This window comes from Flagellimonas sp. B-3 (genome assembly GCF_056857835.1).
Genome location: NZ_JBSXNW010000009.1, coordinates 1 through 57,671, shown reverse-complemented (window position 1 = coordinate 57,671; position 57,671 = coordinate 1). Strand labels below are relative to the sequence as shown.

The following is a 57,671-nucleotide window of genomic DNA, read 5'->3' as shown; positions in this document are numbered from 1 at the left end:
TATAAAACAGCACATTCAGAGGCAAAACTTATGCATGTTTTACAATGCAAATTTACAAAAATAAGATGGTATCATTTGTTCTTAAAAGAAATTAGTACTGAAACAATTCTTTAAACTTGTAAAAAATTCTTTCGGCCACGCTAAGATTCTCAGTGATAATCTCAGCATGCTTCATTTATAATTTGTAAAGATGTTTTCACCTTATTAATTAAAAGTTCAAAATCTAAATTTTCGATAACTTCACCACTTATCAACTTGGAACCCATTCCCACGCAGGCGACCCCTGCTTCGAACCAGCTTCTTAGGTTATCTCTTTCTGTACCTACTCCGCCAGTTGGCATTACGCTCGTCCATGGTTGTGGTCCCTTTATGGCCTTTACAAAGTCAGGACCATAAGTGGACCCTGGAAAAAGTTTAATGATCTCCACCCCAAGTTCCTCTGCGCGATTTATCTCGGTACCCTTCGGACAAAATTGTGCGTTCTTTTTATTCGCCAAAAAATAGAAAACCTGATTGACACCCCTTCAATATATATTGTTTATGCTATAAAGTTGCCATTATTTCTTTTTAAAGTGTTTGAAAACATTACGCACATTGCGGTGTTGTTTTAACAATCGGGAAGCTTCGTTTTCATCTACCTGTAGTTCGTCCATCAACATGCGGATGGCCCTATCCACCAATTTTTTATTGGAAAGTTGCATGTCCACCATTCTATTGCCCTTCACGCGACCCAACTTTATCATGATGGAAGTGGAAATCATATTCAGCACGAGTTTTTGTGCGGTCCCTGCTTTCATACGGGTACTGCCGGTCACAAATTCGGGGCCAACCACCAGTTCAATGGGGTATGATACCTCGGCGGCCATGGGCGAATTTACATTGCATACAATACAACCTGTCACCAGACCTTCTTTCTGGGCGGCTTTTAATCCTCCGATGACATAAGGGGTGGTGCCTGATGCCGCTATTCCCAAAAGCACATCACTGGAATGAATATTGAACCCTGACAAATCCTTCCAAGCTTGGTTTTTATCATCCTCCGCATTTTCCACTGCCTTTCTCAAGGCTAGGTCCCCACCTGCAATCAAACCAATGATCACATCGTCATCCACGCCAAAGGTAGGAGGGCATTCGGAAGCATCCAATACGCCCAAACGACCACTGGTTCCTGCACCAATATAGAACAATCGTCCCCCTCGCTCAATGTTTTCAAAAGCTGCATCCACAAAAGCCTTGATGGCCGGTATTGCTCCTTCCACCACTTGGGGAACGGTTTTGTCCACGCTGTTGATGTTGGTCAAAAGCTCAGTGGTATCCATGTTCTCCAAGTTGTCAAATAAAGAGGATTGCTCGGTAGTAGGATTGAATATTTTCATTGTTTTTTTCGAATTAATAATAAACCGATTATCGTAAGAGTGGCGATAATTGCTATGGTAAAAAAGCCCATGTCAAAGCCATACTTTTCCTTGGCATAGTTCCCAGCAAAATATGTCATCAAAGGCGTTAGTATACAAATTACAGGAACCCATTTGTCCTTTATGTTAACCTTGGTGAACATGCCCAACAAAAACAAACCCAACAAGGGTCCGTAGGTATACCCCGCCATGGTAAAGACCAAGGAAATAACATCACCCCTACTTCCTGAAAACAGCATTACAATCAGGAATAAAATGGCAGAAAACCCTACGAGGGCCTTATTTTTTAGAGACTTTACTTTTCCCTCCTCTTTTTTGTCAATTTCAAGGAAGTCGTAGGTGAACGAAGTGGTCAAGGCGGTGAGGGCGGAATCCACACTGGAAAACGATGCCGCTATGATTCCTAACAAAAAGCTCACCCCAGCCAATGGCCCCAGATAATTTAGGGTCAAATTTGGAAACAGCGTGTCAGTGTCCAACAACGTTCCATCGGCTGCCCTTGGCAATTGTACCCCATTGTTCTCGGCATAGATATAGAGCAATACCCCCAATCCTAAGAACAAAAACTGTGTTATGGCCAAAATAAGACTATAGGTCAAAGAATTCTTTTGGGCATCCCATTGGTTTTTACAAGTGAGGGTCTTTTGCATCATGTTTTGGTCCAGTCCCATCATTCCAATAGTGATCAAAAAGCCTGAAATGAATTGTTTGTAGAAGTTGTTGGCCGATTTTCCCTCCCATTCAAAAACCTTAAAGTATTGATGTTCCGTCACCGCATGAACGGCATCCCCAAAAGTAAAATTGAATGAATCCATGATGGCCCAAACAGTCAATACCGCGCCTAAAATCAAGAATACGGTCTGTACGGTATCCGTCCAGACAATGGTCTTGATCCCTGATTTATTGGTATACAACCAAACCAGTACCAAAATTACGATCACGGTTACCGCAAAGGGAATGCCCAAGGCGTCAAAAAAAGCAAACTGAAGTATTTTGGCTGCCAACAGCAATCGCAAAGCCGCCCCAAAAGACTGGGAGATTAAGAAAATCAATGAGCCCGATTTGTAGGAGACGTTGCCAAACCTATCCCTGAGATACGCATAAATGGAAACCAATCGCAACCTATAATACAAGGGTATCAACACAAAGGTGATAAACAGATAGCCCAAGACATTCCCCAACACGAATTGGAAAAAATACAGGTTGTTGTTGCCCACCATACCGGGCACCGAAACAAAGGTGACCCCGGAAAGTCCGGCCCCAATCATGCCAAAAGCTACCAGAAACCATGGCGACTCTCGGTCCCCCGTAAAAAAGGTTTGGTTACCACTTTTTCTTGATGTGAGGTACGAGATGGCCATCAACAACAAGAAATAGGCTACTATGACCGCAAATACGACTGTTGGTTTCACCGTACGGTTTCTTTTTGTATTTTAATATAGTTGGATACTTTCCAAATTTGATTGGTATTCCGAATAATCTTCCATGGCATCCAATTCTTCCATGGTTCCCTTGGCTTCCACCCATTTTCTAAGTTTATCGGTGCCATTGATGATGTCTATGGGCCAATTTTCATAATCGTACTCGTAGGGAGGGTTCAACCACTCAAAATGGTCTCCCATGTAATGGTGCAGCTCCTGCATCAACCATTGGCCAACCCGCCACGGTTTACAGGTTTTCCGGTCTAGTGTATGCACTTGAAAACCTCCACAGGGTTTATCTGCCTGTTTTTGGAAGGTGGGCAAGAAATTGATAGGTCGTATGGCCACTCCCTGCAATCCACTTTTCGCAAAAGCCTGTGAAAGATAGGTATCCCAATACCCGTAAGGTTCTATTTTGGGATGTCCCATGATCTCCAGTGGTTGGGTGGTTCCCCTACCCTCACTCAAAGTGGTTCCCTCAAACAACACCATCCCGGGAAAGGTAAACGCACTTTCTACTCTGGATAAATTGGGTGAGGGCAGCAACCAAGGTAGCCCGGTGTCTTCATAGTACATTTGTCGGGTCCAGCCTCTCATTTCAATAACCCTGAGTTTTGATTTTGAAGCCGCCCAATACCGCTGATGCATCAAAGCCACTTCGCCAATGGTCATGGCATGGCGCACTGGCATGGGATGGAGCCCGATAAACGACTCAAATTCCATATCCAAAACATTGCCCTCCAAGTCAACCCCATTTAACGGATTGGGTCTGTCCAAAATCACAATTTCAATGTCTTTGGAAACGCACGCATCCAAAATTAGGGTCATGGTGTAGATGTACGTATACATTCGGCACCCTACATCCTGAAGGTCGATGAACAAATGGTCGATATCCTTGAGCATAGCCTCGGTGGGAATCCTTGTTTCAGAATACAACGAGTACACTGGAATGTTGAAATAGGGATGCACGGTATGATCGGTCTCGATCATATTGTCCTGGGCATCGGTGGAAAATCCATGTTGGGGGCCAAAAATTTTGATGAATCGGTCCCTAAAAATCTTTTTGAACCCCAGCGTGGCATGCTGAAGATTTCCATCTACAGAGGCATTATGACACAACAGCGCCACATTGCCCTTAAATTGGGATTGAAGTGCATTGTCCTTCAGCAAAACATCCAAACCTGTCATTATTTTTTTCATGGCCGTTCCTTCATTTTTGTTGAAAAAAAACCAAGCCAAATTCCAGATTTGGCTTGGATACTTAAACTAAAAACTAATCAAAGTTTTTATTAGAGAAACTACTTAATCAAGAAGTTGGGTTTGCAGGCGTACTATCGTTGTTATCACGCTCTGCATTGGGGTACGGATAATAATTTCTATTTCGTTCTGCAGCTGCATCACCGGGACCTGGACGATCAAATCTACGGCTATCCTCCAACCCGAGTCCGGACAGATACAATTCTATTCTGCGGTTCTTATAAATCTCATCCAAAACTGATTGCTGATCTACGGTACCGGCATAGTCTGCCAAGGCAGCACCTACACCAAAGGCATCCTCGCCAGCGGTTTTGTTGCGAACAGCATTCAATTGAATGACCGCATTGTCCAAATCGTTGCTTCTGGCATAGGCCTCGGCCTTTATCAAAAGCATTTCACCTGGGAGGTATACCGGAATCTCATCGGTGTTATTATCAAAGAAGGCGGTTACCTGATAAACGGGAATCGCGGCATCTGGATCTTCGCTGAACACGTAGAAGTCCACACGTTGGTCACCATCCTCCGGAAGTAAATCATCAGGAAGCGCAAATCTGGCATCCTTGGCCTGGGTCACGTTTTGGGAACCGAACCAGAATGCCAACGGATTGGGTATGGCCGCATCATAGGCCCAAGTCGATTGGGCAGATAGGTCCACATCGTCCGCAGCAGCTATAGCAGCGCTATAATTGCCTGCCATCAGATTAAAGCGGGCCAATAGCGCATTGACAGAGTTCTCCAAATCCACAGAACCGATCAATCCTGAAGTAACCTCAGAAGACAATCCAGCATCAATATATCCTTTGGCCTCAGTGAGGTCATCAATGGCATTCTGCAACACCGTTACCCTATCGTTGAAAGGGGCATCTTCGATGATTTCCACAGGAATTTGTTCAAAATACTGAATCAAGGTTCCATGTACCAAAGCTCTGTAAAAAAGTCCATATGCCTTAAGCGTATTACCCACCGAAGTATCATCGGTTGCCGTTTCCGCCGAGGTAATCACCGTAGTGGCCTCTTTGCGGCACAGCATGGCATTGGTCCACATATTGTTCAACAGCTCATTGTCACCCCCAATATCATCTCCCCCCAAAAGCACTTCATTTTCCCCTTGGTTACCGGGGTTGAGCAATTGCAGTTCACTGGTATTCAATCCGGTGATGTTTACAGAAGTATAGATAAGACCGCTACGTTCTGCGCTCCAACGCTGTTGGATACCGTTGATCAAATCCACAAGATTGTCCGTGTTGTTCACAACATCAGGCTCCAAGGTTGAATTGGGATCCAAGTACACCTTGTCACAAGACACTGCCCCAAGAGTCAATGCCGCCAACAGTAAAAATTTATATATTCCTTTCATGTCTTTCATTTTATAGTTTAGTGCTGATTGATAAAGCAAAAGTGCTTGGAATTGGTACGTTACCAAAGTTTACAGCACGCAGTAGATTGGATTGTCCACCAGCGTTGGTCTCAGGGTCAAAACTCCAAAAGTTGTCAAAAGAGATCAGGTTTCTTCCGATCAAGGATACCTCTACATCTTTAAGCGAGTTGTTGAAAAGCGAATCGAAAGTATAGGATAAGGCTATTTCCCTCAATTTTACGAAGGAACCATCCTCTATTCTAAATTGCTCAATGGGATAAATCCCAGCAATATATCCTCTTGGAAGGTCACCGCTAAGCTCTTGGGCAGACAATCGACCCAAACCAACCCCTTGACGGGTACGTTTATCGGCATCAAACACATCAAATCCCTGTACGGATTCCCACAGCATGGAAAAACCAAAGTTCTTGTACTTCAAGTCGGTTCCAATACCCATGATATAATCTGGGTTGGGGTCACCAATAATTTTTCGAAGCGCATCCCCTGTGGGTTGTCCATTTGCATCACGCTGTGCAATACCCGTAGCAGCATCCCCTCTTTCTTGTTGGGGAACGCCCACAGGCGCACCCGTGTCGGATGGTCCGGACAAAATCAACTCCCCATTGTCATCCTTGGCAAAATACGTTCCGTAGAAAACCCCCAAAGGCTCTCCCTCACGTACAATTGGCGTGGCACCTGCAACAGTGGCCACGGTAATATCACCACCAATGGTCTTTAACACCTTGTTTTTATTGGTACTGAAGTTTACATTCACGTCCCAGGTAAAATCAGGAGTCTTTATAGGGGTTATCCTGGCATAAATCTCCAAACCTTTGTTCTCCATGCTACCCACGTTCTCCGTTCTGGACGCACCACCAATGGAAGGCGCCAAAACCCGGGTCACAATCAAATCTTCAATTTTTTGGCTATAATATGAGAACAACAATCCGGCGCGATCGTTCCAAAAACTTAAATCGGCACCTATTTCAAATTCCTTGGTACGCTCTGGCACCAAGTCTTCGTTACCCAGTCTATTGTTTTGCTGTAAACTTCCCGCTCCCGCAAATTCGTTGGGCGTGTAGCTTCCAAATCTTTCATAAGGTGATATCGCGGTAAGGTTACCCGCCTCTCCGTAGGAAGCCCTCAGTCTTGCCGAGTTGAAGAATCCTTCGGTGTTCCAGAAAGGTTCGTTGGAAATAAGATAAGAACCGGACACTTTTGGATAGAAATTACTTCGGTTGTCCACATCAAAGTTCGTGGCTCCATCCACACGACCTGCAACAGTTAAGAACAACTTGTTGTCATAGGAAAGTGTTTCCTGAAGGAAGAATCCGTAAATGTCCAAATTGGAATCCACTGGATTGTATTGCAAGGGAATGGTAGGCACTCCCGACGCATCGAGCCCTCTTCCTTGGGTGGCATCCAACTCCAATTGACTGGCCTGGAAGCTATACCCTCCTGTTGTGGAAGAGTTCAATGTTTCGCTGATATCCCAGTCATAGTTTGCGGTAATGTCATAGTTCCAGTTAAAAATCTTGGCCTCGGCATCCCCCAAATAGCCATCATTAAAATAGGCGGGGTTAACCCCATCATAAGGGTACACTGGAATGGAGATATGTCCTTTTTGCTTGTAGGTATCCACACCGATGATTTGATCTATGGTAAGATTATCAATAGGTGTGATCTTTACATGTGCATTGGGAATGAATCGGTCCACATTTTGGGTAATATCAAAGGTCTCGATAATACTTAATGGGTTTACCCGGGTAGGTTCCACCGCCAAAAGATTCCCATTGGCATCGCGTTGCGAAAGGTCATACACGTTATTGGTAATGTTCATGGCATTAATGGGACTCCAGAATACGTTACCATCCGGTTTCTCATCGGACTTACTGCTTGAAAAATAGAGTCCTATGTCATAGGAAATCCAATCTGCAACATTATGCCCAAACTTTAACCGGGCGGTAAAACGGTTATAAGTGGTATTTTTAACAATCCCTTCATTACTCGTATAGCCCACAGAGGCCAAATAGTTCATTTTGCTATTCCCATCGCGAACCATAAAGTGGTTATCAGTTCCAAAACCGGTTTGGAAAATATCATCCTGATAATCATAGCGGGTGGTATTGAACTTTTCGGAACTTAAGTTTAAGAAAGGTGTTGCGGTATTTGTGTCGGCATCAAAACCAAAAATGGGCCACAATCTTCCAGCCAAACCGCCTACGGGTACCGTTTCAAATTCCTCCCCGGTTAAATTAAGGTCCAATTTTTTACGAATGGTATTGATATTGATTCCTGTTTTAAAGGTCATTTCTGGACCATTCCCAAAGGATCTTCCTTTTTTGGTGGTAATCACCACCACCCCATTGGAAGCCCTTGAACCATAAATGGCGGCGGCGGCGGCCCCGTTGAGAATATTGATGTTTTCAATGTCATTGGGGTTGATGTCCACCATCCTATTCTGTCCTGGACTTGCATCCCCGGCAGGAACGTTAAGGTTGGTCACATTGGTGGTAAGGTTACTGGCGATCACCCCATCCACCACATAAAGCGGTTCAGAGGAACCTTTAATGGTACTGGGTCCTCTCAAGCGAATGGAAAATCCACCGGCGGGATCTCCCGAGTTTTGGGTGATTTGCGCCCCTGGCACCTTACCTTGTAGTGAGGAAGTAACGCTCACCGGTGCGGCTTCCACCAATTTGGCAGATTGAACCGTGGTAATGGCATTACCCAGTTTTTTCCGTTCTTGGGTCACCGAGGATCCCAAAACAATAACCTCATCCAGTTTATTTGAATCTTCGGTCAAGGAAATTGATAAATTCTGTGTGCTTCCAGTAAGTACCTGTTCTTTGGTTACAAAACCAAGATAGCTGATGACCAAGGTCTTTCCCTCGGCATCAGAAACTTCTAATTGAAAGTTTCCATCAAAATCGGTCACCCCACCTATGGAGGTTCCTTTAATGAAAACATTGGCCCCTGGTAAAGGTTGGCCCGCATTGTCACTTACTGTTCCTGAAACCGTCAAGGTTTGGGCGAATACGGAATTCACCCCCAAGAACAGTGTCAAAAACAGTAACATGTAATTGAGTTTTTTCATACGTTGAGTTCTTTTTGAGCATTTGCAACAAACTTAGCGAGCAATTTTCAATGTTGCAATTTTTTTGCAGTTTTTTATTGCAAAAATTAGATTTTATTGCATTATTAAACAACTTTTAATAAAAAATGCTGTTTTTTATTGCATGATTATATTTTATATTTGCGATATGAACAAGACGGAACGACATCAATTCATACTGACCGAAGTTCACCTGCACAATAGGGTAGTTTTGGCCGATCTGGCCAATATGCTCAACGTGTCCATTGATACCGTTCGACGAGATATCAAGGAACTTGATTCCGCCAAAAAGCTGAAAAAGGTACATGGGGGCGCTTTATCGAATGGCTTCAATGCCTATTCTGACCGTTCCACTGATATTTATGAACTGGACAGTAAGGTTTCCATTGCCCAAAAGGCGGTTTCCCTGATCAAGGAAGGGGATGTCGTGTTGATCAGTGGTGGGTCCACCCATTTGGAACTTGTTAAATTGATTCCGAAGAAGTTGTCGCTTACGTTTTTTACGCCCAGTCTTTCCATGGCCATTGAACTATCCCAACGGTTGCCCAAATATCATGAGATTTTTCTAATTGGAGGGAAACTTTCCCGAAGCTCACAATTGACCATTGGAGGTGGATCTATCAATTTACTTTCGGAAATCGAAGCAGATATCTGTTTCTTGGGAACAGGGTACTTGGACGCCAAAAAAGGGATTACGGAAGTGGATTGGGAAATTGCACAAATGAAAAAAGCTATGATCAAGACCTCCAAAAAGGTGGTTTCACTATGTATCTCCCCGAAACTGAACACGTCCAACCGCTACAAAATCTGCGATATTGGTAATCTGGACACCTTGATTACTGAACTGGATCCCAACTCTTCTGTTTTGGACGCCTATCGTATTAGGAGCCTAAAACTATTATAAAACCGTCTTAGGTTTCACAAGGGTACTTGTTCCCTGCTAATTTTTTGAGTTCATAATCCTGCCCATTTCTGATTCCCATTGGTAAAAATCTGTCCTTACAATTCGTCCGATTAAACTTTCTTGGTTGAGTTCTTGCTATTCATTTCTATCATCCTGACCAAGGGACCTGTCCACACAATGCATATTAATCACCCCGGTGCCTTTGTATCAATTGGCAATTTAGCTCCAATCAGACCGCATAAACATGTTTGGTTGATAAGCCATCGGGGTGGCAGGCCCATCCCTATAAACGTAAATAGTTGATTTTCAATTTTTTACACCGTTAACCAAGACCAGTTAACCGAACCCTGAACCGTGTTCAAATGGGCACATCCAGAGGCAAAACTTATGGATGTTTTACACAATAAAATTAAAGATTTTTTTAAAATTAAAATAGTTACAGGTGAACTATTTTAATTTCATCTTTTAAAGATTGAGGTAGATTAAATCGTTCTATTTGATCAAGGTACTTATCCACCATAAAAAAAGTTCTCATATATTTTAACCTATATTGTTCCTTGGTTCCTTTTAATTGTTTCTCAAACCATCTTTTCTTTCTTCTCTTTTCTTGTCTACTGACAAAGACCAAATTTTCACGGACCACAAGATTTTCAAATCTTTCATCTATTTTTTTTGGTGTAGACCATAGGTCTTCATACAATTTCAAAGCATGATAGAACGTCTCTTCAGATTTGATCAGTTGATAACTACTAGGCAGGTCGGGGTTAGATTTAAATAGCATGTTAATAGCCTTATTTACACTAAAACTTTCAAGAAATTCAGTGTAAAATGCACTAAACCTTATAATTATATCTTCTGATGTAATCTTTTGAAATGAACCAATGAAACCATAAAAAGGAACTGGCTTATCTGGTTTGATTTGTGACATTAGGTATGCCCCTTCACAAACTCCCAATGTTAAAAACAAATTATTTTTAATGATGATATTGATTGCTACCAAATAGTTATAAAGCTCTTTCCATGAAAGGATTTCATCTGAAATTAACTGTAAACCGGAGCTGTTTCCATGTATCTCTAAATGGAGAATAGGTATTATAGCTTCCATTTTGCATTCATAACTAAGCTTTTCAAAAAAGGTATTGAAATCACGTTTATTCCCAATTTCAATAAATTCAGTTTGTAATTTTCCTCCATGTCTAAACTTCTGCCAATGGAGGATATCTTGATACAACTCCTTCCCTGTTCGTCTTTCTCCAAATAGAGATTCTAAAACAAAAATCTTATTGAACTCAAAAGTATTCATCATGTATTAGGATTGTTTTTGGCAATCTCCCTTCTTAATAACCAATGAATTTTAACATGGGGAAACATTTGCCTTAGTATGAATTCAACCTCTTTATTAAATTCATTTTCATCATTAACATATGTCGCACTATAGAAAGAATAAATCGTTCTTTGACCTTTTTTTATAGGCTCCTTTGGATCAATTAAATCATCTAGAGATTCTATTGCCTGATGGATATTCCATGGATATGGTCTAATATTCCTATGCATATGATGATTCAACCAATTATTAACCCACTCTATTTCGTTCCAGTCAAACTTTTTAGAATATTCTACAGACTTTAATTTTTTAGATACTTTAATTAATTGAGATAGACCAATACGATTACGGTTATTCTCCGCAAAATCAATTCCAAGAAACCTTCTTACCCTATTTTCCAATGAAAGTCTAATTGCATATAAAGTCAGTAAATCAACAGCATAATTATTCTGGTTCTCATCCTTTAATTGATGATTATAAAATAGACTTTTGGCTGTATTGAAGTGTATGGCTGAAGGAAGTGTATTTGTACTTACCGAAATAAAATCTGTATACTCATTTGCATCTAATTGATTTACAATTCCGGCAATATCCGCAATAATTATTTTAATCTGTTTTGCACTAAACTTTGATTGAATTAGGTATTCAAGATAACTTTGAGCATTTTGAATGTGACATCTCGCTATTAAATCATTCTCTTTATTTAACCAGATGGTTTTAAATGCATTTTGCCTTCTGCATTTAACAGACAAAGCCCTACCGGAAATAGACTTCAAGTAATCAATCAGATTTTGGATATTTTCGACAGATGGCTTGGTATAAGCATCTTTTAAGAATTTTGTTTTATCCATTTGTAGAGATTTCAATCTCGTATAACCTTAGAGACCCCTGTATTTAGGACTATACTGCTATAAAGGCTTGTTTTAATGTCATGCATAATCAATTGACATTAAATTTCTTAGATTTTTAAATACGTTATTTCACAAGACTTACATTTCCGTTTGGTCTGATCAAGATCCGCTACACTGAACTTTTCTTCAATTTTCTCAAATATATCCAGACCTCTTCCCAATGTTATCTTCCAACCATTTTCTGCGGCAATAAATCGGTCGTGATGATTTTCAAAGCGATATGTTAAGTTCACCCCTATACTTTGAACATTTTGAGATAATTCTTCCAAAGAAGCTTTTGACTCTTCCAAATAAGCCTCATTATTCCAAGTCACCAATTCCAAGTTGATTTGGTCCTCAGGTTCTTTTATGTTTGATAACATTATACAAAACTCCAACAGGTTTTTGAACTGATAGTATAGTCTAATATAAGGATCTTGGATTGTAATATTTTCTGCTCCTTTTAGATAATCGGAAAACAGTTTTTTATAAGAAATCCCAGTCTGATTGTCCTTTAAAATAACTTGATGGGGTTGTAATTCCAATTCTGGTTTAGGAATTCTTCTTTCTATATCCTCCACCTTATTTTCTTCTTGTACCACTATGGCAGCCATATAGTTTAGGTTTTCCAATGTTTCAGGATAATTCTCTTTTCCACTTGATTTAATCGTATACTTAAACTCTACTGGTTCACTTCTAAAGGTTTCGTCTATGATATAAAGTTGGTCTTTAACACGTTTTCTACCTTCTACAGCAAAATCCAACAATTCTATTAATTCTTCCTCGTCGATTTTCTTATCAGGATATATTAGTTTCGCCAATCCTGAAAATGACTTTCTAATGGCGGTCTTATCCCGAGTAGTTAGTGAACCATCCAAAATAATTTCTTGGTTCAGCAAACTTGAAAAATCAGCTTTTCTTAATTCTCTGAGCAATTCGGCCAAATAATCCACTATAAAACCATATTCCTTAGAAAAAACTGCACTTTTCAAAATACGTACTTCCCAACCTGGAATATACATATGCATTCTGTCCAGAAACGCTCCTTTTATATATCCCTCTGGAATAGACTCGAATAAATGTGAGTTCTTCAACATATAGGGAACATTGTGTTTGGTGTTACCAACGAAAGCCATGGAAGCCGTTGCTTGATATGTGTCTTTTCCTCGGTTAAAACTTTGATTGGCCATATAGTTCTGCATAATCTTTACCAAATCACTATCGGTTCGCCCCCCCTTTTCTTGTTCAAATTCATCCAAAGCCACTACATCCCAATAGCCAACCAGCCCTATTTTATTACCTGTATTATTGACAAATAAACGTGCCTTACTCACATCACCCCCTGAGACCAAGACACCATGGGGAGACAACTCAGAGAAAATATGTGACTTACCTGTTCCCTTGGGACCCAATTCAATAAAATTATAATTGTTTTCTACATGGGGAATTAAACGGGATAACTGAATAAACTTATCTCTTTTGTTGAAATATTCAGGGTTCAATCCAATACTGTGCATCAATAAATCAAGCCATTCTTCTGTGGTAAACTCTTTACGAAGATTAATGTATTCCTGTAAATCTACATTGGCTACCTGTATAGGCTTTAAATCGACTATGATCCATCGCATACTAGTATCGTCCGCATGGGAGTAACCCATTTGTACAATACACCATACACCTCCGCCACTTAATAACTTTTGATTGTTCATTACCATTTGGTCTGGTATGGGTACTCTTTTCAAACCAAGATTGGCAAATTCTGCTTCATAGATATTGGCTCTGTCGTTCAATGATACATTAATTTTATCTATGATTTTATGGTTACCGGTATCTCTAATTTTTGCCTTAACAATTTCAGCATCTGAACGGTGCACATAATTGTCCTTGATTACTTTCTTAACCTTTTCAATACCATCATTAATAATATCTTCATCGTCTATAGCACAATATTGTCCTAAAAGATATTCCAAGACATAGGCCGGAACAGGATTGTTGCCTTTCACCAATCCAGTCAAATCTTTCCTAACTACCTTACCCTCAAAATGTTGTATTATTTTATCTTTTAACTCCATTAGAAATCCGTTGGTATTATGGTGTTATTTTGTACCCTTTCTTCAATTACGGGGTTTAGGGCGTCTTCTAAATCAAAAGCTTTTAGTTTTAAAACTGTTTCCTTCACAGCCTCACTTGATAACGTCAATTCTATTCTAGACATTCGTTCACTTGGTGATTCTGATGTTGCATTTAACACCAATTCTTCCTCATTACTCACTAATTCGTTTTCTTTATATAAGCCTATTCTTAAAATGCGTTCTTTCTCGAAACGAGACACTTCGTTTTCTTGCAAAACATGCAAACGAAGAATATTGGAAACTACCTTTAAAGTGCCTTTATGAACCAGAATCGGATTCACTTTTTTGGTCACCTTCTCCCGTTTTCTAGAACTTTCAATTAAAGGCACGACCAACTCTTGTAAACTTCCTCCCCCATGCACAAATTGATGTCCAACTCCACTTTTTTTATAGCGATTTGTTGAGGCTGGAATAGTCACAAACAAGTTTTCATCAAAAATAGTAGTGGCGCTCAATGGAATACAATATCCCAAATCTGGTTTCACGCTTTCCTTGGTCAAATAATATCGATTATGGGACTGTACATAATCTAGTTTTGGCAATTGTTCCTTTTCCTTCTCTTTAATTTCTCGATCATTGTAAAGAAAGCCGTGGTCAGCCGTTATAAACACCTTCGCTACATTATAAGAGCTATGCAACTTTTTAATGAATTGCTTCAATTCATTGATGGAATCCCGTGCTACTTCGAAAGTCCTTCGTTCTGAAGGCTTCTTATCTCCTGTGGAATCAATGACATCATGATACACATACACTACATTGTCCTTGAAAATTTCTCTGGCTTCAGTCATCCCCAATCCCTCAATGTCGCTGTATTGTATTGCATTTGATTTTGGATTAACCTCTTTCAATATTTTCGCTCTTCCAGAAACACTGGAATTCAAAATGTCGTTGATTTGTATATCACCCCCATTAAATAAAACACTTTTTCTTGGCAGCAATTGTGCCATCCCAACATTGGTTTTTGATGGAATAGATGCCAACATATATCGAATTTCTGCAGTGTTTTTGGTGTCCGCATGCAATTCAGACAATAGATGCTCTCCAACTTCATATCGTAATGCATCTGAAATGATGACCACGACCTTCTGGTCCTGATTTTCAATCTCTGTTTTATAGAAATCGTATTGCTTGGGAACTTGTATTTTTTTATAATCAAACTTGAACTGGTTCAAACAGGAAAGCCATTCTCGGTTTAAAGATTCGATATGCTTTTCATATGCGGCATTCAATCCTTCGTGGATTGTTTCTAAAGTAACTCGGTTGGGGATCTCCGTAATGTCCAACTCCTTAAATTTACTCAATGCCTGTCTGTAAAGTTTGTCAATACTAAACCATTGTTGGGTATACTGATGCACATAGGCTTCCGGGGTGTTTAAGACATAAGTGTCAATCGCATTAATGTGTTGATGCAACCTACATACATATACCATAAACTTTAAAACGTTTCCTGTATTGGACTCGATTTCTTGTTGCAAACCAATGCGTTCCAATTTGGTAATTACCTCTTGAGGGTTGTTCTGTAGATGTTTTTGCAATTGCACAACAACTTCCCAAATCATGGGAACCGTATATTCTGTAAACTCCGCATCGTTTCCGTAAACTTCAATCAAAGTTTCTCCTCTTATAAAAGAAGTCATTTGCTTAAGCAACCTTTTAAAGTCTCCCGCAACATTTGGGTGCCGCTCCACTTCAAAAAGTAACTGATTAAGCTGTGTTATTTGGGCTGAATCCTCAATTTTTAGCTGTCCATAAGGGTCCTTTTCCAGCTTGGACATTCCTTGGGTGATGTTGTTGTACAAGACACTTTGCGCCGCCAATTGCAATTCCCTTTGATTGAGGTTTTGCATATTGAAACCCACATATTCTTTCACTTTTTTTATCACCTCGTCAACAAAATCCAGACCTTCAACCTTTTTCAATACACGATTGAGTTCCGAGGTATCTTCATTGCCGGACAAAATCACGAGTTTGGCCATTAAAATTGGCCAACTTTCTATTTTTTTGAATTTTAGAAATGATGATAGCAAGCTCCTCTTTAATGCAGTTTCACTTATTTTGGATGGGGACAATATGGGTTCGCATACCTTTTGAACCCCAGAATATTTCAACTCTGAGATGTACTTTGACACTAAGTTCTTATGGTGGCGTTGTAAAGCAAATCGTTCCATAAATTCCCCAACATTGTCCAACTGTAATTCTTTATTGGCTAATAACAAAGCCATTAGCGGAAATTGATGGTAGGCTTCCTGATTATTGGGCGAGGCCATTGGTAAATATAGAAATACCTTCTCTGCCTTTAATTCATTAACCAATTTATACTTTGTAGCAAAAGGAGTGTTGCAATATTTTTTAATATGAATTTCCGACAAATCCAACTGGTTTACTTCTTCTAAGTATTCTTCTTCCGGGTCAAAAAAGAAAAGGACCCGTAACAACGGATGGTTATCGAAATAATCTTGAATTCTTTCTTTTAGCATTACTTAATCTTAGCCACTACGTCTGTAAACAATTTATAATTCTCGGTTACACCATCATCCAAATCAAAGGTGATCTGTTGGTCTGCAACATTTTTTAAGTGCATGTCATACTCTTCACATTCCACTAAATCTTTGCGCATTTGATCTAATTTACGGGCTTGTTGGGCACTTAAATTAGCCTCATTACTTGCCAGCGCATCTATTTCTGCATTGAGGTATTTAAGATGCTCCAATAAATAATTGGCCCGTATTTTTTCTACGGTAAAGGCATTCATACGGTGCATATACACCAGTACCTGAAAGGCTCTTTTTTTAGAACTGAACAACCAATAGACAGGCTTCTTCTTGTACGTTTTACAATGGTCGTTCCAGAAGTCTTTCACCAAGTATTTATCCAGATCTCTATTGAGGCCATCCTGTAAAAAGTTAATGTTCTCTGTTCTGGTATCATGGCTCCAAATGGTATCAAGCAATTCTTGTATTTGGTATAAGGCATCATCTTTAAAATTGGCAGCTGTACCCATAAGTGGTACAATAGCATCTTCATCTATGGTAACGTGCCCATTATTATAGTCATAAGAAGCCAATTCTTCTGTGCTTGGATTGGGATGCGCGATGTTTAAACCCATTTTATCTAAACGGTAACGTCCCATAAACAACCCAATAGCGTAGCTGATAAACTGCTGCATTACAACTGATTTGTCAATAGGCAAGTTAATGGCAGCCGCCCCTTCTTCCCTAAACTTTGGTTCCAAAACCTCTAAATCCTTACCATTGAGTTCTTCTTGTAAAATAGTAATGTCTTTTAAGGCCACTTCTGGGGTAAGCTCATCCTGTAGCCCATAGATTTTTATAAATATGCGATTAAGTTCCTCTTCATTGCTGTGCAATTGAAAAAAATCTTGTGTAACCGCTGACTCCCAAGTTTGGTATGCTTGTGCTAAAGAATTGCTTTCACATAACAATGGACTTTGCTCAAAATTCCAAGAGGTTTCTCTAGAGTCCCAGTCATTTTTTGAAATTATTAAAGAATTTGAAACCAACGAATTAATAATTTGAGAATTGTCATTCTTAAATGGAATTAATCCAACAACTCCACAACTATAATTAATTGTTGGATTTATGATGTCAAGAAAATGGGAGGCAATCTTGGAATTTAAAACTCCTAAAATAACTTTATCAAGAGAATCATCACTAAAATATATACAGTTGGAGGCTGTGTCAATGATATGTCCATTTGGAAAATATCTACTTGAAAAACTACCAGCGGTAACAAGTGTCCAAGAGTTATGTGGTTGTAAAAAGTATTGTGGACTACGAACTGCCGATTTAGGATGATTTCTTATTTCCAAACCATCGTTACTCCAATTTACCACTTGTTCTTGATTTCCATACCATTTTCTAAAGGCACCTCCTTTATCTAGAGGTGCCCAAATATTATCATTAGTAAATTCCGAAAGAGTATCCCCATCAAACAAGATTTTTTTTTGAGATACCTCTGACCAATAGCGTATAAATTTCTTTCCATCACCAACGGACATTCCAAATTTAGGAATAGCAACTTTATCTAAATTATCTTCATTTTCAAATAACGAGATGGTATTATTTGTAACCCAATACCCAATTGAGAAACCTGGTATTTTTAAAAAATCACTTTGGTTTTTACTGAAAGAATTAAACTCTTTATCTAAAAATTTTCTCTTTTTAGTTTCTACGGATTCTACTTTAACAAAGTCTGTATATAATTTTCTAAAAAGACCATTACGATTATGATTTTTCTGCTTTACACTACTAAATGTAACAGAACCAAAATCAGAACCAAAAACCCCCCTCCCTAAATGAATAAGACTTTCTATATATTTTGTTGTCAAATAATACTGTCTTAAGTTTTTAAAAGAGGACAAAAACATCCAAGAAGGCAAGTTAATCAAGGCAAAACGACCATTGCTCATAGTTAGATTTGGTATCACTTCCATGAAAATGGTCATCAAATCAGACTTGGACATGGGATAATTGGCATTCACATAATTTTTTAAAGCCGCATTCATGCTTTTTTGTCCCATGTACGGCGGGTTAGCCACTACGGCGGTATATTTTTTGGTCAACGTCAATAGTACGGGTATAAAGCCATGCGCTTTTTGTTGTATAGCTTGTAGGTTTAAGTCTAAAACCTGTTTTTGCTTTAAATCTATGTAGCGTTGTTGTATATATTCAACAGCATCTTCGCTTAAATTTAGTTGCATTACAGAGCCCAGATTTTTGGCTTGTTGCATTAGCTGTAACGCTTTTTCTAGTGCTTCAATATGGTCTTTACCTTCCTCTCCTAAAAAGTCTACAACCTCTAGCTGACTAAAACTATTGCCTTCTGGCATTGCGTAAATGTTGAGTTGCCAGTCTTTGTCCCATACATCGGGATACTTTTTAGCCGCTTTGAGCAATAAAGCAAAGGTGGCGAGTTGTACAGCACGATCGTCTATATCTAGTCCGTATAAATTCTTTTCAAAGATGGTTTGCACCGCTTCTTCTGGTGTGTAATATTCCTCCAAGTACATTTGGTAGAGCAACTCAAAACCTTCTACTAAAATGTGTCCCGAGCCACAGGCTGGGTCTATGAGGGTGAGTTGCTCTACATCTGTAATAAGTGGGTTTTTAGTTCGCGCTTCGACAGGCTCAGCGGAACTATTGTCTCCATCATTTGTCACCAGATAATTCATTTGGTCTTTGAGTGGGCTATTGGGTTTGTGGTCTAGCCAGAGTTTACCTGCGGTATTTTCTACCATATATTTTACAATCCAATTGGGTGTGAAAATTTGGGTAGCGGCAGGTATGTCTTTAGCCTCGGCCTTTTTCTTCTTTTTAAATGAGGCAAAGACTTCATCTTTACGTTCCGAGATATAAAACTGGTACAACCAACCAATAAGTTCTACTTCCTTATACTCAGCATCACTAATCGCCTCGGTAGTGTTGAGTAAATGTAAAAAACCTCGGTCTTGCAGCATATTGTCTGGCAAGAGCAGCTCAGTATAATCGTCCAACTTGCCAAATACTTTGTTGAGCGTGTTGTGGGAATGGCAGTAGCCTACTAATAAAAGCGCAAAAGCTTCGGTTTCTTTGTTATAATCACCAATTATTTTTTGCAAGCGTGTTTTTTCGGTGTCATTTAAAAAGCCATACTGGCCTTGTCTGGCTTTCTGTAAGATGATAGGTGTATTGTTTAAGCCCTCGGTATAATCAAGCTGGGGTAGGTCGTAGCCGTTTTTTGCCAAAACACGAATCGCCATCATACGGTTAAACCAAGTATAAGCCGCTTCTTCCACCACTACTTCAATGCCTTTTTTGGCGATGGCATTTTTTAAGGAACGCCATAGATTGGGTACGTTGGCATCATCAAACGCATCACCTCTAAAGGTATAGCCACCGGAAACCGCAAGGGGTTCTTCTATGACTTCACCCTTGGTATTGAATCCCCAATAAATGAGCTTTTTGGCAACGCCCTCCATTAATAAAGTACGTGCCTGTTGTGCAAAAGTTTTGGTATTCATACTATTGGAGGATGATAGTTTTCTTCTCAATCAATAATTGGGTCATTTCTTTTCTTAACTTTTCAAGATAAGTCTCCAATTCCTCAACCGAGGAAATTGTAGTTGCACCCCTTGACACGTAATAAGTTTGTGGTTCACTGACTTCTCCAGAAGCCTTAATAGATGACGCTACGATTTTCTTTAATTCTTCGCTTTTAAAGTTGTCTATATTCAATTTCTTGTTTTGCAAAGCACTTAAAGAATTGATACGTTCTATACTACCTAAGGTGTGTTCTTTGTTGGCATATTTGTCAACAGATACATTTTGTTTAGCTGCTTCTTTCTCCAATTCAACAAAGGCTTCCTCATAGAGAGTCATAACCTCGTTTTTGAGCTCCGTCAACTTTTCCTTTAAGGCCTGTTTAACCTCGTCATAAGCTTTTTTTATATGGCGAAATTCTTTTCTAGGATCTTCAAGCGTAAGAAATTTATTTATCTTTTTTACCTTCTCCCTATCCTCTTGACCGAGCATCTTCACATTTTCATTTTCCTCACGTACAAAAGCAGAAACACCTCTGTACTCCTCCAAAGCCCTTCGTATAAAATCATCCATTGCCTTTGTTTGGTCGAACAATTCTTTTGCTTGTTCTTGATTTTCAATTAGGGCAGTAAAGAGCTTTTTAATGTCACGTGTTTGAATCCACGTAGACAATTGTTGTGTCCCCTGTTGGAAGCAATTGCCAAAAGGGTATTTCCCATAATAAGTCTTTTCCAAATCTTGATGCCATTGTAGTTTTTTGCCTAAGTTATTTAGGAGGTTTTCATACAAAGTGTTTTTATCAGTGGCCGTTGGTAAGGTCTCATTAAAGATTTCTTTAAAAGCCACAACGACATCATCCAGCACCGATTGATCAATTTCCTCTCCTGTAACCACTTCGCAAGACATACGTTCTGTTGTGGACACAGCTTTATTAATGAAGTCAACAATGGGATAACGGGGTTGTCCTTTATAGACAAACTCACGCTTTTTCTTTTTTGCTAGTTGTACCAACACATCCAAAACAGCTTCAAAACGCCAACCAAATGGTTCTTGGGCAAACTTGTTGATCAAGTCCTGTACTGTAATTTGGTTGTTATTGGCCGAAATAAAATCATTGACCAATTGTTCAGCAGGGGTCAAGACCGATGCAGGAATTTGAGGATCCGCCGCGGATTTTTTTAACTCTGCTTGGTTACGGGCATATTCTTGGCTTAAATTGTGGTTTTTGTAGATGCCTTCAAGATGCTTCTCAATCATATTGCCAATTCGTTCAGAAGGTGAAGAACCATTAATTTGATCGGGCTCTATAACTTGGTTTAGTGAAATGTATCTCACCCCGACAATCTTTTGTTTAAGAGTATTTTCAAGCTTATTCCTTAATTGATTGTTTCGTATTCTGAAATTCTCATTGGTTTTGGAACGTTCCCCTGTTGAAGACCCAGAATTTGTGATAAAATATTTGTTGGTTTTACAATACCAATCAAATTCATTTCTGAACGATTTGTCTTCATTGTACCATTCATTCAAGCAAATGACCAATTCTTTTTTATTGATATCCAAGGCCTTTTGTTGAATGGAAGTCATGTCTGTCAACAAGACTGTTACGTCAAAATCCCCATTGCGTAAAATTTCCTTTCCCTCAATGGAATAACCGAGTTTAAAGTCATTTTGACCGAAAGGCACTTTTTGATTAATTCGTACGATGGGTCGGAATAATTCGTCAAATGCTGTTAAACGATCATCTATTCCAACGGTTTGTCCTTTGATAATGTTTTGAACATCCATTTCGTCTTCATTGAAGAAAAAATAACTGCCGTTTTCTTCACGAATAACACTTTCTTGAATCAACTTTTCCAATACTTCTTGAATGCTTTTTTGCAATTGCATTTTGTTGGCATCCATGGTGTTCATCAACAACACTCCTAAATTTTCAACATTTGAAGGGAAGGTCTGCCGCTGGTTTTCCAATAAATTTGAAATCATGAACAGGACCTTGACTACTCGTTGGGCAAATTCATTGTTTTTCACATAACTGAGTTCCAAAGCATTTTCAATGGCTTTGGCTCCACGATTTGTCAAGTTGGTGCGGAATTGCTTATTGAAAAATGCATCGAAAGGCATAAAACCTCCAGCCTCATCATCAGCATGCTCTTTTGCTGTAAAATGGGTAATCCCTAAAACCGAGCGCTCATTGTCCTTAACCTCCTTGATCACAAACTTCAATTGCTGAAAGGCTTCAAATACATGAGCAATCAATTTAAATTGATAAGGAATAAAGGGATAACCAATGATAAATTCTTCTTCATTGCGATAACCCTTAAACAAATCATGATTGATTTTAAACTGGTTTTCTATGTAATCTTTATTGTCGTGGTATAGTTTGGTCAGGTATTCGATACCACGGCTGTTTTTATCCAAAACCCTACGTTGGGTAATATACGAGGCATCATTGCTCTGCAAAGAAATCCGCGTATCGAAACGCCCCAAGATTTTACCAAATTCATCTTGTAAATCAGCAACACCATCAATACCAGAACCCACTTCATCCAAGGTCTGTTGGGCCGTACAAGCAATCCAAACTTGATTATTGAGCTCATCACTCACCCGTTCAATTATATTTTGGAAGTTGAGCAGTATTGCTTTGTTGGTCCCAATGTATTGAGATACTTCATCGACCAAGAACAATAAACGGTAGTTTCTATCCTTGTCCTTCAAAAAGCTTTTTAATTCTGGAATGAGGGTCCCGTTAATACTTATTTTATAGCTTTCAGGATTTGAAAGCTTTGAATGCAGTGCAACAGTATCGAAAGAAGGATAAAGTTTTTTTGCAATGTCCAACACATCTTGCAATTGAAAAGCAGCTGCATCTGCTGCATCAACATTCCAGTCAAAACCCAATCTTAAAGCTATCTCATTTTTGAATTCTTCCAATTTGTCCTGTTGTTGTAGCGGTTTTTCCAACAATAAAGCCAAGGGTATATCATCTGCATTATAACCTCGGAACTTATTGAACATATTCATGAAAATTCTGGTCAATCGCTCTTGATCACCATCATCTGTTTCATCTTCCACATTAAAAAGAATGTTGTCGCAAAATGAACCGTCCACCCTTTTTTTGAGCAATCGAATATTATTTTGGGTAATGTGATCATTGCTTCCAGCTTTGGTGGTGTCATAGTTTTTGATAGCATTTTCCAAATATTCGAATGCCATGTCAGAAGTTTGAGGATTTAGTAAGTAATGAACATATTTGATAAAATGCGACTTACCTGACCCATAATATCCATTAATCCAAATCCCTGATTTTCCAACTTTTTTATTAAGTACTGTATCGAGTATTTCAAAAAGTTTTTCAATCAACTCATCCGTAAAAACATATTCCTTTATTTCAGCTTCAATGGTTTTTTCCTTTTTATCACTGACAGTGACGGCTGGGTTGATAGCTCTAAATATGTCTCTTGCGTATAATTCCTTTAAAACCATTAGTTATTGATTAGTTTAATTGCACGATATAAATTTTCATCTTTTAAAAGGCCAAAAAGACTGTAATATTCCTTGGCTGTACCTGGGTAGAACATAATAAGTTTGTATCCCTTGATATACTTTTCGAAATTGCTCATAAAACGGCTTGCCCTGATATAAGGAAAAGCATTTCCAAAGCCTTTCAGTAAAATATAGGAAACCTCGTAGGGTTTCACAGATTCTAAATGTTCCTGGATTTTATTATCCAAATACTGTAGAAAACGATTGTCATAAGCATCTTTTTCTAGCGCTTTCTTAACAGCTTCCGGTTTATCGCTTTCATGTTGCAGGTAAAATTCGAATTTGGTCAATTTACCAAATTTGGTTGTTTTGGTATAATTGATGAACTCCTCAAAAATATCCATAACCATCACCTCCAAATAATTGTTCGGCCTGTGTAATCGATTTTTAATGTCCAGTATCTCGTTTTCAATTTCATATTCTTTACTGGCATCGTACATGTACATATAAGCTGGAAAGAATAGATTTCCAGTATCGTGGTCTTGAAAATCCTTATTACTCAATTTTGCATATAATTCAGGTATTGTCATGTATCTATATATTTACAAAAGCAGCTTTTAAAAACCATGGCTCGCCAATGTTGTGGAAATACTCCCAAAAACGGGGTCGAATCTCCCGTGGTATATTCAATTTTTCCCCATCATATAATCCAGCATCCTTTAATGCTTTCCTAATCTGTACGTTCAACTTATACAATGTGATTTCAGCCCATTGGGCAAAGTCTTCATCCATAGAAGCCAGTTCATCAAACCGCATCTGTATATCATAATCATCTAAATTAACGCCAAGCTTGTATTTCTTTAAAACAACTTCAAAATGAATGTCAAAAACCAAAGGATAAGTTTTCAAACATAAATAATATAAAGCCAGTTTTTGCTCGTTTGCATTCCATTCCTTAAAATGAGACCAAAAATAATTTGGTGCGTTCTTGTGTCTTCTTATGATTTCGATTATTATCCTTTTTCTTGAAGATTCTATTGCAATACCAATAAAGGCATTGTTTTCAGTCTCGGAACTAATCAAGTCGTTGAAATTTTTGTTATCAGCAATACCCAAGACACCTAAAAATTCTTGGTGTAGAATTCCGCCTGCCGTGAAATTAGCATCAAGTTTTTTTTCTTTCTTCACCTTTTTCAATTTTCAATGACTTTTTGGGCATCCATTTCCAGTGCTTTTATTTCTTGAATGGCACTACCTGCTATCCCTTTAATCGATCCATACATCTCTGTGGCTCCATCAATGACCAAATCCAATTGTTTTTCCCTTTCTTTCCATTGGCGTTTCATTGATCGCTTTTCAGAATCTATTTGATTACGCATACTTACATAGCCGTTTACAATGGCCTCCATTTGTTGTTTAAACTCGTTACTTATTAAAAAATCATATAGAACCTGCATTTTTTCTCCTTTCCCTACATTGGAAATTTTTATTTCATAAACCCTCAACAAGGTATGTCTCAATACATGGGAAAGAGCCTCAACCTCATCAAACTTGCAAATCCAAATACCATTACGTTTTCCAAAAGTGGGCATTTCCTTTGGCATGACCTCAGTTACAATCACCCCCTCATCAGCCTTGTGCAATCGCATATCTCCTTTTAACTTTTCTATCCATTGCTCATTAAAGGATTTTGTTCTTTTAGACTCAAAGGCAATTACGCCTGCATCTTTACCAGATAATGTTTTAATAATGTGAAGGCAATCTGCTCCATTAATTCCTTTTTTTATTTCTAAAATATTATCTAATGGAAAATTTCTAACCAACAATCGTTCTACTTCCAACTCTAATATTTCTCCTTGAGTTTGCATTGAACCTTGTTCTGCCCGTTGTTTAAGATCATTGATTTGAGCCTTCAGGTTTTCAACCAGTTCATCCCGCTCCTTTAGTTTTAGGTCTTGGGCGGCCACAGCCTCTTTTTTGGCTTCAATCCTAGCTTTTGCAATACCTTCAGAGAGTTTAGCCTCATTTTCTGCGTCTAATTGATCTTTTAATTCAGACATTTCTCGTTCAGATTTTGCTAAGTTGGCCTTCAACTTATAAAAATCCTTAACCAGATCCGATTTTTTCTTCAATTCTTCTAGAAGCAGTTTGGTCTCTTCTTGCAATTCCTCCCTAACAGATTTTTCAAGACTTTCCTTGGCTTGAACAAATGCTTCCTTACGTGCCCTTTCAATCTCTAGCTTTGACAATTCATTCACTTTTTTGAGTGAATTCATTTCATTCAACAAATCATCAAGTTGATTTTGATGCTTTAGTTTTAGTTCGTCTTTTAGTTTTTTCTCGAGACTTTTTGCCAAAACATGATTTACATCAATTGCAGACCCACATTCTGGACAATTGATTTTGGTTTGATTTTCCATAACAACTTTTTTAAGATTAGGAAACAAACTTAAATCAGATTTGTGCATTCTTTCTGCACTAATCATAATGCGCTCTGTTTTTCTCAATTCTTAATTTGATTTTCTCACGGAAATGTTGGGGGGAGATAACTTCCATTTCCTCTCCAAAAGATAAAATAAGTTTTTCAAGTTCAAAATTTGGAATCACGTCCAAAGTAAAGACAACCTCATTCTCACCGAATGCCTTTTTCTTTTGTGAACCATGCAGCGGTTTTGTCTCAATATAATTCCACAGTTTTTTGACTACTTTAAATTCAATGATTTCGGGCTTGGATTCATTTAAAGTGACCCCTATTATATCTTCAAAATAATTCTCAAAATCAATATCTGTATCGCAATAAGGAAAATCTGATTCCTTCACCCCGACAATCCTATCTAATGCATAGTTGGTCAAGGATTCATAATTCGGAGTTCTCCCAAACAAAAACCATCTAGAATTGAATTGCTTTAAATGATAAGGGAAGAAAATTGAGCTAAAGGATTCCTTCTCATAGGGTTGATAAGTAATGGTCAAAGTCCTTCGATTTAAAATTGCATTGAATATAGGGTCTAAAAATTCCAGCCCTCTCAAATAAGGGTTATTTTCAAACGACATGATTTCCTGAGAAGCCTCTTTTAACAAAAAGGTTTGGTCCAGCTTTGGCAAAAGTTCATTGACCCATTGAAACTGGGGCATTCCTTTAAATCTAGTAAGTACTTGCATGGCAGATTTAAGTTGTTCCGCCTCAAGTTCATTAATAGGAATATTGTTAATGGAGAAACTGGTATCATTGTAGCGATAATACACTTTTTGACCATCCCTAACCTTATCCAGCATAATTGAATAGCCCTGCCTGGATTCCATAAACCTAATGTCTTCATATAATTGCCTTTTTTTAATTCCATCAGTTTTTGGATTGTATTCAAAAAGAGCATCATTCACTGAATTCAACAAGGCCTGTATATCATAATTACGACCAGGATTCGAAAAACATCGATCTAACGCTTGATAGCGAATAAGTGCATTCTTATTTGTAGGCATTTCATAAAAATACACAACCTGTGCAGAATTACTGCATAATTTAAGTATGTTTTTCTAAAAAAGACTCGGCACTAATAAATAAGAGAGCCCACGCATTGTATATGCTGTTCACATTTAGTGAGTGCCCTTGACCTCACCTTACGGGTGTACAAGCACCCTCGACCATTCTATTCAATCAATAATTAATTCAAGTCCAGCTTTCTTTGCCTTGTAATCTATTTTGGTAATCAAATCACAATAGCTCCAATTTCTCAATACAAATCCCTCTTCTTTAGCAATCTCAGTTTTTTCCTCCTGATTCAAAAGTATGAGGGTTCCTGCCCTATGTTTAACACAAAAATCAATCAACCTCCGGCTATAGACATGCAAACGGTTATTGACATATTGACGTTCAATTTGACCCAGTCTGTCAACTGCCTTTAGTTTTCTTTTGATCCCCTTACCCGATTTGGAATAGGTTGCTCCAATCTTTGCCCGTCTGTGTGCCGATTGTATCGCCAGTCTTCGGTATAAAAATTCTTCTTTTGTACCAATGGTAAGCCTTGCCTTGCCAACCTTTACAACAATGGGATATTCAAGGGACAAAGAGGCTTCTGCAATAATCTCAGGTCTTAGGTCATGGCTTTCTTTTTCAATTTCGAATACCGCCAATAAGAAAATCTTGCCATCTTTTAGCTTTATGTGTGATGTGCACAGCTTAGTCTTGCCCTCCACCACCCTCTCCATCAATGTCCGTTTATCCGTAAAATCCTTTCCCAAGTAGGTTTTAAACGGAATTTGAAATAATCGGAAGCAGAAAGCTTTTTTCTCTTCGTTGTAGTGTAATCCACTCATACCCTCCAAGTCAAAAGGGAAGGCCATATCCCTTCTGAAATTTTTCAAAGAGCGTTCACCATTCCAGTATTCTGGTCTGTTCTTCTTGAATGATGAAATTAAAGCCTGGTTCAAATTGGACAATATGTTTGTGGGGATTTCTCCCTTAAAACGATCTGATACCACTCGATAGGTGGTGTTTGTCCTAGAACGATTAAGGATCCCTTGTCCATCCTTCTTTTCATCTGCCAATTTATATTTTACCCCCTCTGATAGATAAAAAAATTCCTTTATCATTTCCTGTACATAAAGATGGGTCACTATTAGGTTGGCCGCCCTAAAGCATCTGTTCTGCCATTGGTATAGTTTATCCAAGGCCTCTTTTTTCTCCTCTTTGGTAGGAAGGTCGATGAGTAATTGGATCTTTCGAGTCAGTTTTAGCGTTGATTTTTCCATACTAGGCTGATTGCAATTGATGTTTTGCTTCCATTAGCCTATACGCTATCATAAATTCCTGATGCACCTCCTTTTGGGAAAGGTTAAGCTCATTGGCGATTTCGGAAAAGGAATATCTTAGTTCACAACGCATTTTAAGCACCTTTGTCTGCTCTTCGGTCATCTCACCTGTGAACTTTATCTCATCTGTCTTGTTGTTATTGGAATCGAGCTTATTTCCTTGATGAAGGATGGTTTTAATATCCTCAATGGCTTCCTTGATCTCTCTGCAAGTTTCATTTATGCCTTTTCCCATTGCTTTGGAAATGACTTTATACTGAAAGCCGTATTTCAAACATAGATTGATTACATGTCTTTTACCGTCATCCAATAAGGGAAGGACGCGTTTGATACTTTCGAACTTCTCTTGTTCCCCTTCCTGAAGTTTAAAATTGTTATTGTCTTCAGCGGGGTCATACCCAACCATATAGTCTTGGTAATTCTCAAAACTCTCCAACGAGTGGACTTTCCTGAAAAACTTGTTCCTTGGCCGTGTATAGTATGTAATGCACTCCCTTTTCATCACAAACCGCAGGAAAAAATAAATGTGCTTGGGTGATTCCAAACTGTTCCTATTCACCCACAACCTTAAGAATACATCTTGTACCAATGTTTCCACAACAAAACCATCATCAAGAAAGCTCTTGCCCAGCCAGTAAATCTGTCTATTGTATTTGGTATAGATTTGCGCAAAAGTCGAAGGGCAACCTTTCTTCAATAATTCAAGATGCTTGTTGTCGATATTTGAAATCATGAGGAATAAATTATAATAAATACTTACCAAATGTAATCATTTATTTATTAATCGTAATTATTAATTTATTATAAGTATATTTTACAGTACTATAAATGAATTACTTGTCATTTTAGGGTTAACAAATACACCCATGACAAAAAAAGATGATCATAAAGACCCTGCACTGGTTTCCATAGGTTCAATGTTCGAGACGGGAAAAATTCGAAAGATGTATACTCTTGCAGAATTATATCCGACCAGAATTGCGAAATCACTTGGTATAAATTATGGCAGGTATATGGTCAAGCTGAACCATCCCGACAAGTTTACTATGGGAGAAATAGTAAGACTTGCAGACTTATTAGATATAGAGCCTGACATGATAACCAAAGTCATATATACAGAATTGAAGTAAAATTGAAACCAGCTCTGGAGTACCATTTTTTTCCTGACTATTTCTTTAGAGGTTATTTTCTAAAAGTTCAAATAAACGATTCTGATCAAATCAATGAAAAGCTTAGTTGAGAAAACACTTTTGAAAGAATCCTTTGAATTTAAGGGTTCGTTGTCTGAATTTAAAGAGCATATTCGATTTAATAGAGAAAGAAAATTTAGGCTTGATTGGGTTTCTGATACTGAATTTAAATTTCTTGCCAAAGTTTCCGTAGGTACTATGATGCTTTATTATAACCCCAAATCTATTGATGGAATAAAGGGTTATGCAAAACTAACTGAATTGGAAAACGGAAAAACAAAAATTGAAATGAGAACCAAATTAAGGGTTGAGATGTACATTATCGGGTTTCTATTTTTACTCTTCCTTTCTATTTTTTATTTCAGTAACAAAAATTTACCATTTTGGATTATGTTTCTCTTTCCTGTAATTGCCTTTTGGCTTTGGTTTGTATACAGATTCCAAGAAAAAAGACTCTTTGAGAAAGTAAAGCAATATTTAATAAAGAATGATGTATAAAGTTTAATTAAAAACGACTGAATTGTATTGTATGCTACTCATAAAACCGAACTGTTTAAATGTAGAACAATAATAACCCCAAATCCTTACCCCAACTTTTGCGCATGGATCCTATCGGGTTTTTGTAGTGTTCCGATAGATAAGCGTAAAGCAAAAACCTGATAGGGCGCAACCTACTTTTTGGATTTCAGTAGCCCATGTCCTCACCAGCTCCCCTTGCCTTATCGATGCCCTTTCCAAGTGCTTTGATAATTTTGGCCGCCATTTGCACTTTATTGGTCGGAATACTGGGAGCCTTGACACCCATAGTTTTAAGCAGTTTAAAGGCCATGTCCTTTTCCTTGGTGGGCAGTCCCATCACTTTGGCAAAGAACTTCCCCGGTTCTTTGGCATGGGTCTTTCTGCCAACATAGGATTCCACATAGTTCCTTTTAAAACCAGTTGTCCTGTCAAAGGTCTTTTCGGCCGCTTGGTAAAATTTGTCCCGATCAAATCCTCTCTTGACCGTCTTTCCGTTCAGTTCCACTTCCGAGGCCTTGTGCTTCGCCATTGGGGAGAGCGTATAGGTGTTCGTTACGTCCCTTCTACTGACTATGATATGGATATGGGTCTGTGGCCCCTCTTTTTGCATCCCTGCGGCCACCAACTGTCCGTTCTGTTGGTGTGGGGCCATTCTTGTTTGCTCTGCAATACTCTTTTCAAGTTCCTTGACATTCCCAATGGTTTCGCCTCTTTCCACTTTCCGTATCTCGTTCCTGAGCCTTGCTATTTCACCACGGTATGGAGCATTTTCCTGAACCTGTTTGTCAAAGCCCCGATAGGTGCGTTCATGTTCGATCTTGGCATAATATTTAAGGTTTTCGGCCTTGACCTCTTGGTTGCGATGGAAACTCTTGGCATAGTCCTCCATGAGCTTCCTTGTGTATTCCCTTAGGATGTTCGGATCATTTCCAATTGCCTGTAATTCTCTTTTATTGGGGCTGACCACTATGGAATAGAATTTCGGGTCTTTCTGTCTCAGTTTGGCCGTATTGGCATCTATTTCATCGATGACCGTTTGAGGGCTTACGCTGTCATTTTCTTGGTCAAAGAATTCCTCCCTTTGTTCTGGCGACCTGTCCTCGTTTTCCTTTTCCAGATAGTCCACATAGTTCCCTACACTGGAGTTGTAGGTACTGCCCATTTTCTGTGCTGAGATGGTAAGGTACATGGCTGTTATCTTAAATGATACTTTAATTTTTCAAACTCCCCGATGTCCATATTGATTTTCAGATAGGGCTTTCCCATCATGGGTTCCACCTTCTCCACATTATCTAGGATTTCATTGCAACGCTTTTTATAGCTTTCAAATTCACGGAGTATTCTCTCGTGATCCACTTTTGGAACGGTGTTTCTTGGCTCCAAAAAATCCATTCGCTCTTCCTGTATCTGGACAGGTTTCCGCCTCGGCCTCTTCCCGTCCTTCACATAAGCCTCGTAAAGTATCAATACCATTTCATAGGTGGGTCGGATACTGGTCTTTTCCATGTTCTTGATTATGGCGATGAGCCTATCGAATTTTTTCATCATCTGACGCTCCAATTTTTTGATGCTGTCAAGGATGATCTTGGTTCCCTCTCCAAAAGGGTCAAGATGGTTCTCCTTGAAGTATTGTATCATTCCATCCAATACCTCACTATGCGATTTGTTGAACCTTTTGGAATAAGTGCGGAAGCGTGTGGCCGTATCTTTCTTTACCGTGATATTGGAATAACCGCCGGTTCCTTTCTTTGTTCTGCCGTTTGTTTTTTGCTTTTCCATAGGTGCGATTTTGTTTTTTCGTCAAATTGCGTCAATTTTTGCGTCAAAAATTTCCAGTGTTTACTGGGCTTCCCAAAGGTTTTACTGTAGATTTCGGAAAAGTCTACTGTAGCCCCGATTTTTCCACAGTATTCCAAAATCCATTCAATTAACTGGTTTTCAACTTGTTGAAAGCCCGAAAACAACCGTGATGGCGCAATTTGCGCATCACCCTCTTGCTATTCCGAACAACTCCCATTCAGTCGTAGTTCTGAATACCCTTTTCAATCCCCGATTGCCTTTTTATGTTCCTTTTGGTTCATATGGTCAATCAAGTTCTGCATGTCCTTACCTATCTTATGCTCCAGTACCCTTGCATAGATCTGGGTAGTGGACAGTTTGGTATGGCCGAGCATTTTTGAAACGGTTTCAATTGGTACACCATTGGAAAGGGTTACCGTTGTTGCAAAAGTGTGCCTGGCTGAATGAAAGGATATGGTTTTGTAAATACCACAGGCCTTTGCAATTTCCTTTAGATATTTGTTTGTCTTCTGGTTGGAAAGCACAGGTAGTATTTTTGTATCGGTCTCTGGACTGTCCCAATACTTTTCAATGATTTTTTTTGCTTTGGGCAATAAGGGCAGTTTTACACTTTCCGAAGTTTTTTCCCTTTTGGTATAGATCCATTGGTTTCCATCAATACCAAGTACCAGTTGATTCTTTTCAAGTTCCCGGACATCGATATAGGATAGCCCGGTATAACAGGAAAAAAGAAAGGTGTCCTTGACCTTTTCATAGCCTGCTCCAGTGAAGTCCGTTTCTTCAATGAGCCTAAGTTCCCTTTCCGTTAGATAACTACGTTCAGTTTTATGAAACCGGAGCTTATAGTTAATGAAAGGGTCTTTGTCCAACCATTCCAACTTGACGCCCAGCTTGACCATTTTCATTAAACGCTCCAAGTGTTTCATCGCCCCATTATTGGTACACTTCTTTCCCTTTTGCAATTCAGGGCCGTTCAGTAGATAATGTTCAAAATCGGTAATGAACTTATAGTTCAATTGTTTCAAACGGATGTCGGGGAGTTTGTAATTGGATTCCAAAAAACGAAGGAGATACTTTTTGGTCCCATAATAGTTCTTCATCGTTCCAGGGCGGAGTACACTCTTTTGTGTTTTGTTATGATACTCGATAAGTTCAAGCAGGGTATTATGTTGCTCGTCCTGTCCTAGATAACGGGCCTTAATGGCCTGTGCTGTGATTACTTTTTCCTCCCGCAACAATACCTTGTGGGTGTCCATGATTGCAGCATACACCTCATCAAGATAGCTGTTCAATAAACGGGCCTTGTGGGTCAGACCATGGAGCCTTCCCTTATTTTCATCCCATTCATTCACCGAAACATATCGTTTAAGACTTATCTCGGCCCTCTTCCCATTGACGGTGATACGGGCATAAATGGTCAGCTTTTGGGGATTATTTGAAATGTCCCGCGTGAAAAGAAGTACTTTTAAAGTGTTGGAATTGCGCATAATACATAACTTTTGGGTTTGACAAAACAGGTTTGCAAAACACCCATGAACAGCGTCAAGCTGTAGCTAAATTATGCACAAGGAACGTACCGAACCATTCACCGAACTCTACACCTTTTATATGTATTTAAATGATATCAAATGAATGCATAAAAAACAAAAAGCACTGTCAATCAGTCAGTTGACAGTGCTTTGATACCACTTGATTAGTGGTTCGTCGGGATGACTGAACCATCCATATGATTGTATGTTATTGTAAATCAATAACTAGCACTGATACTTAATATCCTGCACACCTTATTGCACATTTCTGTATGGATTGAGAACAAGTACAAATCCTCTAAAAATAAATATAGTCAAAACAATTCAAAAAGTACTAAATATTTTAAATAACGTACTCACGTTATTTAAAATCTGGATAATCTTTCCAAATAAGCTACTGACTCACCTCATGTTTGTTGAAAATACCTGACACTGTATAAAAGCACTACTCGAGGGAATTATCCTCCTCGTAAATAGGATAAAAACTTTAATTTCAAAATACATAGCCCATTATCCGAAGGTTCTCAATTTCTGTTTTTTTAGTATTCTCAACAATCGGTCTCATGCATTTATTACTGAATGCTCTAAGAAACCTTGTGTGAAAGAGGTACAAAACTATTTTCTTCAAAACAGCGCGAAAACCCACTTGAACTTAAACTAGTGCTTCTCCTAATGTGCCTGCATTGACGTTTAGACTGCAACAATGAATTAACACCCAAAAAACAACTATTTGATTATCCAGTTTTTATTTGTTTACTGCGTTTTTTGATTCTTATCATTTTTTAGCTGTTCGATTTCCTTTTTCAATTCGATAATGTGTAGCGTTAACTCCTCAATTTTCACCAAAAGTAAATTGCTCATCTCACCCAGTTGGACTCCGTCTTTCTTCACTTCGGTCGCAGATGGTATATTGGGTAAACCAAGTGCATATTTTGTCCAAACAAAGCAGAGCGAAAACAAAATCGGTTTCGATGATTTGAAGACGGACCAGATTTTTATGGTATCGACAACACCTCCTGCCCCTCAGCTGAAAGCTGTAAATTCTTCACTTGACCAAATCCTTCAAAAGAGATTCGGACTCCTGCAAGTTTACCAAAGTCGTCTGATAGGGTCGTTTCATAAACTTGCTTATTCGATATATATACTGAAAGTTGATTTGAAGTATTTACCACCTTTACCTTGGACCATACCCCACTCTGCGTGGAAATTGCCGATAAATCATTTTCCATACCGCTTACCACCAAACTTCCTAACTTCAAGTTATTCTTCGATACACAACCTGGCACACTAATCGGTATCCTTATAAACATTTTGGTTCCAAAGAGTATAAGCTTCCTAAACTCACAGGGGGTTTTACCGGATGAACCATCAAATTTCATATCAGCTTCAAAAACAAAGTCACGAAAGCTATGTTTTGGGTCGGGTAAGGCATTGTAATAATCCAATACGGTCCCGTCCTCTGTAGCTATAAACTCCTCCTTGAGAGTATCTGCTATCCTAAGTATTGTATCGGCTTGAAATTCATGCCGATGGAGATATCGTGGTGAGCTGCTACGCTTATCAGAAATTACCGCCATCCAACCATCCGTAGGTATAAAAAGATCACGCTCCTTTACCACCTTACCATTGACGCGTAATTTGGCTTTATAGTACCCCGGATACTCATAATAATGCGTAAACACGTTTTTTTTGGGATTTACTTTATGTCGTTTGGAAGGGTCCCAATCTTGTTGTATTTCCACCATTTCGGCGTTTATACCGGAAACATCATACTGAAAGACCACGGTGTTGGGCAGACCTACGTCCACCCTTCGGATTGAAAAGGCGACTTGTGAAGAATCTATTTCCGATTCTGGAAGTCCAATGAACGCCAGCACGCTAAGAATCCCAACCAAAACTAAAATTGAAAATACAAAAACAAGAAATCTTTTATTAATAAACCTCTGCTTGCTTTTTTTCCGTATTTCAGTATTTTTTTGGCAGAAGTCAGCAAAATTCTGATAGCCTAGGTACAATGCAATGGCATCCAAGGTAGCTGCCGAAGGGGTATTTTGGTAGGCCACCTTTCCAAGAAACCGCTTCAGGGTGGATATGCTCAACTGTATCGAAGTACGTTCAAAGATCAAATCGCTCAATTCCCTAAAATTTCGTGTACTCCATTGATCGACCTCTCCCCAACTCAAAAAATTAAGCAAATGGGCTTTCAAGCGGTCTATAGAGGTTTCATAATTTCCTTCCTTTTTCATTTGAGCAAAATTTTACGGCATAATTACCGTCACCAGAACTTATGCTAGTATTCTACTTGCCAGTCGCTAAAGGTAGCCATTCTATAAAAATTGATTTTTAAGATATTCCCAAATTATCTATCATCATTGAATTAAGCCAAATATTGTGTTCGATTAAAGGGTCCTCGATGGAAAAAATTTTAAAATAGTATTCTAAAAGTCAAAAAAAAAACAAAAACACCTGACCATAAGAGGCCTGGGCTTTTGTTTTAAAGGTGGTTTCCTTATTGTTGAAATACTATATGTCACTTATAGTTTGGGAAAGAATCAACTTGAACATAAAATGAACAATAATGAACAAATGTCTCATTCGGTAAAGATGGAAATTCGTAGAAAATATAAAATCATGAAACAATATTGCTTTACACTATTATTCCTTCTGGCCCTTGTAATGAATGCACAAGTTAGCGTACCCTTTGACTCCGAAAACTGGTCATTTTCCGAAAGGGAGCCCAAACGTTTCGAAAACATCAATGGAAAAGAGGCGCTCTATCTCAACGGTCACGCGATGTTGGAAAATGTTGTTTTTCAGGATGGAATTATCGAAATCGATTTTATGGCACAGAAGAAGCGAGCTTTTGCTGGTCTGCAATTTCGTGCACAAGGCGAGGGAGACAATGAAACCTTTTATGTCCGATTGCATAAATCAGGGTTCCCTGATGCCGTCCAATACAATCCCGAATACAACGGTGAACCCAATTGGCAACTTTATAGAGAGCATCAAGCGGTCGTAAACTTTGACCCAAGTACTTGGAATCATCTTAAAATCGTATTTCGGGGTTCCGTTCTCAAAGCGTATCTCAATGATAGTCCTGAACCCATATTGTCTGTAAGCCAGTTGAAGAGAAACGATAAGCAAGGTTATATCGGATTCTACAGTTTTCTAGGTGCTTATTTTGCCAATTTTACATATACCGCTTTTAGTGACACCACACCACTTGCGGATGTCAAAGATTATGCACCCGATGTGATTCAAGGTTGGGAATTAAGTGATAGCTACGATATTGCCCATATGGAGACAAACCGTTATCCGGATATATCGAAAATGGATTGGGAGTATTTTATGGCAGAGCCTTCCGGGCTGTTGCCCATAAATAAATATCGTTCCAAAACCAGTTCGGGTAATTTTGAACAAAATCCGGTCAATATCATTTGGGCGAGACATACCTTTACCTCCACTGATGATAGTTACAGAAAATTCTCATTTGATTTCAGTGATGATGTGGTTCTATACTTCAATGGAGTTAAACTTTTTGAGGGCATCAATGGCTTTAGGGCAAAAGGTCCCACGTTTCGGGGCGATATGCTGATTGATGGAAACGTATTGTACTTAAAGGCCAAAAAAGGCAAGAATGAAATTCTGGCGGCAGTTTCAGATAAAGCCAATGGTTGGGCCATAATGGGGAAAATGGAATAGTTAATTGGTCAATTACCCAATTGAATTCTTAAGTTCTTAAAGGACAATTGGGTAATTGAGCTCTTTTAAAAACCAAACCTTAACAAAGCAATGCCATAACATATAATTTATTTGGTTTGTACTCCTTCTTTAGGTTTAATTTGATTTGACCTGGAAAACGAATTACCATGTATAACAATTATATCCTTTAGAAACTTATATTGAATATCAACTCTCCAGCAGTACGTTTGAGCATCCAAGCCCTGTCAACTATCTTTAGTTAGATAAATGCATAAGGTTTAGTCACCAATATTTCTATCCTTTTTGAGACTTTACATTAGTCCTTTTAAAATCTCTTCTTTCCTTACAGAGTACAATTGAATAAGTTTTCCCTTTTTGTAAATGCCAAACTTATACGGTAACGACCCCAATTTTAATCGACGTTCTAGATCGCCAGCATAAACGAACCTAAAATCACAACTATTTTTGGCAATGAACTACTGAATATAACTGGGTTTATCCACCCAATCTGGAGAGGCTGCAAAATTCTCTAAGATTAAATTCTTCAAATGAATTTCAATTCTTGAAAAATAATGGCACCTATTTGTTATAATAGATTGATAAAGTACATCCCGCAAAAAATTGTGTTTTTTTATGGAATAGCATAATAAAATCAGTTTCTTAATAAAAAGATATGGCCCACATAGATTTGAAGAGCTTACCATCGAACAAAAAAACTGAGTCTTATAATGAAGGGATTTTAATTACATTGCCCCTTCCTACCGATTAACATCCAGCTTCACTGAAATATTCTCGTCTGCTAACAGCCATACTTATTAAGGTTTCCTATACTATATATCACATTCCACCATAAATATGTTGGGTTTTAATCCATCTTGTTGCAGTCAAAAATTTTTAAAAATGCTTTAATTACCCGGTTTTATCCGTTGACTTTATATGACATTACTTTTTGTAATGTTTCTGCTGCCAAATATGGAAATTCCAATAAAAACAATAATGCTGTATACACTGTAATTTGTGAACCAACTTATTAAGGATGGATTCTTTAAATCTAAATTAACGAAATTTGAAATGTTATAGGCATAGGGCATAAAAGGCGCGAATCTGGGACTTCTGAACAATATTAACCCAAGAATTATCATCACAATTCCAATCCCTATAGGAACGATAAAATTTTTGGTTTTATAACTTATAAAATACTGAATCGCAAGTATGCCCAAAGTCGTCAAGTAAGAACTGAAGAGCACCTTTACCATAAAAATCAAATTTGGCCTGTAGGATAAGAACCCATATTCAGGAAATACCAATGAGATGGCATAACCGGACAAGAGGACAAACACCAAAAAGAATAGATACGTTATAAATATCACAAGAGCGGCGATGAATAGCTTCCCATTATAAACCATAGATTTTGGGATTGGCAGGCTAAACAATTGCTTAAATCCCTCCGACCGATGCTCTATCTGAACGGTAAAGGTTGCAATCAATACAACAAAAAAAGTAATCAATGTTGGGGTCATGGTTAGTTGTCCAAAAAAAAACTTGTCCCAATGATTTCCAGTTATGTCCGGCAATAAACGTTTATGATCGACAATATAATGCACAAAATAAATGGCAGGGATAAATACAGAGCTTAAAACCATGATGGTCAGTAAGTATGAGTTTTTTAACTTGATCAGTTCATTGATGATGCTTTGGTAATATAATTGGAGCATTTTCATTTTTTTTCTGTTAATTTAAGGAACAAAGATTCCATGGAATTTTGGTTTACAAGTTGGTAAATCGGAATGTTGTTTTTACGGAGACAGTCAATGATTTCTGAAATATCACTTTTACTTTTTACCATAACCGAAACGGTGTCAGCATTTTTAACTTTTGTGGCATACTGTATGCCCTCCAACAACCCAATCGTCTTCAGATTTTGACCGGTTTCGATATCGATTTGGTATTGCTCATCAAGCTTCTTTCTTAAACTATCCAAAGGGCCTTGAAATAGCATTTTTCCATTCTTCGCTATGATTCCTACATGAGTACAGGTTTTTTCAATTTCAGTCAACAAATGGCTGGAAATAAAAATGGTAACCCCCTTATTTTTATTCAAATCAATGATTAGTTTACGGATATCAACAATCCCCTTGGGATCGAGGCCATTGGTTGGCTCGTCCAATATCAGTAATTTCGGTTCGTCCAATAATGCAATTGCTATTCCTAACCGTTGTTTCATCCCCAAAGAATACGTTTTTACTTTATTGAAGGTTGCCTCTTCCAACCCGACCATTCGTAAAATCTCAACAATTCGATCCTTTTCCGTTGACTTACCTCTGTACCTTAAAATAATTTGCAGATTATCATAAGCGCTGAGATGAGTGTACAACGAGGGATTCTCAATAAGGGCACCAATCCGTCGCAATGAAGAAATTCTGTTTTTCTTAAAAGCGTTATTAAAAAAGGAAATAGTGCCTGATTTAGAGCGTATCAGACCTAAAATAAGCCTGATGGTCGTGGTTTTACCCGAACCATTTGGTCCAAGAAACCCATAAATTGAACCTTTAGGTACAGCTATATTTAGGTCACTGATACCATTTGAGCTTCCTTTATAGGTGAAGCTCACGTTTTTGGTCTCCAATACGTTGGTTTTCATCTAGTTTTATTTTTATCACGGATGAGTTGAATTCAGACCATGGCTTCGATTTTTTATTCCAAGAATCAATGCCAATAAAAAAGAGAGTATACTTCCTCCAAGAGCAACATATACAGCGAATCCGGGCAATTTTAATCCCCTTAGCATGGAAAAAAGAATGAGCCCGCACACTAAACCAACAACATAAATCGCTCTTTCGAACATACTCTTTATGACCGGTTTATTTAAAACGATTGGTTTTGAAGCTACATCGTAAAGAAACAAATAACGTAGCCTATCCCAATGCCAAAAGACCAACCATAGACTGGCCAAGGTAATACCACTCGCTATCACAACGGTCAATCCAAAATCATATGAAATGGTAATCAAAAGAATATTTGAAGCGATGGCCAAAAATAAAATTGCACCCAGTGCTGAAGTTCGATAGAATAGGATAAGTAGCCCGGAAAGAAGCTGTACAAAACCAATGAATTGCCAGTAAATCCCTGATTGATAAAGTGATTCGAAAAGAATAAGAGGCGAACCTTCTTCTGGAATACCCGTTGTGAACCTTCTTCCCATCAATTTAACTGCTCCTGTAGGAATGAAAGCAATCGCCAATAATATTCTTACGCCCAATGTAAAACGTATGAGCAGGCCTTTTTTCCGCGCCCAGAATAACGTCCTTACTAAAAAAGTGTCCATGATTGAATTATTTAGGTTAAAAAGTTTTAATTAGCTGCTCTTATTTGTTTAACAAATCGCAATTCTGGTCAAACTATCGAGAGGATAATCTGCATTATTAGTTGGTTTACTGTTGGTTTCAGTCAATTGAAAATAAGAGAACAGAATACTATTGTTTTACTGAGTCTAGTATGAACAGTTAAAAAATGGAGCCGTTTTATACGTTTTTGTTGTTCCATAAATTAGTTGGTTATTACTGCAGATCCGATGCCCTAAGCGAAAGCTCAATCCTATACTTGTTGCTATCCGGATTAGGCAGTATGTTTATAGGTGGACGAATAGTCGATGAATTTGTTACAGGTGAAGTGGACCTGAAAGGTGGTACTAAAGACTTCATGAATGGTTTAGGAAATCAGGTTAGGCATAGATAAACCGTAAGGAAATAAAAGTTGACCGAAGGGATCCCTCATCTGTAATTGATTGACAAAATAAAATATGCTCAATTACTTGTTAAAAAGAAGTGAATTTTTGAAACCTTGACATTCTAATATTTAAATTCCACCTGTTTTTCAGAAATGTTTAAGAAAATGAAAGCCAAATGCCTAATTATTTCAATCCTTGCTATTTGTATTGACAATTATACGATTTCGGCCCAACAATGGAATTTGGAACCAGGCATAGGTCTGGGTGTTAAAATTCCCTCCGACTGGGATGACAGAAGAGGTGGTTTTGGGATTCGCCTGGGTCTATCATACGACTTTGCGAACAACTGGTCTGTCGGAGCAGGATATGAAACATATGGAACCGGAAATTTTTGGTCTGAGGAATTACCTACCGAAAGTGAAGGCAATATGGATATTTTTGAATTTAATCAAACCAACTCCAATCTATGGATGGTGCACACCAGATACTTTTTAGACACCAAAAATTCCGACACTGCCTTCTTGTTTGGTATTGCAATGGGTATACAAAACTTCAAACGGGAAATAAATGTGAATGACACCGAAAGACTTTCCCTATCCAAATTTACGGTTGCTCCAGAGCTAGGATTTGGTTTGAATGATTTCATCATTGCTTTTAGATGGTATCCCAAGCAAAAAATATCCGGTTTAGAAATAGTTGACCTAAATGATGGTAGAAGAAAAGTATTCGAACCCGTAAGCTTCTCTCTTATCACATTGCAAATCACCTATAGTCTTCAACTTTCAAAAAATACTAAAAATCCAAACCAATTGAACTCTCGTTAATGGAATTGAGCTTGATTGAAAACCGAATGCCATGATAACTAATCACAAAATCATTCATGACCCATCCAAAGTGTCATACTTGTTTGAAATATTCTTTGAATATGTACGTCAATTGGTAGCGATCCCTGAAAGAGACCAGGAGACTTGTCGCAGGCTATTTACACCAGTTTTTGTAGAAAAAGGCACTATCCTAGAAAAAGAAGGAACCTTACACAAACATCACAACTTTATTGTTTCTGGACACATGCGGATGTTTCATCACAACGAAGAGGGGAAACAAATAACAACTGACATAAACAATGGTCCACGTTTTTTTACATCGTACTATCATTTTATAAACCAGACCATATCCAACGAAAACTTACATTGCATTACTGATTGCGAGCTATTGCGGGTCAGTAGAGATGGTGTAGATATGGCATCCAATATAGGTATCACTTCACAAGAATATACTGAGAAGGTACTTCGATATCATTTGCAAGCAATCAAACAAAGAACAATTGACCTGACCACACTAACTGGAAAAGAGCGTTACCTGAAACTCATGCGTACACATCCCTCGATTGTTCAAAATGTACCATTAAACTACATCGCTTCCTATTTAGGGCTTAATGCGGGCAGTTTAAGCCGTATTCGACAAGAATTATAAAACCTATTTTTTTCACAAATGTGAACTCGAATAATCCAATAAATCGCGACTTTCATCAAATAAATAGACAAACAAAAAAGGTGTGTTGTTCCTATTAGTAAATGAGTACAATTCGCCTCTGAACAATAATTTGATCCAAATTATCAGTGCAATACCTGTATGTTAAACTTAATTTCAAGTATATGCCACCTCAGCCTCTTGACTTCATTAAGATTATTGAAGACAATCATGATTTACTAACTATTTTGCCATGAAAAATTTTATCACATTATTGGTCCTACTTATGCTAATTATTTCCTGTAATGACGACAATGAATCGGTCATATCTGCAACCAACCTCAATGTCAGTTCCAATGCTTTCGAATCCATACGTGGGAAATGGGAATTGGTAAGCCTTGATTCCCAAAAAATGGATGCGACGATAGTACCCCCGACAACCGTTACATTGGAATTTGAATCGGACCTCAATGAAGAATTAAAGTTCTTTCTAGGTGGAAATGCCAGTTGCAACCAATATGGTGGCGAACTTTTAAAGTTGGACAATAATACCATTGATTTTGTTCAATTATATGCAACCGAAGCGTTATGTCCAGAACCGAGTTGGAACGAATTTGAAGCTGTCTATTTTAGCATGCTTTTCAATAGTACGGAATATTCCCTATCCAGTGAAAGCCTCACATTAGCCAACGATAGGGAAACTCTTTTGTTCACCAAAGCCAAAGAGTGAAGACTCTTGTACCCGACCATATCCCATGTGGTCATTTCGTTGACAGGGGTTTCTCTTTCAGAAACCCCTGTTTTATTAAACAGCATTTTCTTATAAAGTTTTTAACTTTATGTTGGAGTATCTATATGGTCACTGTGCAGTTTGTTCGGCCTTTTAATGTAGTAAATTGATTTACAAAGTTTAAAGCCTATCCAACTTGGTTCGAATTCGATTGAATTAGTGATTGAAATCCTCCATACACCATCATTTTTGCATCAAAAACCAATCTTTTAGGCTCGACTAGGGAAATGACCAATTCCGCCATTCTCGAATCAATGGGAACTTTTTTGTTTGCTTCATCATGAACAGTTCTGGATGGAAAAACTACCCTCAAAATACGATACCCTCGTCATCTGCCAAAATCCATAAATTCAATAAAGACCGTGTTCCTTCCAGTTCAAAAAAGATAATATAACTAAGTCATTTTCATTTGGGTTTAATGAATTAACCGGAATCTAAGATGTTTCACGAAAGGGAAATTAAGGCACCTTCTCAACATAGAATTCAAATACTGTAAAACTTCTTTAATAGGTATTCATTTTTTGAATCACCTACTGAATTTGACTTTTCCAAAGCAACACATGTCAATGCGGAAAACACCTCTTATAATACTTATTTCCATTTAAGATAATATCAGGCTTATGGTTTAAATCAGTTATAAATTCCAAGGCAGTCAAATCGGTTATCAGTTCAAAAACCATTAACCACACCAAAAGACATTACTTAACAAATGTGAAGTCTTAGGTTTCTATAAACTTCGATATTGCATGAATCACAAAGGTATGATGTGAAAGACTTTAAGTAATAAACAAAGCTAGTCTCGTATTCCTTCAGGATAAAAACAGAAAAGACTCAAAGATTAGATTATGAATATTGTTTTAAAATTAAGAACTAAACTGATTTTGACAGCTGCTGCCACTTTGTTAATGTCAATAATGCTCTTGTTGGAATACTTGCGGGGTGGTATTAATTCGTACCATCCTTTGGGCAACAAAGACCTACCTATGATATCAAATTGGTTGGGGCTGTTAACTATTCCACTATTTAGCTGGCTCTCACTTTCCAATTTACAAATGCGTAACAAAGGTGAAAACAATAAACAAAAACCAATCTCAAAATCGCAATTCTATGGCTTTATTGGCGGAGTTTTATTTGGTATCATTACGACCATCTTCTTTTATGCCAAGCTTGGTTTAAATAGTCACCTTCTCATAGCTAGCTTTGTCTTAGCACTGTTTTTACCTATTTATAGAGCCGAATACTATTTTGGTTATGTCATAGGTATGATTTATGGTTTTGGAGGTGTACTTCCAATCCTATTCGGGGGAGTTTCCATCCTTATCTACTTTGTTGAATACAAACTCATTCGTAGGGGTGTTCTGTTTATTCTTAAAAAAATCAAATCGTAAAAAGTACGGTTGCCATAACGCAAAGCATGCACTCATTTTACTCATCTTCTGCAACGTAACCCGATGCCCAATTCAATTAAAAATCAAAAAAACGACACCATGTTAAATATATTTGTAAGTATTCATATTATCGCAGGAACCATTGCTCTGCTCTCCGGAACTATCGCAATGATATTCAAAAAAGGAGGCCGCTACCATCGGAAATCCGGTAATGCTTTTTTTGTTTCCATGCTGATTATGGGAGCAACTGCAGCGGGACTAGCTATTTATGTATCTAAACCGCTATCAGTGGTCGGTGGAGTTTTGGCATGTTATCTTGTCGCAACATCTTGGATAACAGCCATTCAGAAAGAGGGAGAAGCTGGAGTATTTGAAAAGATTGCGATGTTTGTAGCGCTAATGACAACAGTATTTGCCTATTATATCGGAGTAAAAGTGCTTAAAAGTGAAACACCTATTTACGAAGGATCAAGTGCCTCCCCTGGCCCCTATTTTTTCTTCGGCTCAATTGCCCTACTAGCTGCCATATTTGATATGAAGGTAATAAGGTCAGGCGGTGCTTTTGGTAAACATCGCATTTTGCGTCACCTCTGGCGAATGTGTTTTGCGTTTTTCATTGCGGCGGCATCGTTGTTTCTTGGACAACCACAAGTATTTCCGAAAGCTATACGAGGTACATTAATCCTTTTTTTACCGGTACTTCTTGTCCTAGTATCCCTGATTTACTGGCTGATTCGCGTTCAATTTAGAAAGCGGCCTAAAACGATATGATAGGAACACCATTAACAACTATCTTTCTTAGACGAGCGATTAGAATAGTAAACTGTTAAATCCAACTATGGGTCGCTTTAGACATTAATTTAATCAAGTAATAAATAAAGCATGAATATAATCCTAAATGCTAAAACAAAACTTTTCATTATTTCAGCAATCATTCTTTTTATTTTAGCGATTCTTTTACTGGAGCATTCTCGTGGCGGTGTGGTTTCCCATCACCTATTGGCCAATGAAAATCTTCCAAAAATATCCAATTGGTGGGGGTTGCTAACAATTCCAATAATTAGCTGGTTTATATTGTTAATTATACAAAGAGGTGGTACTAATAATCAACAAAAACGGGTATCAAAAACACAAGTTTATGGCTTTATCTCGTCATTTTTGTTCGGTATTGTTTTGACTATTCTGTTTTATAGCAGGTTGGGTTTTCATAACTATATTTTGCTGCTTTCATTTGCCTTAGCACTATTTATACCAATCTATAAGGCAGAATATTATTTAGGCTTTATCTTGAGCATGGCTTGCGGCTTTGGGGGCATACTACCTGTTGTGTTTGGACTTGTTCTGATAGCTATTTATGCACTAGAGTACAAATTGATTCGCAACGGTTTTCTGTTTCTCAAAAATGTTATTTCAAAACGAATATTAATTATACTCTCCTTAGTATTCATTACAATTTCTTGTGACAATCGTAAAAAACAATCTATCAGTCCTGTAAAAATCGGAGATAAAATAAATATTTCTGATTATGATTTAGTAAATGTTAAAAACGGTAAAATAGAAAAGAACAAATTGTTGCTATTAGATTTTTGGGCGACTTGGTGTGGTCCCTGCATTGCGTCGTTTCCTCATTTAGAGAAATTACAAGAAAAATATAAAAATGATTTACAAATAATTGCAATCAGTGATGAAAACGTAGATGTTGTAAATGATTTTTTAGCTAAAAAGACCTACGAACTTAAATTTTTGAATGATGTTGACAAACAATTATTTAAAAAATTTGCTGTAACCAATAGACCTACAAGGTGTCTTATCTCAAAAGATGGAGAATTTATTTGGGTAGGAAACTCTAAAGATTTTGAAAAGGTATTAATAGAGTATTTAGATTTTGGCCAAATCTCAGAGCCGAATATTACAGAGTTTAACAAAGCCTATTATAACCTGGATTCTATCACTGAAAAAAAAATAGAATTTGATAATTATCAACTATCCGAAGGCAAAAACCCCAAATTATATTTCGCAAAAAATCAGAAGAATGAAGACGATTTAATTGATATTACATATGTATCTGTGCCTGTTACCGACGTTATTATGGATTTTTTAGAAATAAAAGATTTAAGTTTAATTAATAATAAACCTGAACTTGATACCATTCTTCTGAACATTAAAGCAAAAAGTGGATTCTTGACGTATGGACAAGGAAAAACTAAAATTTTAAATGATATTCAAAATGTATACAACTTCAATATTAAAACCAAAAGTAAAAACACCGATGTATACATCCTCAAGATTATAAACCCTAATCTATTAGAAAAACATTTTGAAAATATTGAAGGTGGTGGTATGGTAGAAAGAAAATCTGGACAACATATAGTCACACGCCTAAGCTTGAAACAACTAGCATCATACCTTCAAAATAGATTAAAAATCCATATTCAATTTGAAGGCGAAAATGATTCTAAATATAATTTCGTTTTTGATGATTTTGAAAATTTAGAATCCTTGAAACCTCAATTTGACAAAATTGGAATTGGTCTCTCCAAGCTCTCTCGAGATGTGAAATATTTCGAAATTAATTAAGAAAATATGAACCTAGTCTTATAATGCAGCGAAATGATTAAAATTATAAGCCAACTAAATAACATATCGGAAAATATAAATCAAACGTAAAAGTAAGTTTCTTTAAGACTGCAATTGTTCAGTTTATACCAATGGCTATCCTCCTACAAACACAAACAAAGGGGAAAGACAACATTATTTTAAGGAAACCTACACCATGAAGATGTTAGGCATTTTTAGAATCAATTTTGTGGATGATTAAGTAACCAAACTGATCTAAAACAGAAAAAAATATATTTGAACACATCATATGCTTGAGGTATTTCAAAGCTTATAAGAATTCTGATTGCCCTCAAGAATTAGAAAGTAAAATGAAAAAACCATTTCTTACACTCATAATCCTTTTCACATTAACCATCCAAAGTTATAGTCAGCACAACTTAAATCTAAGAAAAAAAATAGATAGCATCATACAAAATAAAAAAGCAGTAGTAGGTGTGGCAATTAATGGGCTGAACATTCAAGACTCGATAAGTATCAATGGGGACAAACACTTCCCAATGCAAAGCGTTTTTAAGTTTCCCATTGCATTAACCATATTATCTGAAATTGATAAAGGTAATCTTTCGCTTGACCAAGAAATAGAAATCACTAAAAATGACCTGCTACCCGGATTATGGAGTCCCATTCAAGAAAAACATCCAAAAGGAACCGTTCTTACATTAGCTGAAATCATACATTACACGGTAGCACTAAGCGATAATGTGGGCTGTGATGTTTTGCTAAAACTTCTCGAAGGTCCACAGACTGTTGAGCAATATTTTTCGAGTCTTGGTTTTAAAGATTTTGCAGTCAAAATTAATGAAGAGACGATGCAAAACAATTGGGAATTACAATTTTTAAATTGGACAACACCAAAAGAGGCCAATAAAATACTGATATCATACTATGAAAACAAAAATGAACTACTGTCCAAAGAAAGCTACAATTTTATATGGAATGTAATGAAAAGCACCAAAACAGGGAAAAATAGATTAAAAGGGCAATTACCTAAAGAAATAACCGCTGCACACAAAACGGGCTGGTCCGGGAAACATAAAGAAACAGGAGTAACAGCTGCAGTTAACGACATTGGAATAGTATTTCTTCCAAATGGGGACTATTACACCATAAGCGTGTTTATCACTTCATCTTCGGAAAGCCTTGAAACCAATGAAAAAATTATAGCTGATATCTCAAGAGCATCTTGGGATTATTTTATGAACAAGTAGTCTTTGGTATTGTTTGCTAATTGAAAGCCAACAAGTAAACCAAAACTTTACATAATTAATAACAAGTCAAAGGCAAGCTATGTCTTGGAGACCAAGAACTTTTTTTTGGGATTGTGAATTTCGGCTTAGAAAATGATAAAAAATTAGGTTTTGGAATGGAAAAGACTAAATAAGCTTCGCTTTTTATCCAACAAAATGTAATATCTACCGTAGAATCTTTTCTTGAAATAATTCTTTCCTAACTAATTCCAATAGTTGTCAGAGCCGATAAATCCTCTTTTTATAATTCAATGCCATGATAAATTTCGATTTTCATTCCATAAAACTGAAAGTAAACCAAATACCACAAACCATGAAATCGTAAACATCCCAATTATCAGAAGTAGGTAAGGCTACAACCAAAGTGATATAAAAGTTCTTCTTTGATCTCTGCTTTGTAAAATCCAATAGCAAAGAATCTAAACACAGATGGAAATGATTCTTTTACATTGGGAATCCAATCAATCGTTTTTTGGTTCAATATAATCCAGATTGAGTATAAGGGTTTCTCCGTTTGAAAATATGTGAGTCGTGAGCATATAAATTTCTTGTGGTAGTTGTAGTAACGATTCAACACCTTAAATCATGGTTCTAAAATATCTTAAACAAAAAGATAGCTATACACTACTGAGTATGTTTGTTTCGTGCTACTTCCATGGATTATGAACTTCTCCAGTTTCGTTATTGATATTACTTGCTAAGCCCGCCGTCCCTCCTTTTTTGGTAGGCAAAACAACAACATCCCTTCCTGTAGCCGGCATAAAGCCAGACCCCTCCCCTCGGAGGGGTTTCTTTTTTATACGGCTCCCACAGCAAGGGATGCTGTACCCCATTTAGCATCAAAAAAAGGTGACAGCGATGGCGCTACTGGAAGTAAATCAAATACCACAAAACATGAAATCGTACACATCCTATTTATCGGAAGCAGCACAAAACCATCAAAAAAAGGAAGACGCTCCAGATACCATAAGTAAATCAACTGCCTGCGGCTTTTTGTCAATGGGTCCTTGGAATGGGGTTCGATTTTTCAAAGATGAGTTCAATTATTTTCTAACCGCCCGTTTTGGGCATAAATCCTTTCAATCATGAGCAATTTCAGAAATCATGTACAGTTAATCGGAAATGTGGGGGAAGACCCCAAGATCACCCTCCTCGACGGAGGACGTAAAGTGGCACGTTTTCCCATGGCCACCAATGAGTACTACACCAACAACCAAGGGGAAAAAATCCAGAACACCGACTGGCACCAGGTCGTGGCCTGGGGCAAGACCGCCGATATCCTCGAGAAGTACACCGCCAAGGGCAGCGAGATCGGCGTGCAAGGGAAGATCAAGACCCGTTCCTATACCACAGAGGACGGGAACCAGCGCTATGTGACCGAAATCGTGGCCGATGAAGTGCTGCTATTGGGCTCCAAAGCTGCCCAAGAGGACAGTGAACCAAAGACCCCTCGGTCCAAGACCTCTAAGACATCCGCCAAAAAGGATGCCTAGCACCCAAGGGGTGCCCCTAGGGCATCCCTACTTTTCTTTTTTGTTCAATTCAAATTCAATTCCCATGGAAACAAACATCCAACACCTCAAAAAACAGCTAAACCAGTTTTGCGGCTCGCAACAGATTTTTACCCTTCCCCTCTGCCGGACACGGTACACCGAGGGCATCCAATTCCTTGCCCAGTCCGCCAATGCCTTTTGGCTGCTGACAGACGCCTCCGTGATGGGCAAGAGCCTCAGGGACAAAAGCCGATTTATTACCATCGACTTTAAACGCTATTCCCCATCCGAAGTGGAAACCCATGGCTATGATGCCGCAATCACCTATACCGATGGCAATGGTACCGTACTAGCCTTACAGCAGTACCATTTCACGGATTTTCCCTTGGAACAGATCCGACTCTTTTTTGTGGATAATACCCTGCTATTGCCCTCCGAATACTAAAATGGTCGAGGGGATGCCCAAACAACCCTTTGGAACATCCCCTCTATCATTTTCCCTTACTCATTAATCCAATTTTCAGAAAAATGACAGCTAAAGTTAACGAAATAAAAATCAGTTACCGGGAGAAAACCAAAATGGCCGATGCGCCCCAATTGACCTCTTCCCGGGATGTGGCCGCACTATTGCACGCCAATTGGGATGCCGATACACTGGCCCTCAAAGAATCCTTTAAGATCCTTTTGCTCAACAACTCCAATCGGGTCAAGGGCATCTATCAGGTGTCCGATGGGGGCATCACGGGTACCGTGGTGGACCTGCGTATCCTCTTCGCCGTGGTCCTCAAGACTACTTCTACTGGAATTTGTCTTGCCCATAACCACCCCTCGGGGAACCTCAAGCCCAGTCAGCCCGATAAACAGCTGACCCAAAAGATCAAACGGGCTGCTGCACTCTTCGATATCAAAGTGCTCGATCACGTCATTATCGTACCCAATGGCGACTACTTCAGTTTCGCAGATAATGGCATGCTGTGAGTTATCCAATCAAGACAGCCATTTTATAAGCTAAAACTTGATAGCCATCCCATTGGGGTGGCTTTTTTGGTCCTATGAATTACCGTTTCCGCATTAAAATACAACTCGTTTTTTATCATCTTTTCCGTCTGTTTTTCCAATGGTGTTGATAATACGGTGAGACAATACACCTACCTAAATCATCTCTTCCTATTTAAAAGAAATCCACCCTTTTTTAATATTTGCTGCAAACTCCATAATTCCACCTGCTGCACCTTCTTAAAATTTTATCCCTTTTTCGTTCAACAGCCCGTGCGCAATACCTTTAACTAGGCGATGATTTTTGTGCTGCGCACAGAAAAGAATAGCAAGAGGACAACACGGCCAGCCGGTGTTGCATACATTGATTTTAAAATAACACACTGTTTTACAGTGGTTTATTATCGAAAAGATTTTTAAACATGGGCCTTGGGAGGCCCCGATTTGCGGCAAATGCCCGCGAACCCCTTATAAACAGGCACGGATTTGCGGCAAATCCAAATCAAAAACTACCATGGGGACTGAAAGTTTTAGTAACATACGCTTCAAAAAGGACACCGCCAAACGGTTCCAGTCCTTCTCGCGCATGTACTACAAGACCCATTCACTGGCCCTATCTGGGATGCTCGATTTTTTCAAGTACAATGAAATCTCCCCCCATGAAAACCTGGGCAAGCGCATTGGGTTGATAATGGACTTCCTCCAAAAGTTCCGCGACTTTACCGCCAAACGCAACAATGCCACCATCGCTATCATCAAGGACCTTGAAAAGCATGGTATCATGCCCACCAAGGCGATGATGGAACTGCTCTTTGAAGGGGGACCTACCTCCTCAACTCAAAAGTCTGGCGATATCCCCGAGGGCGAATTGGTCATCCCTGAAATCCAAGTCATGGACCTTGATACCGAGTTTGCTCTGCTCGAAGAACGCAAACAACGCCAACTGCTGGAACAGGAACTGGCTCAGCTTAAAACTCTAATCAACGAGCAGCTCCTTAATCGAGTCAAGATCATCCGACCTCCTCTCGGGGCTCCCCGTCTTCAATTGGAGATGACCCTCTCCGAATGGAAAACATTTCAAGAACATTTTAAAACACCATAGCTATGTACATCACCATCACACGACAACATCTCGGGGAAACCTTTTCCCAAAGCGCAGCAGACTTTGTGGACTATCTCGAAAAGGAAAACAAGGAACTCGCTCCCGAACAACAGGAACCTTTTTTTAATCAAACCCAGGACCATATCGACCCTAAAACAGTGGTCCAAGAAATCGATGCCAATACGGACCGCCTCAAACAAAACGAGCCCAAATTCTACTCCCTGACCATCAATCCCAGCCAGCGGGAACTGGCCGCCATCCAAAATGACCCCGAAAAGCTAAAAGCCTATGTTCGGGAGGTGATGAAGGATTATGCAGCTTCTTTCTATCGTAAAGAACAAGTCCAAGTGGAGCAGTTAAAATATTTTGCGAAGATCGAAAAGGAACGAACCTATTCAGGAAGGGACAGAGAGATTCGGGAAAACCGCCCGTATCGCGCACAGATTGCCAAACTCCAGAACGACCTGGCCAAGGTCAACCGTGGGGCGCTTCAAGGGAATCCAAAACACATCCAACGGGACATTGACCGGCTTTACAAACAGATGCCCCATAAATTGGATGGTAAACCCATCGAAGAGGGAATCCAAAAACCGGGTTCCCAAACCCATGTGCATATCGTGATGAGCCGGAAGGATGTCACCAATACCTACAGTCTGTCCCCAGGGAGCAGTTATCGGGAATCCGAGGCTAAGCTCCATGGGCAGACCGTGAAACGAGGATTTCGTAGGGATGAATTTTTTGAAAAGGCCGAAAAGACCTTTGACCGGATGTTCAAATACAACCGCAACTATGTGGAATCCTATAATGCCCGAAAGACACTCGACAAGGACCCAAAGGCCTATTTCTCCAAAATCATGGGACTGCCCGCCTCCAAAAGGGCCATGGCCCTCAAATTGCTGTCCAAGACAGGGACCAAAGTACCCCTGCCCAAGATTCCGACCAGCAAGGTAGCCATCGCCCGGAAGACCATCGCCCGATTGCAAAAGGCCGCAGCCCTCGCTAGAAAGGCCAGTTCTATTGAAATCTAATGGTTACACCTATGGGATACTTAGATTCCGTTGATGCCTTTTTCACTTACCATTGGTGGCTACTGTACCTACCTTTGGGATTGGGCATGCTGCTGTTCCAGTATGTCCAACGATGGGGTGTTCTGATAGTACTGGGGTTGTTTCTATTGGAAGGTGCCTTAGTTGTTTATTTCTTGGGATGGGGAATTATAGTACCCTTACTATTGTATGCCTTGCTCCCTTCGCTGTTCCTAAATATGCTTATCGGATTGATGTTTTATATACGTGAGGACGAAGCCACCATACCCCCGAAATACAAGGCTCGACTACCCCTCCGCAGTGGTGCCTTGACCCTTAAAAACATTCGGCGGGGGATTTCCATAATAGGTTCAGCGGGAAGTGGGAAAACAGAATCCGTGGTCTATGGCCTATTGCAGCATTTTCAGAAGCATGGGTTCTGTGGGGTCATCCACGATTACAAACATTTTGAGATTACCGAATTGGCCTATCCCCTCTTCCATGACCAAGGCATTCCTTTTCATATCGTGTCCTTTGATACCATCCATAAACGGGTGAATCCCATAGCGCCCAGATACCTGCCCGATGAGGAAAGCGTGAACGAGGTCTCCCGGGTCCTACTGGAAAACCTGCTTGAACAACGGGAGTCGGTGGCCCAGGGTTCCTCCAAGTTCTTTAACGATGCTGTCGAGGGACTGCTGGGAGGGTTGATCTGGATGCTTCGCACCCATCACCCCAAACACTGTACCCTCCCCCACCTTATCGCAGTATATCAACTCTTGGAACCAGAGCATCTCATCCAATGGCTGAGCCAAGATCTCGTGGCCAAGGCGATGGCCGACGCCTTTATTGCAGGCAGGGCCTCCCAACGGCAGACCGCCGGGGTACTTTCCACGCTGGCCAACGCTCTAAAGAAAATATCGACCCAACGGATATTCATGGCCCTCTCCGCTGATGAAGTGGACTTGGATATCAATAACCCGGAGCATCCTGCCATCTTATCCATTGTCAATCATCCCAAATTTGAAACGGCCTACTCCCCCATCATTGCCACCATTCTCCATACCGTTATCAAACAGATGAGCCTTCGGGGGCAACATTCGTCCTTCGTATTGATGGAAGAGGCCCCGACCATTCGCCTGCTCAACATGCACCGGATCCCGGCCACCCTTCGTAGCTACGATATCACCACAGTCTACGTGATGCAGGACAAGGCCCAGAACGATATGATGTACGGCGATAAGGCCAGTAGGGCCATTCTCTCCAACCTGTCCTATCAGTTTTTTGGTAAGGCGAATGACCCGGATACCGCCTACTATTATGAACGTTTTTTTGAACTGGTCAAAAAGCCCATACGAAGCGTGAGCAAGAAAGCGGATTTTATGGCGTCAGACACCCGGATCACCAACATTGAACGGGAAGTAGGCAAGGTGCGGTCCGAGGAGTTCTTTCGATTGCGACAAGGGGAATTCATCGCCTTTTCGGATGGGAAGGACAGAAAGATACGGTTTCCGGTGCCCAAGGTCGAGCGGAATTTGCCAAAGTCCACATATCCTTCAAACAGCCCTGAAATTGCCGCCAATTTTCAACGCATACATTTGGAGGTAAAGGGTTTGTTTCAATAGCAATAAACCCCAATAAGCTTTACTTCTTGTAAAAGTAAGCTTACGATAATCTTGAAACTATCTATGTTTTCTTAAGCCACCGTTTTATTAAACTTTCATTGTAAAACGAGTCCATTGATTCTAACGAGTTTACTTTTTCCGTACACTTAATTGGTTTCCCATTTATACCCTTTATTACCCCTATGTTGAATTTCGATTTTTATGGATAGGTTGACTGTTTTTCCCTCCCTACACCTTTAAATCAATTTTTTATAAAAGGAAAATTCCTACATTTATAAATATCCTTATGAAAATTGGACTGAATAGGATGCCAAATACTAGTACAAATAAGTTGTTTCTAATTTCCAAAATGAAATATACAATCATTATTCTCATAATGATAATTGTTGCATGTGAGGACAAAAAAGCAACTCCTCAAAATGAAAAAATAGGTGGTTTTATATTCGATGGCCCTTCAAAACCTCCTATCAAGGTGGATATGGTTAGTAAAATGAAAGATTTTAATGCTAATTGGATGGCAATAACACCAGAAGCTTTCACATACCATCAAGATTTATCAGTTCAAACATTTCATGATTCTGGTAATTGGTATAGCGAAACTTATGAAGGGTCTATTGTAACATCAAACTTAGCCAAAGAAATGGGTTTAAAAGTTATGCTTAAACCTCATTTGACATTTTTGGATGATCTTTCAGAATTTAAGGAACCAAAAGTTGATTTCAGTAATCAAACGGAATTCAATAGATATGTAGAAAAACGGAAAGAGTATATTAATAGTCTTCAAAGAAAAACCAAAGGAACATGGCGAGGAGATTTTGATGTAATAAATGAATCGGAATGGCCAATATGGGAAAATCAACATTCCAAATTTATTCTAGATTGCGCAAAAATTGCAGATTCACTTGAATTGGACATGCTATGCATTGGAACAGAGCTTAGTATATCTGCCATCAAAAGGGAGAACTATTGGCGAAATCTTATAAAGCAGGTACGAGAAATCTATCCTGGACCTCTTACTTTTTCTGCAAACTGGAACAATTATTCCAATATTAAATTTTGGGATGATTTAGATTATATCGGGATAAGTGCTTATTTCCCATTAAGTGAGGTTCAAGACGCTTCGAATTCGCAAATCAAACAGAATTGGCAATCTTACTTTGAGAAAATTAAGAGTCTGTCATCGAAATTCAACAAACCGATTCTTTTTACAGAGTATGGGTATCCTTCTGGCCCAACAGCTGCTCAAAAACCATGGAGAGATTCGAAAAACTTTCCAGAATTTCATGAATTGCAATATAATCTTTACAAGGTATTGTATAATCAATTCTGGAATGAAAGTTGGTTTGCAGGTGGCTTTATTTGGAAATGGAAATATACCAATACAGGTGAATCAACTGCCTATTCCCCGCAAGGAAAGAGAGCCGAAGAAATAATAAAACAATGGTACAAACAGAAAAAATAACATAAAATGCAACATTTCTATTTCATACCAATATTGAGTTTGTCAATCTTTAGCTGTTTTAAAGGAAAGTTCAAATAAACGATGAGGCAAGAGATACGGCAATTGAGTAATGAAATTATTGATGAGTTTTTCAATAATGTGAGGTTGCCACATGAAATTGAGTCATTAGGTGTATATGATGCCAAGGAAATTATTCAAGAGTTTTTAGAAAATAATGAATTTGGACTAGCCATTGATCATCTTGAATATTTTATTAAAGAATGTAATTTGAAATTAAATCCTTCTCAATTATCAAGGATGGATCTAATATCGGAAAAGTTCAAATAAACGATAAACCTTGAATAAAATCAATTGAAAACAGAAAAGGAAAAATTTGAATTTGTTTATGTCGAGAATGACGGAACAGTACGTGAATTGGATGAAGAAGAAATCGATTATCTGGAAACTGAATTTGAACCCACAGATGGTGCTAGACCTTATGTTAAAAGTAGTTATGACCAATTAACACCTGACAATAAAATATTGGGATTTCTGCATAGAAGCAAAGTCCCAAAGGATATTGAAATAATTAATACTGATTTAAGGTATTTAGAAACGAGATTTCCTATTAGCATTTATGCTTCTGGTAAAGCAATTGAATTACCAGTTGGAGTTTATAGTATAAAAGTTCTTGGTGGTTGGGATGTCTCTGTTGGCGACTTTTCTATTGAATTAAAAAACAAAGAAAATGGAAAGGTAATCAGTCCAAAAGTAACAAAGTTGCGAATTCAATCGTATGAATTTGGCCAAAGGGCCAAAAAAATAATGACTCTGGATATTGTTGAGAGAGGTGTTTTTTTTATTGAATTCAAAAACCAAAAAGATTTGAAAGTAAGACCTTCAAATTTATTTATAACGAGGCTATTCGAAAAGGAAATCCCTAATGAACGATTGAACATTTGGATCGGCTAAAAACAAAAAACAATATACAAATGGCTCCCGTGAATAGTATAGAATAACAAAGTTCAAATAAACGATGAGAATCATAGATAAAGTAAAGGAAGTTGTTAAAGAGTTCAGTGAACATTTTGATAAAATCGAAGCTGAGTTTAACAGACAAAATGACTTTTTTAAATCGTTAATGAATAAGGACCATGATATTATCGGGCAGGTCTTAAAGTATCATCTTATAGTGGAACATTATTTGAACAACTACCTTGCATTTAAAATTCCTGAGATCGATATATCGGAAGCAAGATTGACCTTTGCGCAAAAAGCTAAATTGCTATCACAAAAAGATGTAAGGGCAGCATTTGTAAAACCTGGAATAATCGAATTAAATACAATAAGGAACAAGTTCAGCCATAATTTGGATGCTGAGCTTTCAAAAAAGGAACTAAAGCAAATGGTACAAGTTCTTAGCATTTCTAGACAAGGTGTGGAATATGACGACCCTATAAAGGTTATTAATGATTTTTCAACGGTCGCTTGTACCTTCCTAATTGTGCATCCAGAAGAAATTGATTTGTTATGGGAAGAAATTTTCAAAGCCATGCAGAATCATGAAGGTTAATATGATATGGAAAAAAGTTCAAATAAACGATGTGGATTATTTAAAATTGAAAATGAGCAAATCTGAGAACATCAATATTCCTTTGATAATAGGAGCAGTATTGATAATTACCGCATTTGTACCAGTGCCTCAAATAATTATGCTCTATGGTGGATAGGGCGGTCAATGTATACCACCTGCGGCGGATGAAAGTGAGCAGTGCAAATCAAGTGCACGAGATCGACTCATTTTGGTGCTGAAGTTAACGTTTATTTTTAATTTTTTTTCTCATTGATTCCCCTTTTATGTCC

The 57,671-nt window shown here is 38.5% G+C and carries 46 protein-coding genes and 1 pseudogene; 22 read left to right on the top strand and 25 right to left on the bottom strand.

Features of this window, described 5'->3' with window-relative positions:
- Positions 1-161 precede the first annotated feature (161 nt).
- The 6 genes and pseudogenes from AC13CS_RS00725 to AC13CS_RS00700 form a co-directional block, all read right to left on the bottom strand.
- A pseudogene (locus tag AC13CS_RS00725) lies at positions 162-470 on the bottom strand (beta/alpha barrel domain-containing protein); the annotation flags it as partial.
- 87 nt (positions 471-557) lie between these two features.
- Positions 558-1,376, bottom strand: coding sequence for an N-acetylmuramic acid 6-phosphate etherase (gene murQ, locus AC13CS_RS00720; protein ID WP_225604896.1), 819 nt, complete (start codon positions 1,374-1,376; stop codon positions 558-560).
- On the bottom strand, positions 1,373-2,827 hold the full coding sequence (locus tag AC13CS_RS00715; protein WP_225604897.1) for a sodium:solute symporter: 1,455 nt from the start codon (positions 2,825-2,827) through the stop codon (positions 1,373-1,375). Before AC13CS_RS00715 ends, murQ begins: the two co-directional genes overlap by 4 nt.
- A gap of 21 nt (positions 2,828-2,848) precedes the next feature.
- Positions 2,849-4,036, bottom strand: coding sequence for an exo-beta-N-acetylmuramidase NamZ family protein (locus AC13CS_RS00710; protein WP_225604898.1), 1,188 nt, complete (start codon positions 4,034-4,036; stop codon positions 2,849-2,851).
- A 106-nt stretch (positions 4,037-4,142) separates the two neighbouring features.
- Positions 4,143-5,450, bottom strand: a complete 1,308-nt coding sequence (locus tag AC13CS_RS00705; protein WP_225604899.1) for a RagB/SusD family nutrient uptake outer membrane protein — start codon at positions 5,448-5,450, stop codon at positions 4,143-4,145.
- Between the two features lie 10 nt (positions 5,451-5,460).
- The gene (locus AC13CS_RS00700) at positions 5,461-8,547 is read right to left on the bottom strand and encodes a SusC/RagA family TonB-linked outer membrane protein (RefSeq protein ID WP_225604900.1); all 3,087 of its coding nucleotides are present in this window, start codon (positions 8,545-8,547) and stop codon (positions 5,461-5,463) included.
- A 166-nt stretch (positions 8,548-8,713) separates the two neighbouring features.
- Between AC13CS_RS00700 and AC13CS_RS00695 the strand changes: the two genes are divergently transcribed.
- A complete protein-coding gene (locus tag AC13CS_RS00695) occupies positions 8,714-9,469 on the top strand; it encodes a DeoR/GlpR family DNA-binding transcription regulator (RefSeq protein ID WP_225604901.1) in 756 nt (251 codons plus the stop codon).
- Between the two features lie 436 nt (positions 9,470-9,905).
- On the opposite strand, the gene AC13CS_RS00690 is transcribed toward AC13CS_RS00695, so the two are convergent.
- From AC13CS_RS00690 to AC13CS_RS00635, 12 genes are all read right to left on the bottom strand, one after another.
- Positions 9,906-10,775 (bottom strand): hypothetical protein, encoded by an 870-nt coding sequence (locus AC13CS_RS00690; protein WP_482888288.1) that lies wholly within the window; start codon positions 10,773-10,775, stop codon positions 9,906-9,908.
- Positions 10,772-11,644, bottom strand: a complete 873-nt coding sequence (locus AC13CS_RS00685; protein ID WP_482888287.1) for a hypothetical protein — start codon at positions 11,642-11,644, stop codon at positions 10,772-10,774. Before AC13CS_RS00685 ends, AC13CS_RS00690 begins: the two co-directional genes overlap by 4 nt.
- A gap of 107 nt (positions 11,645-11,751) precedes the next feature.
- Entirely contained in the window at positions 11,752-13,755 is a 2,004-nt protein-coding gene (gene brxL / locus AC13CS_RS00680) for a BREX system Lon protease-like protein BrxL (protein ID WP_482888286.1), read from the bottom strand.
- On the bottom strand, positions 13,755-16,292 hold the full coding sequence (pglZ, locus tag AC13CS_RS00675; protein WP_482888285.1) for a BREX-1 system phosphatase PglZ type A: 2,538 nt from the start codon (positions 16,290-16,292) through the stop codon (positions 13,755-13,757). Before pglZ ends, brxL begins: the two co-directional genes overlap by 1 nt.
- The gene (gene pglX, locus AC13CS_RS00670) at positions 16,292-19,834 is read right to left on the bottom strand and encodes a BREX-1 system adenine-specific DNA-methyltransferase PglX (RefSeq protein WP_482888284.1); all 3,543 of its coding nucleotides are present in this window, start codon (positions 19,832-19,834) and stop codon (positions 16,292-16,294) included. Before pglX ends, pglZ begins: the two co-directional genes overlap by 1 nt.
- 1 nt (position 19,835) lies before the next feature.
- Positions 19,836-23,336, bottom strand: coding sequence for a BREX system P-loop protein BrxC (brxC, locus tag AC13CS_RS00665; RefSeq protein WP_482888283.1), 3,501 nt, complete (start codon positions 23,334-23,336; stop codon positions 19,836-19,838).
- Entirely contained in the window at positions 23,336-23,926 is a 591-nt protein-coding gene (locus AC13CS_RS00660; protein WP_482888282.1) for a BREX protein BrxB domain-containing protein, read from the bottom strand. The genes brxC and AC13CS_RS00660 overlap by 1 nt, the downstream gene beginning before the upstream one ends.
- A 4-nt stretch (positions 23,927-23,930) precedes the next feature.
- Positions 23,931-24,524 (bottom strand): BrxA family protein, encoded by a 594-nt coding sequence (locus tag AC13CS_RS00655; RefSeq protein WP_482888281.1) that lies wholly within the window; start codon positions 24,522-24,524, stop codon positions 23,931-23,933.
- Positions 24,525-24,529: 5 nt separating this feature from the next.
- Entirely contained in the window at positions 24,530-25,822 is a 1,293-nt protein-coding gene (locus tag AC13CS_RS00650) for a DUF2130 domain-containing protein (protein ID WP_482888280.1), read from the bottom strand.
- A complete protein-coding gene (locus tag AC13CS_RS00645; protein WP_482888279.1) occupies positions 25,815-26,816 on the bottom strand; it encodes a helix-turn-helix transcriptional regulator in 1,002 nt (333 codons plus the stop codon). Before AC13CS_RS00645 ends, AC13CS_RS00650 begins: the two co-directional genes overlap by 8 nt.
- 171 nt (positions 26,817-26,987) lie before the next feature.
- On the bottom strand, positions 26,988-28,085 hold the full coding sequence (locus AC13CS_RS00640) for a nuclease/transposase family protein (protein WP_482888278.1): 1,098 nt from the start codon (positions 28,083-28,085) through the stop codon (positions 26,988-26,990).
- A 1-nt stretch (position 28,086) separates the two neighbouring features.
- Complete coding sequence (locus tag AC13CS_RS00635) at positions 28,087-28,878, bottom strand: RNA polymerase sigma factor (protein WP_482888277.1); 792 nt, start codon at positions 28,876-28,878, stop codon at positions 28,087-28,089.
- A gap of 133 nt (positions 28,879-29,011) precedes the next feature.
- Here AC13CS_RS00635 and AC13CS_RS00630 point away from each other — a divergent pair, with 133 nt between their 5' ends.
- Positions 29,012-29,275 (top strand): hypothetical protein, encoded by a 264-nt coding sequence (locus AC13CS_RS00630; protein ID WP_421801368.1) that lies wholly within the window; start codon positions 29,012-29,014, stop codon positions 29,273-29,275.
- A gap of 93 nt (positions 29,276-29,368) precedes the next feature.
- Positions 29,369-29,833, top strand: coding sequence for a hypothetical protein (locus AC13CS_RS00625; protein ID WP_482888276.1), 465 nt, complete (start codon positions 29,369-29,371; stop codon positions 29,831-29,833).
- A 187-nt stretch (positions 29,834-30,020) separates the two neighbouring features.
- Here AC13CS_RS00625 and mobB (AC13CS_RS00620) read toward each other — a convergent pair whose 3' ends face one another.
- From mobB (AC13CS_RS00620) to AC13CS_RS00605, 4 genes are all read right to left on the bottom strand, one after another.
- Positions 30,021-31,043, bottom strand: coding sequence for a MobB family relaxase (gene mobB, locus AC13CS_RS00620; RefSeq protein ID WP_482888275.1), 1,023 nt, complete (start codon positions 31,041-31,043; stop codon positions 30,021-30,023).
- Between the two features lie 5 nt (positions 31,044-31,048).
- Positions 31,049-31,633 (bottom strand): BfmA/BtgA family mobilization protein, encoded by a 585-nt coding sequence (locus AC13CS_RS00615; RefSeq protein ID WP_482888274.1) that lies wholly within the window; start codon positions 31,631-31,633, stop codon positions 31,049-31,051.
- Positions 31,634-31,896: 263 nt separating this feature from the next.
- Entirely contained in the window at positions 31,897-33,141 is a 1,245-nt protein-coding gene (locus AC13CS_RS00610) for a site-specific integrase (protein ID WP_292966730.1), read from the bottom strand.
- Between the two features lie 1,037 nt (positions 33,142-34,178).
- Positions 34,179-35,429 carry a hypothetical protein gene (locus AC13CS_RS00605; protein WP_421812359.1) on the bottom strand — a complete coding sequence of 417 codons (1,251 nt, stop codon included), beginning with the start codon at positions 35,427-35,429 and terminating at the stop codon, positions 34,179-34,181.
- Positions 35,430-35,814: 385 nt separating this feature from the next.
- Between AC13CS_RS00605 and AC13CS_RS00600 the strand changes: the two genes are divergently transcribed.
- On the top strand, positions 35,815-36,885 hold the full coding sequence (locus AC13CS_RS00600) for a 3-keto-alpha-glucoside-1,2-lyase-like domain-containing protein (protein WP_421812360.1): 1,071 nt from the start codon (positions 35,815-35,817) through the stop codon (positions 36,883-36,885).
- A gap of 932 nt (positions 36,886-37,817) precedes the next feature.
- On the opposite strand, the gene AC13CS_RS00595 is transcribed toward AC13CS_RS00600, so the two are convergent.
- Genes AC13CS_RS00595 through AC13CS_RS00585 form a run of 3 tightly spaced genes read right to left on the bottom strand, consistent with a single transcriptional unit; the run spans position 37,818 to position 40,210 of the window.
- Positions 37,818-38,600, bottom strand: a complete 783-nt coding sequence (locus AC13CS_RS00595; protein WP_482888273.1) for an ABC transporter permease — start codon at positions 38,598-38,600, stop codon at positions 37,818-37,820.
- Positions 38,601-38,602: 2 nt separating this feature from the next.
- Entirely contained in the window at positions 38,603-39,526 is a 924-nt protein-coding gene (locus AC13CS_RS00590) for an ABC transporter ATP-binding protein (protein WP_421812362.1), read from the bottom strand.
- A gap of 15 nt (positions 39,527-39,541) precedes the next feature.
- A complete protein-coding gene (locus AC13CS_RS00585) occupies positions 39,542-40,210 on the bottom strand; it encodes a hypothetical protein (RefSeq protein ID WP_421812363.1) in 669 nt (222 codons plus the stop codon).
- Positions 40,211-40,776: 566 nt separating this feature from the next.
- On the opposite strand from AC13CS_RS00585, the gene AC13CS_RS00580 reads away from it, so the two are divergent.
- From AC13CS_RS00580 to AC13CS_RS00495, 18 genes are all read left to right on the top strand, one after another.
- Complete coding sequence (locus AC13CS_RS00580; RefSeq protein WP_293294671.1) at positions 40,777-41,436, top strand: outer membrane protein; 660 nt, start codon at positions 40,777-40,779, stop codon at positions 41,434-41,436.
- A 31-nt stretch (positions 41,437-41,467) separates the two neighbouring features.
- The gene (locus AC13CS_RS00575; RefSeq protein WP_421812364.1) at positions 41,468-42,085 is read left to right on the top strand and encodes a Crp/Fnr family transcriptional regulator; all 618 of its coding nucleotides are present in this window, start codon (positions 41,468-41,470) and stop codon (positions 42,083-42,085) included.
- A gap of 250 nt (positions 42,086-42,335) precedes the next feature.
- On the top strand, positions 42,336-42,812 hold the full coding sequence (locus tag AC13CS_RS00570; RefSeq protein ID WP_293294667.1) for an META domain-containing protein: 477 nt from the start codon (positions 42,336-42,338) through the stop codon (positions 42,810-42,812).
- A 905-nt stretch (positions 42,813-43,717) separates the two neighbouring features.
- Entirely contained in the window at positions 43,718-44,260 is a 543-nt protein-coding gene (locus tag AC13CS_RS00565; RefSeq protein ID WP_293294665.1) for a site-specific integrase, read from the top strand.
- Positions 44,261-44,359: 99 nt separating this feature from the next.
- Entirely contained in the window at positions 44,360-45,031 is a 672-nt protein-coding gene (locus tag AC13CS_RS00560; protein WP_482888272.1) for a hypothetical protein, read from the top strand.
- A 111-nt stretch (positions 45,032-45,142) separates the two neighbouring features.
- Entirely contained in the window at positions 45,143-46,837 is a 1,695-nt protein-coding gene (locus AC13CS_RS00555; protein ID WP_482888271.1) for a TlpA family protein disulfide reductase, read from the top strand.
- Between the two features lie 350 nt (positions 46,838-47,187).
- Positions 47,188-48,087, top strand: a complete 900-nt coding sequence (gene bla / locus AC13CS_RS00550) for a class A beta-lactamase, subclass A2 (protein WP_421813749.1) — start codon at positions 47,188-47,190, stop codon at positions 48,085-48,087.
- Between the two features lie 897 nt (positions 48,088-48,984).
- Positions 48,985-49,215 (top strand): hypothetical protein, encoded by a 231-nt coding sequence (locus tag AC13CS_RS00545; RefSeq protein WP_293294657.1) that lies wholly within the window; start codon positions 48,985-48,987, stop codon positions 49,213-49,215.
- Entirely contained in the window at positions 49,212-49,619 is a 408-nt protein-coding gene (locus tag AC13CS_RS00540) for a single-stranded DNA-binding protein (protein WP_293294655.1), read from the top strand. The genes AC13CS_RS00545 and AC13CS_RS00540 overlap by 4 nt, the downstream gene beginning before the upstream one ends.
- A 64-nt stretch (positions 49,620-49,683) precedes the next feature.
- On the top strand, positions 49,684-50,064 hold the full coding sequence (locus tag AC13CS_RS00535; protein WP_293294653.1) for a DUF6876 family protein: 381 nt from the start codon (positions 49,684-49,686) through the stop codon (positions 50,062-50,064).
- Positions 50,065-50,147: 83 nt separating this feature from the next.
- Positions 50,148-50,597: a JAB domain-containing protein gene (locus AC13CS_RS00530; RefSeq protein ID WP_293294651.1), complete on the top strand. Its 450-nt coding sequence runs from the start codon at positions 50,148-50,150 to the stop codon at positions 50,595-50,597.
- 532 nt (positions 50,598-51,129) lie between these two features.
- Complete coding sequence (locus AC13CS_RS00525; protein ID WP_482888270.1) at positions 51,130-51,717, top strand: BfmA/BtgA family mobilization protein; 588 nt, start codon at positions 51,130-51,132, stop codon at positions 51,715-51,717.
- Between the two features lie 2 nt (positions 51,718-51,719).
- The gene (gene mobB / locus AC13CS_RS00520; protein ID WP_482888269.1) at positions 51,720-52,745 is read left to right on the top strand and encodes a MobB family relaxase; all 1,026 of its coding nucleotides are present in this window, start codon (positions 51,720-51,722) and stop codon (positions 52,743-52,745) included.
- A gap of 11 nt (positions 52,746-52,756) precedes the next feature.
- Complete coding sequence (locus tag AC13CS_RS00515; protein ID WP_482888268.1) at positions 52,757-54,367, top strand: type IV secretory system conjugative DNA transfer family protein; 1,611 nt, start codon at positions 52,757-52,759, stop codon at positions 54,365-54,367.
- A 349-nt stretch (positions 54,368-54,716) separates the two neighbouring features.
- Entirely contained in the window at positions 54,717-55,829 is a 1,113-nt protein-coding gene (locus AC13CS_RS00510; protein ID WP_482888267.1) for a glycoside hydrolase family 113, read from the top strand.
- 81 nt (positions 55,830-55,910) lie between these two features.
- Positions 55,911-56,156, top strand: a complete 246-nt coding sequence (locus AC13CS_RS00505) for a hypothetical protein (RefSeq protein WP_421808763.1) — start codon at positions 55,911-55,913, stop codon at positions 56,154-56,156.
- A 24-nt stretch (positions 56,157-56,180) separates the two neighbouring features.
- Entirely contained in the window at positions 56,181-56,780 is a 600-nt protein-coding gene (locus tag AC13CS_RS00500; RefSeq protein ID WP_482888266.1) for a hypothetical protein, read from the top strand.
- Positions 56,781-56,844: 64 nt separating this feature from the next.
- On the top strand, positions 56,845-57,381 hold the full coding sequence (locus AC13CS_RS00495; RefSeq protein ID WP_482888265.1) for a hypothetical protein: 537 nt from the start codon (positions 56,845-56,847) through the stop codon (positions 57,379-57,381).
- The last annotated feature ends 290 nt before the right edge of the window (positions 57,382-57,671 follow it).

Bases quoted from the DNA above. Each gene is read 5' to 3' on its own strand.
- murQ (WP_225604896.1), bottom strand. From the start codon at position 1,376: ATGAAAATATTCAATCCTACTACCGAGCAATCCTCTTTATTTGACAAC.
- AC13CS_RS00710 (WP_225604898.1), bottom strand. From the start codon at position 4,036: ATGAAAAAAATAATGACAGGTTTGGATGTTTTGCTGAAGGACAATGCA.
- AC13CS_RS00705 (WP_225604899.1), bottom strand. From the start codon at position 5,450: ATGAAAGGAATATATAAATTTTTACTGTTGGCGGCATTGACTCTTGGG.
- AC13CS_RS00700 (WP_225604900.1), bottom strand. From the start codon at position 8,547: ATGAAAAAACTCAATTACATGTTACTGTTTTTGACACTGTTCTTGGGG.
- AC13CS_RS00695 (WP_225604901.1), top strand. From the start codon at position 8,714: ATGAACAAGACGGAACGACATCAATTCATACTGACCGAAGTTCACCTG.
- AC13CS_RS00690 (WP_482888288.1), bottom strand. From the start codon at position 10,775: ATGATGAATACTTTTGAGTTCAATAAGATTTTTGTTTTAGAATCTCTA.
- AC13CS_RS00685 (WP_482888287.1), bottom strand. From the start codon at position 11,644: ATGGATAAAACAAAATTCTTAAAAGATGCTTATACCAAGCCATCTGTC.
- brxL (WP_482888286.1), bottom strand. From the start codon at position 13,755: ATGGAGTTAAAAGATAAAATAATACAACATTTTGAGGGTAAGGTAGTT.
- pglZ (WP_482888285.1), bottom strand. From the start codon at position 16,292: ATGCTAAAAGAAAGAATTCAAGATTATTTCGATAACCATCCGTTGTTA.
- pglX (WP_482888284.1), bottom strand. From the start codon at position 19,834: ATGAATACCAAAACTTTTGCACAACAGGCACGTACTTTATTAATGGAG.
- brxC (WP_482888283.1), bottom strand. From the start codon at position 23,336: ATGGTTTTAAAGGAATTATACGCAAGAGACATATTTAGAGCTATCAAC.
- AC13CS_RS00660 (WP_482888282.1), bottom strand. From the start codon at position 23,926: ATGACAATACCTGAATTATATGCAAAATTGAGTAATAAGGATTTTCAA.
- AC13CS_RS00650 (WP_482888280.1), bottom strand. From the start codon at position 25,822: ATGATTAGTGCAGAAAGAATGCACAAATCTGATTTAAGTTTGTTTCCT.
- AC13CS_RS00645 (WP_482888279.1), bottom strand. From the start codon at position 26,816: ATGCCTACAAATAAGAATGCACTTATTCGCTATCAAGCGTTAGATCGA.
- AC13CS_RS00640 (WP_482888278.1), bottom strand. From the start codon at position 28,085: ATGGAAAAATCAACGCTAAAACTGACTCGAAAGATCCAATTACTCATC.
- AC13CS_RS00635 (WP_482888277.1), bottom strand. From the start codon at position 28,878: ATGATTTCAAATATCGACAACAAGCATCTTGAATTATTGAAGAAAGGT.
- AC13CS_RS00630 (WP_421801368.1), top strand. From the start codon at position 29,012: ATGACAAAAAAAGATGATCATAAAGACCCTGCACTGGTTTCCATAGGT.
- AC13CS_RS00625 (WP_482888276.1), top strand. From the start codon at position 29,369: ATGAAAAGCTTAGTTGAGAAAACACTTTTGAAAGAATCCTTTGAATTT.
- mobB (WP_482888275.1), bottom strand. From the start codon at position 31,043: ATGTACCTTACCATCTCAGCACAGAAAATGGGCAGTACCTACAACTCC.
- AC13CS_RS00615 (WP_482888274.1), bottom strand. From the start codon at position 31,633: ATGGAAAAGCAAAAAACAAACGGCAGAACAAAGAAAGGAACCGGCGGT.
- AC13CS_RS00610 (WP_292966730.1), bottom strand. From the start codon at position 33,141: ATGCGCAATTCCAACACTTTAAAAGTACTTCTTTTCACGCGGGACATT.
- AC13CS_RS00605 (WP_421812359.1), bottom strand. From the start codon at position 35,429: ATGAAAAAGGAAGGAAATTATGAAACCTCTATAGACCGCTTGAAAGCC.
- AC13CS_RS00600 (WP_421812360.1), top strand. From the start codon at position 35,815: ATGAAACAATATTGCTTTACACTATTATTCCTTCTGGCCCTTGTAATG.
- AC13CS_RS00595 (WP_482888273.1), bottom strand. From the start codon at position 38,600: ATGCTCCAATTATATTACCAAAGCATCATCAATGAACTGATCAAGTTA.
- AC13CS_RS00590 (WP_421812362.1), bottom strand. From the start codon at position 39,526: ATGAAAACCAACGTATTGGAGACCAAAAACGTGAGCTTCACCTATAAA.
- AC13CS_RS00585 (WP_421812363.1), bottom strand. From the start codon at position 40,210: ATGGACACTTTTTTAGTAAGGACGTTATTCTGGGCGCGGAAAAAAGGC.
- AC13CS_RS00580 (WP_293294671.1), top strand. From the start codon at position 40,777: ATGAAAGCCAAATGCCTAATTATTTCAATCCTTGCTATTTGTATTGAC.
- AC13CS_RS00575 (WP_421812364.1), top strand. From the start codon at position 41,468: ATGATAACTAATCACAAAATCATTCATGACCCATCCAAAGTGTCATAC.
- AC13CS_RS00570 (WP_293294667.1), top strand. From the start codon at position 42,336: ATGAAAAATTTTATCACATTATTGGTCCTACTTATGCTAATTATTTCC.
- AC13CS_RS00565 (WP_293294665.1), top strand. From the start codon at position 43,718: ATGAATATTGTTTTAAAATTAAGAACTAAACTGATTTTGACAGCTGCT.
- AC13CS_RS00560 (WP_482888272.1), top strand. From the start codon at position 44,360: ATGTTAAATATATTTGTAAGTATTCATATTATCGCAGGAACCATTGCT.
- AC13CS_RS00555 (WP_482888271.1), top strand. From the start codon at position 45,143: ATGAATATAATCCTAAATGCTAAAACAAAACTTTTCATTATTTCAGCA.
- bla (WP_421813749.1), top strand. From the start codon at position 47,188: ATGAAAAAACCATTTCTTACACTCATAATCCTTTTCACATTAACCATC.
- AC13CS_RS00545 (WP_293294657.1), top strand. From the start codon at position 48,985: ATGGCGCTACTGGAAGTAAATCAAATACCACAAAACATGAAATCGTAC.
- AC13CS_RS00540 (WP_293294655.1), top strand. From the start codon at position 49,212: ATGAGCAATTTCAGAAATCATGTACAGTTAATCGGAAATGTGGGGGAA.
- AC13CS_RS00535 (WP_293294653.1), top strand. From the start codon at position 49,684: ATGGAAACAAACATCCAACACCTCAAAAAACAGCTAAACCAGTTTTGC.
- AC13CS_RS00530 (WP_293294651.1), top strand. From the start codon at position 50,148: ATGACAGCTAAAGTTAACGAAATAAAAATCAGTTACCGGGAGAAAACC.
- AC13CS_RS00525 (WP_482888270.1), top strand. From the start codon at position 51,130: ATGGGGACTGAAAGTTTTAGTAACATACGCTTCAAAAAGGACACCGCC.
- mobB (WP_482888269.1), top strand. From the start codon at position 51,720: ATGTACATCACCATCACACGACAACATCTCGGGGAAACCTTTTCCCAA.
- AC13CS_RS00515 (WP_482888268.1), top strand. From the start codon at position 52,757: ATGGGATACTTAGATTCCGTTGATGCCTTTTTCACTTACCATTGGTGG.
- AC13CS_RS00510 (WP_482888267.1), top strand. From the start codon at position 54,717: ATGAAATATACAATCATTATTCTCATAATGATAATTGTTGCATGTGAG.
- AC13CS_RS00505 (WP_421808763.1), top strand. From the start codon at position 55,911: ATGAGGCAAGAGATACGGCAATTGAGTAATGAAATTATTGATGAGTTT.
- AC13CS_RS00495 (WP_482888265.1), top strand. From the start codon at position 56,845: ATGAGAATCATAGATAAAGTAAAGGAAGTTGTTAAAGAGTTCAGTGAA.